This is a genomic window from Vreelandella sp. 162(4c) (assembly GCF_058152265.1).
On the sequence record NZ_CM176981.1, the window covers coordinates 4576161 to 4632298 of the forward strand.

The window sequence follows — 56138 nt, forward strand, 5'->3', positions numbered from 1 at the left end:
GCGATAATGGCAATCCAAAGTTGTTTGATAAGTGACATCGTGCCAATTCCTCTTAAATGAAACCCTGGGTTTGCATACGTTCAATGACGCTGCGCCAGCGTGATAGCCGAGCCAATGGGTCTGCGCGGGATTCAGAAGAACCACCTGCCCAAAGTCCATCGCTATTAAAACTAAACAGTGGGTCGAGATCAGTACGCTGAGAGGCAGGGGTGATAGACGGTACAATATTGTCTAGCACCAACGGTTCTGCATCTGGGGTCGAGTAATAGCCTAGCACCATGTGGGCTTGGGTAATTTGACTACGCCCAATGCGCGCACGGACATAAATCATGCGTAGGTACTGACTAGTAATGCCTAATTGTTTAAGGGTAATGTACTTGGCAATGGAGTAATCCTCGCAATCTCCCTGGCCTTTACCCATTGCTTCCAAAGGCGTAGCCCAATAATCCTCTTGCCCCCACACCTGGATATCGTCAATCCACCGGATGCGGCGATTAAAGAAGTCATTAACCCCACGCAGCTTGGCTTGAACGTCTTGGTTTTGTAGCTGTTGAAGCAGGTTAAACCACTCCTCTAATACGGACAAACCAGCCTGCCCATACTGTTGCTGCATGCTTTGGCGTAGGCGTTGTGGATCAAACGCTGCGGCAGGCGTTGGATGAATGCCAAGACCTGCGCCTAACCAAAGCGCGCCGACTGTTGCTAAGAACTGTCGACGCGAGAATGTAGGAGTGTGATGCGAGGATGCAGGCATGAGTCGCCGTTAGTAACCGCCAAATAGGGCTTAAGATTACAAGCTGACGAGTGGAAGTGCTACACCTCTCAGTCAAAAGGCTGAGGTTATTGAACCGCTGCCTGATGCGTTGTTTCTAATAGGGGTTCAATGAGCGGCTCAAGTTCGGGCCATACATTGTCGAGGATAATCGGCTGAGCATCGGCGGTAGGGTGAATGCCATCGCTCTGCATTAACGCCTCGTTCAGGGCGATATCCTCCAATAAAAAAGGCACTAGGGAAACGTCATACTCTTCCGCCAGCGAGTGGAAAACCCCGGTGAAGGCGTCTCGGTACGCTTGGCCATAGTTAGGCGGGATATCGATCCCCAGTAGCAGCACCTGAGCACCAGCGTCTTGGCTCTGCTCAATCATACTGGCTAGGTTTGCCTGCATTTGATTGGGTGATAAGCCGCGTAGACCATCGTTGCCGCCCAGCTCAATGAGAACAATATCCGGCTGCCGCTGTCCGAGAAGGTCAGTGAACCTTTGTAATCCTCCAGACGTCGTTTCACCACTAATGCTGGCGTTAATGACTTGGGCATCATCTCCCAAGCGTTCTTCCAGTAGGTTCACCCAGCCCTGATCACGCTCTATGCCGTAAGCGGCGCTTAAGCTATCACCCATCACCAGCAGGGTGGGGCCTGGGTTTGTGTCTGCGTTGACAGGCTCTGCGTTGATAGACGATGAGGCAAAGGTGACTATCAGCAGCACCAGCCATCCGGTTACCATTCGGTTCAGTCCATGCCATGCCATAGGGATGCCACGCTTCATGTCTTATTCCTCAAGTTCAAACTCTTCAAGTTCAAGCTCCTTAGATAAAGCTGCCAATGCTGCTACGGATATATCCATGTCGAGCGAGGCATCCCAAGGTGAGCGCCAAGCTACTACCGACAACCAAGCGGTAGCCGATGTTCCCCGCGGCACTGTTAGGCAAGCCGTGCTGCACGCTGACAAACTTTCTAAAAAAGTCACCAGCGGTGAACGCTCGCTCACCATCTTACACGACCTGTCGCTGAGCGTAGCGGCGGGAGAGAGCGTAGCGATTCTGGGTAAGAGCGGTGCGGGTAAATCAACGCTTTTGGGGCTATTAGCGGGTCTTGATACGCCAAGCGACGGTGAACTAACGCTGTTTGGACACGCATTAAGCCGTTTGGATGAAGATGGTCGAGCAGCGCTGCGTGCCGGACGAGTAGGCTTTGTGTTCCAGAACTTTCAATTGCTGCCCACTTTGAGCGCGCTTGAAAACGTCATGTTGCCCCTTGAATTATCGCCCCGCGCCGGGGAAACGCAAACTGCAGCTCAGTGGTTGGAGCGTGTTGGGCTTGGTGAGCGAGTGAACCACTTACCCAAACAGCTTTCCGGCGGCGAGCAGCAGCGCGTTGCCGTGGCGCGTGCTTTCGTGACCGACCCCGAGCTGGTATTTGCTGATGAGCCCACCGGCAACCTGGATCCGGATACCGGTGGGCAAGTCATAGATCTGCTCTTCCAGCTCAACCATGAGGCGGGCACTACGCTTATTCTGGTTACTCACGACCACGCCTTGGCGCGGCGCTGCGATCGCTGCTTGCGGTTAGATCATGGCAAGTTAGAAGCCGTACTTGAAAACATCGTACCAACTGCCGCTTCGATTGATGAGGGGGCGCAATGAGTGATGTGAATTGGCGTTTAGCCATGCGCAGCCTTAAGCGAGACCTGCGTGCAGCCGATGTACGCGCGCTCTTTATTGCCCTGGTATTGGCCGTCGCAGCTTCCACCATGATCGCGTTTTTTCTGGATCGTCTAGAGCGCGGCTTGGAGCGCCAGGCAGGGCAGATGCTGGGCGGTGATCTGGTGCTGGAACAGCGTGATCCGTTTTCAGCCGAGCTGCGAGAGCGCCTTGAAAGCGCCGGTTTTATACTCAGTGATCAAGTCGACTTGGTGTCGATGATTAGCCGCGACGGGCGTTTTCAACCGGCTAGTTTAAAGGCCGTGGATGACGTCTACCCTCACTACGGTGTTTCTCATGTCGATTTTGGAAATGGCACTGAGCAAATAGACTCAGGCCCCCAGCCCGGAGAAGCATGGGCCGACCCTCGGCTGATCGAACTGGTCGAGATCGAGTTGGGTGATCGCGTCCAGGTGGGACAAACCGAGCTCACCGTAACGGGCATCATCGAGCGTGAAGCGGATCAATCCGGCGGTTTTGGTAATTTTAACCCACGCTTAATGCTGAATACTGCGGATGTCGAAGCCACTGGCCTAGTGCAGGAAGGCTCGCGGATTGAGTTTGAGATTTTAGCGGCGGGCTCACCTGCGGCGCTTGATCAAGTGCAAGGCCTGCTGGCCGAACTACGCCGCGAAGGGGTAGAAGTACGTGACGTACGAGTAGACCGCCCACAGTTGGGCAATGCTTTACAGCGAGCTGAAAGTTATCTGGGGTTAGCCGGTTTAGCCGCGGTATTGCTAGCGGGCGTGGCGGTTGCGATGTCGACTCGCCGCTATGTCGAGCGTCATTTGGATACCGCGGCATTGCTGCGCTGCTTTGGTGCAAGTCAGCGCCAATTAGTGACCATCTTTACCCTTCAGTTAATGGGGCTTGCGTTAGTGGCAGCAGCCATTGGCGCGCTGCTTGGGCTCATTGGTCAAGCGGTACTGATTTGGCTATTGGTAAGCTTTCTACCTATGACGCTACCGCCTCCTGGTCTCATGCCGTTGGGGTTAGGCGTGTTTACGGCCCTAGCCGTGCTGGTGGGGTTTGCTGGCCCCACGCTGCTACGGATTAAACGGGTCAGCGCGTTAAAAGTGCTGCGCCGTGAGCTCGACCCATTGCCGCCTTCGGCTTGGTTAGTTGTCGGCGTGGCCAGTATCGTGTTTGGCGGGCTGCTATGGCTCTACTCAGGTAGCCTACCATTGGCGATCGGACTGTTAATCGGCGGGGCGCTGCTGCTGGGTGTGCTGTGGATGATTAGCGCCTTGTTGCTAAGCGGCTTACTACGCGTTGTTCAGCGTTTTTCTGGGCGCAGTGAATGGTCACAGGCGCTACGTTTGGGTGGCCGTCAATTGGCAAGGCGTCGTCAAGCGGGTCTAGGGCAGTTGCTGGCCTTCTCGGTGACCTTCTTTGCCATGGCAATGATTGTCTTGGTGCGTGGCGACCTGCTAAGCACGTGGCAAGACCAACTGCCTGAAAATACGCCCAACTACTTTGCCATCAATATCCAACCTTCAGAACGCGACCCTTTTGAAGCGGCCGTTTCGCCGCGTGTAGAAACCCGAAGCACTCTCTATCCAATGGTGCGCGGGCGCGTCATTGCGATTAACGATCAGCCTCCCACCGATGCCGTACCACCGGATGCCCGTGGCGACAACTCACTGCGTCGTGAGCTCAACCTTACTTGGCAATCTGAAGTGCCAGAAGGCAACCAAGTGGTGGCTGGCGAGTGGTTCACGCCAGCGCAGCTGGGTAGCAACTCAGGCAGTGAGAGCAGCGATGAAAGCCAAGGCTGGATGAGTGCCGTGGAGGCAACACCACAGTCGGGGCCTGTGCCCATTTCAATGGAGGATGGGCTCGCCGAAAGGCTTGGGCTAAGCATTGGTGATGAGATGACCTTCTCGGTGGGTAGCGACGAGATCACTACCCAAATTACCAGCCTGCGCAGTCTGAATTGGGATAGCTTCCAGCCTAATTTCTTCGTTATTTTCCCGCCGGGCGTGCTGGAGCAGTTTGGCCATAGTTACATCACCGCTTTTCACCTGCCAGACGCGGAACAGGGACTGATTCGTGAGCTGATCACCGACTTCCCAGGCGTCTCGTTGCTTAATGTGGACGCGATTTTAGGTCAGGTGCGGGATGTGCTTGCCCAGGTCACCCGGGCAGTGGAGTTGGTGCTCGCCTTGGTGCTACTGGCAGGGATTAGCGTGCTGTATGCCGCGCTGACCGCAAGCCGCCCGGTGCGTGCCCATGAAAGCGGCCTACTGCGCGTATTTGGCGCAGGCAGCAGAATGATTTCACGGGTACAGGGGGCCGAGTACGCGCTGTTGGGTTTTGCCAGTGGTTTGATGGGCGCAATACTTGCGGAGCTAACCTCGGCCGTACTGTATATTTACCTGCTGGATCTCACCCCGCGTTTGCACCTGGGACTATGGGTTTTCCTTCCCGTTGGCGGGGCGCTATTGATCGGTGTCATTGGGCATGCGCTTTCGCGGGGGTTGCGTCGCCAAGCGCCGGCAGCCAGCCTCGGCCTACTGGGTGAAGCTTAATCCGGTGAGGATTTGACGACTCATGAATCAGCGGGCCAGCCAAAAACCGACGACGGTGGCGCTGATGACAGCTACAAAAAAGACCAGATTACGGGCGCGGGTATCACGACGTGGTTTCATAACGGCACCAATACAGTGTTAAGTACAATGTTAAGTACAAGGTTGAAGTAAAATATGCCTAGCATGGTAACGTTTGTCGTCTGCGCCGTCATCTTACTGATCCAGTGACGCGACCGTTCGTTCAGGATCATTAGCTGTTTATTCAGGACTGTTACTCTATGCCCCAAATCACCCCGGTAGCGCTCTCTGTTGCGCCAAAGCCGCTTTCACTTGCCCAAGGACGCTTAGCGGCGCTGAGCTGGGGGCGTGCTGACGCCCCAACCTGGTTAGCCTTACACGGCTGGCTGGATAATGCGGCCAGCTTTACCCGGTTAGCCCCGCTGTTGGTCGAGGCGTTGGATATTCGTATTGTGGCGCTGGATTTTCGCGGCCATGGTCATTCGGCACACGCGCCACAGGGCGGTGACTATGCCTTATGCGACTATGCTCTTTGGGACTATTGCCATGATGTATTGGATGCCATGGAGTCCTTGGGGCTGGAGCAAACCAGCTTACTGGCCCATTCCATGGGGGCGGCAGTGGCCTGCTTGCTCGCCGCTTCGTTACCCGAACGCGTCGAGCGGCTAACGCTGATTGATGGACTTGGGGCGCTCAATACACCCATTGAAGAGACCGCCAGCCAGCTGCGTAAGGGGCTTACAGCCTACCGTCGGCCGCTGTCACGAGCGCCGCGTTACCCCGATATCGAGAGTGCCATTGCTGCGCGTGTTGCAGGCGGGGTCACGCCGCTGGATAGCATCACGGCAACGCCGCTAGTAGAGCGTAACACCCAGCCTACTGCTGATGGTCATGTGCAAATGCGCACCGACAGCCGGTTACTGAAGCCGTCCCTGGTGCGCTTTACCCCTCAGCAAGTGCTATCGCTACTGGCGGAAATTAACGCACCGCTGCTATTGATAGAAGGCGAGCAGGGAATTTTAGGCGAGCGCCAATGGGCTCAAGAGGCACGGCAAGCGGTCAAAGGATTAACCCGAAAAGTGCTCAAGGGGGGCCACCATTTACACTTGGAGCCTAGAGCAGTGGCGCAAGTTGCCACGGTTATCGGCACTCACTGGGGTAACACTGGTGCCGTTTAAGGGAGGGAACGCAGCATGAATGAATTGGCTCACGTGAGCAGTGGCAATAAAGTCGCTCTGGTATTGGGCAGCGGTGGTGCCCGTGGCTACGCGCATATCGGCGTGATCGAAGCACTGGAGGCGCGGGGATTCGAAATTATTGCCGTATCAGGGTGTTCAATGGGCGCAGTGATTGGCGGTATTTATGCCGCGGGTAAGCTGCCTGAATACCGTGACTGGGTGTGTCAACTCGACTACCTGGATGTGCTCAAACTGGTTGACGTAACCTGGAGCTCAATGGGGGCGATGCGTGCCAGCAAAGTCATGAGCAAACTGGAAGCTCTGGTCGGCGATATTCTGATAGAAGACCTAGCGATCCCCGTCACCACGGTAGCGACAGACCTGGTGCGGCAACGGGAAGTGTGGTTTCAAAGTGGCCCCTTGCTGCAGGCGATTCGTGCCTCAATGGCCGTGCCGGGTGTTATAACCCCTGTTCATCTGGGCGAGCAGGTGCTGGTGGATGGCGGGCTGCTCAACCCGCTGCCGATTATGCCTATGGTAGCCGCGCACCAAGCAGACTTTGTGGTAGCGGTTAATGTGACTGCCCATAGCCCGTTGCCGGTGACCTTGGAGGAGTTACTGCCTAAAGAGGAGGAAGAAGCCGATAGCCGCACCCAAAGCGAGATCGACCGCGATCAACGCATGAGCAGTTGGATAGGCGATGTACGCGCAGCTACCCAAAAACTGTGGGCAGGGCTGGGTGCCAATGGTGATGGCGCAAACGGGGAGAGCGACGACAAAGAGCTAGAAGAAACCACTGAAGCGCGCGGCAAGCGCGAGTGGAGCAAGCTCGATATGATTTTGGAGTCATTCGATATTACCCAGGCGGCGTTGGCCAAGTACAAAGTGGCAGGATATCCACCCGATGTGCTGATCGAAATCCCCAAAACGGTGTGTAGTACTTACGAATTTTACCGGGGCCGAGATTTGATTCGCCTTGGTCGCCACTTGGCAGATGAAGCGCTGGAACGCCGGATGCCCAGTATCGCTTCCGATGCTACCGAGTAACGGCTACTGACCCCGCTTGCGCAGTAGGATGTACACTGCCCCAGTGCCACCATCGAGATCGATGGCCGAGCAGAACGCCAACACCCCCGGCCACTCCCGTAGCCAGGTATTGGTATGGCTTTTGAGTACAGGAAAATCAGAGGTGGTGCCCCACGCTTTGCCATGCACCACCAGCACACAGCGCAGACCTTGCCCCGCTGAATCACGCAGAAAACTCTCCAACTCCGTGCGGGCCTCCTCCAGCGTATAGCCATGCAGATCAAGCCCCGCCTGCCATGCGGTTTGGCCGCGCTTTAGCTGGCTAAACGTGCGCCATGGCAAGTCGGGCACGCTGAACTCGAGGTACTCTGAGGGGCGCACGGCTTCCACCCGGCCATCCGAAGTGCGCCCGCTGGATTGAGGGGCGCTGCTCTCAACCGCCGCGTTGCGCCGTGCTTCATGGGCCTTAACGTCGCGCTTGGGTTTGCCAGGGTCGGCCTGATTGGTGGCGATAGGGCGTACCCCCGCCGCCTTCAAGGCGTCGCGGAAGGCACTGATATCGTCATCATTTGGCAGGTGGCGGTGTCGCGTCATGTCAGGCTCGGGTGGTAGAAAAATGGGGGTAGCACGGGTGAATCAGTTAAAGAAGCACAGTATAGCGGGCTGAGCGTTGCTGTGAACCGGGCGGCGTGAAAGGTACAATCTTTTATTCGTCATATGGCTCAGGTTCTATTGCCTGCAGTCATGATTATCGTTAACCAGGAGCCGCTGTGACCACGCATCTAAATGTTGAGCATTCTCACTCAACCCTTTCCCTGTCGGAGTCGTTGCTGGTGAGCCAGCTCTTTACGCTGCGCGACTACCTGCGCTGGGTCTCCAGCGAGTTTTATCTGGCGGGCCTGCACTATGGCCATGGTACCGATTCTGCCTGGGATGAGGCGGTGGCACTCTGCTTGGGCGCGCTGCACCTGCCGTGGAATATCGACCCCAGTGTGCTAGAGGCGCGGCTGCTGCCCGTGGAGCGTCAGCGGATTATTGCCCTGGCGCGGGAGCGTGTTACCACCCGCCGCCCGCTGCCTTATCTGCTCGGCGAGAGCTTCTTTGCCGGTCACCCGTTTAGCGTTGACGAGCGCGTGCTGATTCCGCGCTCGCCGATTGCCGAGTTGATTGAAGACGGCTTTGCCGCCTGGTTTCCCGAAGAGCCGCCTGCTAGCGTGCTGGATCTATGCACTGGCTCCGGTTGTATCGGCATTGCTACGGCACTCTATTTGCCCACTTGTGAAGTGGCGCTTGCTGATATCAGCCAGGATGCCCTGGCTGTGGCACGGCAAAATATTACCCGCCATGATGTGGGAGACCGGGTGCGAGCGGTGGAATCGGATGTATTCAGCGGCTTGGAAGGTCGACGTTTTGATCTCATCGTCTCCAACCCGCCCTATGTTGATGCCCGCGACTTGGCCACCATGCCTGCTGAGTTCCGCCATGAACCCTCCTTGGCACTGGGGGCAGGCAGCGATGGCTTGGATATCGTGCGGCGCATACTCCGTGAAGCGCGGGAACACCTAACCGATGAGGGTTGGCTGATCGTAGAAGTCGGCAACTCTGATCGCCATGTGGAAGCGGCGTTTCCCGACGTGCCTTTCCTATGGCTTGAATTCGAGCGTGGCGGCCAGGGCGTATTTGCCTTGAGCGCCGCTGAACTCGACGCCCATGTGGCGTCTTTCCAGTGAGGAACTAATCGCCATGTCTGGCAATACGTTTGGCAAACTATTTACCGTCACTACCTTTGGTGAGAGTCACGGCCCTGCGCTCGGCGCGATCGTTGATGGCTGCCCGCCTGGGTTACCGTTAAGCGAAGCAGATTTACAGCATGATCTGGATCGCCGTCGGCCGGGCAGTTCGCGGCATACTACCCAGCGCAAAGAACCTGATCAGGTGCGCATCCTGTCAGGGGTGTTTGAAGGCAAGACCACCGGCACCTCTATTGGCCTGTTAATCGAAAATACCGATCAGCGCTCTAACGACTACTCAAAAATCAAAGAGCAGTTTCGGCCAGCGCATGCGGATTACACCTACCACCATAAATATGGCCACCGTGACTACCGCGGCGGTGGGCGCTCCAGCGCCCGTGAAACCGCTATGCGAGTGGCGGCAGGGGCGATTGCCAAGAAATATTTGGCCGCCCAAGGTGTTCAGATTCGCGGTTATATGAGCCAGCTAGGCCCCATCAAGATTGATTTCAAACAGTGGGAAGCGGTGGGTCAAAATGCCTTTTTCTGCCCTGACCCGGAGCGCGTAGCAGAACTGGAAGCCTACATGGATCAGCTGCGCCGCGATCAGGATTCGGTAGGTGCTGAGATCACCGTGATTGCCGAAGGGGTGCCGGTAGGGCTGGGCGAACCGGTGTTTGACCGCCTGGATGCTGACCTGGCGCATGGTTTGATGAGTATTAATGCGGTAAAAGGTGTGGAGATAGGCGCAGGGTTTGGTTGTGTCGCTCAGCGGGGCAGTGAACACCGTGACGAGATGACGCCTGAAGGCTTTCTCTCCAATCATGCTGGTGGCGTGCTGGGCGGTATTTCCAGCGGCCAACCCATTGTGGCTCGTTTGGCGCTAAAACCGACGTCCAGCATTACCACGCCTGGCCGCTCTATCGATATCCATGGACAGGCCGTCGAAGTGATTACCAAAGGGCGTCACGACCCCTGTGTGGGTATTCGCGCAACGCCCATCGCTGAGGCGATGATGGCGATTACGTTGCTGGATCACTGGCTGCGTCATCGCGGCCAAAATAGTGAGGTGAGCGTTGATACGCCGCGTTTAACCCAGCGCTAGCGCAATACGGTGAGGTTTGCAGTTCACTGCTACACTCAAACAAAACAGTGCAGGAGCCGCCTATGAAGATTAACGTTGAATTTGATCTTACCCCGGACGAATTTCGCCAATCTCTGGGTCTGCCGGATGTCGAAGCTTTCCAGAAAAACCTGCTGGAAAATATCCAGCGGCAAATGGAGTCTGGGGTAGAGGGCTACGACCCCATGAGTCTTATGAGGCCCTTTCTCCAGCAGCCGATGATGCAGCAAGGGCTCTCGCAGGGACTGTCTCAAGGGCTATCTGAAGGACTGTCTCAAGGGCTAGCCAACTTCGGCACTTATCAGCAAATGATGCTGGATATGTTGCGCCAAGCGGGCAGCGCCAGCACTAATGCCACTAGTGCGTCCTCGTCTAACGGCAGTGCGGCTGAACAGGGTGGTAACACCAGCTCTAAAAGCAGTGCGGCGAGTTCCAGGGCGAGCAGTACTAATAATAGTAGTGCCAATAAAAGTACCAGTAGTGGTGGTAAGGCCAAGTCAACAGCGTCGTCGCGCTCCCGTTCCGGCTCAAGCACACGTTCAACATCCAAGCGCAGTGATTCATAAATCAGTAACGATAGACTGGCAAAAATAGATTGTGGGGAAGTGGATTGAAAGATCGCTGATGGCGATGTGAGAGAGGCAATGCGGAGACGTTTTGCAGCGTTACTGAATGCAGCTACTTAAAACAGTGTCGCTGTTGCAATGCAGCATGCCAGGGACTACTCTTTTTGCAGTGCAGCAAATCAAGGCAAGACAAGCTACATCACGATGAGTCACTCCAAGGCTCATGCCAAGGAACTAAACAGGAGCAGACACTATGCAAGACAATATGATGGACGCCTTCAACGCCCAAACTAAGCAAATGTTTGAGCCCATGCGTAAAATTAATTCGCTGATGCTCAACAACATGGAAAAAATGACCCAGTATCAGCTGGAAGCCATGAAGCGCTACAGCCAGATGGGTACAGAGCGCATTCGTAGCGCCACTGAAATTCAAGACGCAGAAAGCCTGCGTGATTTCGGCACCAAGCAAGCTGAAATGATGAACGAGCTTTCCCAGCAGATGCAGGAAGACGCGCGCGTCATGAGCGAAATGAGCCTGCAGTTTAAGTCTGAAATGGAAAAAATGTTCAGCGAAGCCGGTCAGCAAATGTCCGAGCAAGCCAAGGCGGCTACAAAAAGCGAGCAACCTGCCAAAGCCTCTAGTCAGTCATCGCGCAAAAGCTGATTAGTGACCTCATCGCGGCGCCCAAGGGCGCCGCGATGCATTTATAAGTTTTAATTTATATATGCTTACATAGCCAAAGTGGTCGGTGCGCCCGATGATAGGCGTAGGGAGAATGAGTATGCAGTCAGCGTGGCACAATCCGTTCCAGGCAATATCACAAGGGCTATCTGACAGCCTGTCTGAAGGGCTTTCTCAAGGACTGCCTGAAGGGTTATCCCCAGAGGAAATTGAAGCCTGGAATAATCAGCTTAAAGAGATTAGCGAACAGTACCAAGGATTGATGCAGGATCTGCTTTCCCGTATTGCGCCCAGTGAAGCCGCCGACTCAATTTACAGTGATATGCGTGAAAGCTTTGAAGCGGGTGCTCAGTCATTAATGCAAAACCCTACGCTGCTGTGGGAAACCCAGAACCGTTTGCTTCAAGACCAGTGGCTATTGTGGCAACAGGCCCTGCGTGGCATGGCTGGCGAGCAAATAACGCCGCTGATTACCCCGGCTAAAAGTGACCGTCGCTTCAAAGATGAAGCCTGGACTCAAAACCCCCACTATATGGCCATTATGCAGCAGTACTTACTGTTCTCGCAGATGGTGGAAGAGCTGGTTGAAAACTTAAGTGGGTTGGATGAAACCCAGAAGCGTAACTTGATGTTTTACGCGCGCCAGTTGGTCAACGCGATGGCGCCCACTAACTTTATAACTACCAATCCAGAGGTCATGCGCTGCACCATTGAAACCCGTGGTCAAAACCTAGTGGATGGTCTGGCCCGTCTACGTGAAGATTTAGGTAACTCTGGTGAAGGCATTAATGTCCGCATGACAGACCGCGCCGCCTTTGGCGTAGGCGAAAACATAGCGGTAACGCCCGGTTCAGTGGTGTATGAAAACGAACTGATTCAGTTGATCCAATACACGCCAACGACGGAAAAGACCTTTAAAACGCCATTGCTAATGGTGCCGCCGTGGATCAATAAGTACTACATTCTCGATCTGCGTGAAGATAATTCCATGGTGAAGTGGCTGGTGGATCAGGGCCATACGGTGTTCCTGATCTCCTGGCGTAATCCTGGCCCGGAGCAGCGCGATATTACCTGGGCCGACTATATGCAGATGGGGCCGATCAGCGCGATAGAAGCTATCGAGCAGGCCTGCGGCGAGAAGTCGGTTAATCTTCTCAGCTACTGTGTCGGCGGCACGTTAACGGCATCTACGGTAGCGTACCTCACCAGCACCCGCCGTGGGCGCAAAGTAAAGTCGGTGACCTATATGGCCACGCTGCAGGATTTTCGTGATCCTGGCGATATCGGCGTATTTCTCAATGAGCGGGTGGTTGAAGGCATTGAGCAAACTCTTGAGGCGAAGGGCTACCTTGATGGCCGCTCAATGGCTTACACCTTCAACTTGCTGCGTGAGAATGATCTGTTTTGGTCGTTCTACATTAATAACTATTTGAAGGGCGAGACGCCTGCCGCCTTTGATCTACTCTACTGGAATACTGATGGTACCAATTTAACTGCAGGTACCCATGCCTGGTATTTACGCCATATGTATTTAGAGAACCGCTTGGTTGAGCCAGGTGGCATTGAGCTGGATGGCGTGAAAATTGATCTGCGCAAGGTGTCGGCGCCCAGCTATTTTATCTCCACCAAAGAAGACCACATCGCCAAATGGAACAGCACCTACTATGGGGCGTTGCTACCCAAGGGGCCAGTGACCTTTGTGCTAGGCGGCTCGGGGCATATCGCAGGTATCGTCAACCCACCCCATAAGAACAAGTATAGCTACTGGACTAACGACACACTGCCCGAAAGCCATGAGGAGTGGCTTGCAAGTGCTACGGCTCAGGAAGGCTCCTGGTGGCCTCACTGGCAGGCATGGATGACCGACAATGGCTATGCCAATAGCGAAAAAATGGTGCCCGTGCGCCAACCAGGGGACGGTGAACTCAACATTATTGAGCCTGCGCCGGGCCGCTACGTGAAGATGACAATCCCTGAAGTGTTGGGGGAAATCCCGTCTTCTTCGTAATTGGCATAGGCGAATAGCCTAAGGTTTCGCGAGCTGCAGCTCCCTCCCACTAAAAAGCCCGCTGACATTTTTGTCAGCGGGCTTTTCTTCGCCACTGTCAGTTTCGAATGAGATAGTCGAAAGCACCCAGCGATGCCTTGGCGCCTTCGCCCATGGCGATGATGATCTGCTTGTAGGGCACGGTAGTTACATCGCCTGCGGCGAAGACGCCGGGCACGGATGTCATACCGTGAGCATCGACGATGATCTCACCGCGGGGCGTCATTTCAATCGGAGAGCCTTTCAACCACTCGGTGTTAGGCACCAGACCAATCTGAACAAAAATGCCTTCCAGCGCGATGGATTTGCTCTCGTCGGACGTGCGGTCTTTATAGTTCAAGCCATTCACACGGCTGCCATCGCCCGTTACTTCGGTGGTTTGTGCGTTGAGGATAATATCGACGTTAGGCAGACTCTTGAGCTTTTTCTGCAGCACCGCGTCGGCACGCATCTCACCCATAAACTCTACGAGCGTGACATGGCCGACAATACCCGCCAGATCGATCGCCGCTTCAACGCCAGAGTTACCGCCACCAATCACCGCTACCCGCTTACCTTTGAACAGCGGACCGTCACAGTGAGGGCAGTAAGCCACCCCTTTGTTGCGGTACTGCTGTTCGCCGGGCACATTCATTTCGCGCCAGCGGGCGCCCGTCGCCAGTACCAGGGTTTTGCTCTTAAGCGTCGCACCCGACTCAAAGGTGACTTCGTGCAGCCCACCTTCCGCCTCGGCTGCTTTAAACGCCGTGGCAAGCTGCAGGTTCATGACATCGACTTCGTAATCTTTTACGTGCTCTTCAAGCGCGCTAACTAGCTTGGGGCCTTCGGTATGGGAAACGGAGATAAAGTTTTCAATTCCCATGGTGTCAGCCACCTGACCACCGAAACGCTCAGCGGCAATGCCGGTGTTAATGCCTTTGCGTGCTGAGTAAATGGCGGCCGCCGCGCCTGCCGGGCCACCACCAATGACGAGCGTATCGAAAGCGGCTTTCTCGTTGAGCTTTTTGGCGTCGCGTTCGGCAGCACCGGTATCTACCTTGGCCAGAATCTGTTCAAGCGTCATGCGGCCTTGATCGAACGGCTTACCGTTCAGATAGATGCTTGGCACCGACATGATTTCCCGCGACTCAACTTCGTCCTGAAACAGTGCCCCGTCAATAGCGACGTGACGAACGTTCGGGTTGAAGATAGCCATGAGGTTAAGCGCTTGAACCACGTCAGGGCAGTTCTGGCACGAGAGCGAGTAGTAAGTCTCGAAAAGCATCTCGCCGTCGAGGGCTTTGATTTGGTCGAGTAGCTCAGCAGACGTTTTAGGCGGATGACCGCCGACTTGCAGCAGTGCCAACACCAGCGACGTGAACTCGTGGCCCATGGGGATACCGGCAAACACCACGCCAGTTTCTTCACCCGGGCGGTTAATCGCAAACGATGGCGTGCGGTCGTCCTGGCCATCGCTGTGTAGGGTAATCTGATCGCTCAGGCTGCTGATGTCCTCAAGCAGGCCGAGTAGTTCTTGTGACTTGGCACCGTCATCGAGGGAGGCAACGATCTCGAACGGCTGAGTCACTTTTTCCAGATACGCTTTTAACTGGGATTTTAAATTGGCGTCCAGCATGACAGTAGCTTCCTCGCAAGTAACAGACGTATTAAATACACGCGTGTGACGGCGCTAATCATTAATAATTTAAAACTGTTTTAAAACAGAACGCCCGGGCGAAACCCGGGCGTTGAACCTGCACGCTCTTGCGCCACGCAAATAAGAGCAAGCGCGTGAAAGCCGTAGGCGGTTTAGATTTTGCCTACAAGATCCAGTGAAGGTGCCAGCGTTTCTTCGCCTTCTTTCCATTTAGCCGGGCACACTTCGTTCGGGTTGGCACGAACGTATTGAGCGGCTTTCACTTTACGCAGCAGCTCTTCGGCGTTACGGCCGATATTGCCAGCGTTGATTTCGACAATTTGGATTTTACCGTCTGGGTCGACAACGAATGTGCCGCGCTCAGCAAGACCCGCGTCTTCAATCAAGACTTCGAAGTTACGTGAAATCCGTAGCGTCGGATCGGCGATCATTGGGTACTGCAGCTTGCCGATGGTCTCTGAGCTGTCGTGCCATGCTTTGTGAGTGAAGTGGGTATCGGTCGAAACGCTGTAGATCTCAACGCCCAGCTTCTTGAACTCGGCATAGTGATCGGCCAAATCGCCCAGCTCAGTGGGGCAAACAAAGGTAAAGTCGGCCGGGTAGAAGAAGAAAATAGACCACTGGCCTTGCAGATCAGCTTCACTTACGTCGACGAATTCGCCATTCAGGTAAGCAGTGGCTTTAAACGGTTTTACTTCAGTGTTGATCAAGGACATTCAGATAATCTCCAGTTGTCATGAGCGAAGGGTTTATAAAGTAGTGCTAATGCTAACGGCTAGCGACTAATGTCTAAAATTAAAAAAAGCCATCTAGCCAATAGCATTGCCCTATTGGCGTACCACAAGATCCTGTTTTACTAGCTACTTAATGGGGTCGGTAGGGCAAAATACAAGAATTTTTCACATTGGCTTGCGGTAGGCGTCACTGCACCGCAAAATTCGCACGGTCAGTAATATGGCCTACGCTATTGTTAGCCGCTGAGGGCTGTTGCCGGCAGCAGCAGGGCGCACTTGGTATGAAGACACTTGGCAAAATATTTGGCTGAATTGTTTAGTGAATGCTGAATTGTTTAATGACTAGTTGAGACAACAGGAGCAGTGATAATGGGGAACATCCACAAACTTTCCGCGGCCGTTGCGGCTATCTCATTCGCCGCAGCGGCTAGCGCTGCCCACGCTGAAGAGGTGCGGGTATTTAACTGGTCAGACTACATTGCCCCGGAAACGCTGGAAAAATTCACCGAGCGTACCGGCATTGAAGTGACTTATGACGTTTATGACAGCAATGAAATTTTGGATGCCGCACTGCTCGCCGGGCGTTCCGGCTACGATGTGGTGGTACCTTCTACCTACTATTTTACCCGCCAAGTGAAAGCCGGTGTTTTTCAGCCGCTCAACCATGAGTTACTAACCAATTTAGACAATCTCAACCCCGAGCTGATGGCCAACCTGGAAACTATCGACGCCGGTAGCGAATACTCGGTTCCCTATATGTGGGGCACCAATGGGATCGGCTATAACGTTGACCGGGTAAAAGAAATTCTGGGTGATGACGCGCCGGTAGATAGTTGGGCACTGCTGTTTGATCCTGAAATAACCGCTGCATTGAGCGAAGCGGGCTGCGGCTTGTCGATGCTGGACTCTGCCGATGAAATGCTCTCGCCCGCCATGGCGTACCTGGGGTTTGATCCCCTGAGTGAAAATCTGGACGATATTGAAGCGGCTGGCGAACTGATCGCCGACGTTCGCGACGACATGACTTATTTTCACTCTTCCCGCTATGTGTCCGATCTGGCGAATGGCGATATCTGCGTGGCCGCTGGTTACTCGGGTGATGTTTTCCAGGCCGCCGATCGTGCTGAAGAAGCAGGGCGAGATTTCACCATCGCCTATAGCATTCCTAAAGAAGGCGCCGCGCTCTGGTTCGACATGATGGCAGTACCCGCCGATGCGCCTAATACTGAAAACGCTCACGCCTTTATCAACTTTATTCTTGACCCGGAAATCGCTGCTGAAATTACCGAGTACGTGCGTTATGCCAATCCTAACGCGGCGGCCGATGAGTACCTCTCTGATGAAATCATCAATGACCCGGCTATTTACCCAGAAACCGAGGTCATGCAAAACCTATACGTGCAGGCTGAAAAGCCTCAAGATGTGCTGCGTGCCCGTACGCGCATTTGGAACCGCGTAAAGTCTGGTCGTTAAACCGACATTTATCCGACGGCGAGCCTGGAGTTAATTCTCTATGGCTCGCTGCTCGTCTTTTTTAATGCCCGGATTGCCGGGCCTTTTGATGGGAGTGGCGAATGGTCACTACGCCCCTGTCGAACGAGCCTTCATCTGCTTCGCCAATCACTCCTTCTTCGTCGCGCCCCCAGGGTAAAACCCCGCGGTTTGCTGAAGATGTGGTGCTGGAAGTAAAACGCTTAAGCAAGCGGTTTGATGATGCGCTGGCGGTGGATGATGTCAATTTGCAGGTTAAGCGCGGAGAAATTTTCGCGCTATTGGGTGGTTCCGGGTCAGGTAAATCAACCCTGCTGAGGATGTTGGCGGGGTTTGAAACTCCTTCTGAGGGCCGTATTTTATTAGACGGTGAAAATATCACCGCTATGCCTCCGCACAAGCGGCCTATCAATATGATGTTCCAGTCCTATGCGCTATTTCCGCATATGACGGTGGCGCAGAATATTGCCTTTGGTTTAAAGCAGGATAAGCTCCCCAAAGCGGATATCGACGCTCGCGTCGCGCAAATGTTGAAGCTGGTGCATATGGAGCGCTTTGCCAAGCGCAAACCGCATCAACTTTCTGGCGGTCAGCGCCAGCGTGTAGCACTGGCGCGTTCGCTGGCCAAGCGGCCCAAACTGTTACTGTTAGACGAGCCCATGGGCGCACTGGATAAAAAACTGCGCACTGAAATGCAGCTAGAGGTAGTGGAGATCATTGAGCAGGTGGGTGTTACCTGCATTATGGTCACTCACGACCAGGAAGAGGCCATGACCATGGCCGACCGCGTGGCGATCATGGCCGATGGCTGGATCGAACAAATAGGCTCGCCGATCGATATTTATGAAAGCCCGGTGAGCCGCATGGTGGCGGAATTTGTCGGTACGGTGAATCTGTTTGAAGGAGAGATTAGCGAAGATGCTGCTGACCACTGCCGCATCGTCGCTCCCGCGCTCGAGCGGCCCATTTATATTGACCACGGTATTACCACCCAGGCGTCGAATCGGCGGGTTTGGGTCGCGCTGCGCCCTGAAAAAATCTGGCTAACCCGCGAGAAACCCACAACAGAATATAACTGGGCAGAAGGCAAGGTGGATGATATTGCCTATTTAGGCGGTTTCTCGCTCTACTACGTGCGCACCCAGTCGGGCCAGATCATTAAAGTCAGTATGGCCAATACCGAGCGTCGCGGTGATCGACCCACCTGGGAAGACAGTGTGTATGTCTACTGGGAAGATCACAGTACGATTGTTTTGAACCGCTAGCGTCTTGAGCTGCTAACGTTTTGAATTGCGATAGTGGTGCATTCCTTACCGCGAGGAGACTGCCTTTAATGAAGTTATCTCGTTCTTCAGCACTGCTCAAACGCTTGCAGCTGGGGCGCCGAGCAGTGATCGCGTTTCCGCTCGTGTGGCTGATGCTGTTTTTTTTACTGCCCTTTGCGCTGGTGCTCAAAATCAGCCTCTCCGAAGCGGCGATTGCGATTCCGCCCTATGGCCCGCTGCTTGAGTACGCCGATCAGACGCTGCATGTCTTTCTTAATCTGGGCAATTATCTCTTTCTGCTCTCAGATTCGTTGTATATCGCCGCCTATTGGGGCTCAGTGAAAACGGCGTTTATTGCCACGCTGGCCTGTTTGTTGCTCGGTTACCCGATGGCGTATGCCATGGCCCGAGCCCCAGCACGCTGGCAACTGCTGTTACTGCTGTTGGTCATGTTGCCGTCATGGACGTCGTTTTTGATTCGGGTCTATGCCTGGATGGGAATTCTAAGCAACAGTGGGTTAATCAATAACCTGTTGATAGGGATTGGCCTGATTGATTCGCCGCTGCGCATGATGAATACCCAGTTTTCAGTGACTATTGGCATTGTTTATGCCTACTTGCCGTTCATGGTGCTGCCGCTATATGCCCACTTAACGCGCATGGATAACTCGTTGTTAGAGGCCGCTGCAGATCTTGGCTCGCGCAAGTTCAATACCTTTATCAAAGTCACCTTGCCGCTCTCTACGGGCGGCATTGTGGCCGGTTCGATGCTGGTGTTCATACCTGCGGTAGGGGAGTTTGTGATTCCTGAACTGCTGGGCGGCCCTGATACGCTAATGATCGGCAAAGTGCTGTGGGAGGAGTTCTTTCTCAACCGCGACTGGCCCGTGGCGTCGGCGCTGGCCATGGTGATGCTACTGCTGTTACTGGTGCCGATAGTCTGGTTTCATCGTTACCAGTCCAAGGAGCTTGAATAATGAGCATGCGACGGCCGAGCTTCTCAACGGTCATGCTGGTGCTTGGCCTGCTGTTTCTTTACCTGCCAATGTTTGTGCTGGTGGTGTATTCGTTTAACGCCTCGAAACTGGTCACGGTGTGGGCGGGGTTCTCCACCCAGTGGTACGGCGAGCTGTTTCGTGATCAGCAGATTTTGTCGGCGGTATGGACGAGCCTGCGCATCGCGTTTTTCGCGGCCAGCATGGCGGTTTGCCTGGGCACCGTGGCAGCCTTTGTAATGACACGCTATGGCCACTTCCGTGGTAAAACGGCGCTGTCGAGCATGGTCACGGCGCCGCTGGTAATGCCCGAAGTCATCACCGGTCTTTCGCTGCTGCTACTATTTGTGCAGATGGCGCAGATTACCGGCTGGCCAGCCGATCGGGGCATGGCAACCATTTGGATTGCTCACACCACCTTTTGCAGTGCCTATGTGGCTGTCGTGGTGGCTGCGCGGCTGCGGGAAGTGGATCACTCCATTGAAGAGGCCGCCATGGATTTGGGCTCACCTCCAGTGAAAACCTTCTTTTCTATCACGCTGCCGATCATTACCCCCGCGCTGGCTGCAGGCTGGCTGCTGGCGTTTACCCTCTCCCTGGATGACCTGGTGATCGCCAGCTTTGTTTCCGGGCCAGGGGCCAATACGCTGCCGATGGTGGTGTTTTCTTCGGTGCGTATGGGGGTGTCGCCGAAGATCAATGCGCTTGCTACATTGATCATCCTAACGGTATCGCTGGCGACACTGTTGGCGTGGTTTCTTATGCGACGTAATGAGACCCGGCGGAAGGCTGCTCTACGAGAAGTTTAAATCAAACTATAGAACGTCGTCGTCGCGCCCGGCGACGACGCTATCGAGTTCTCCGGTCACCGGTGAGACGATGATCTGTAGCTGGATGGGCGCGCAGCATTGATGGCAATCCTCCCAGGTATCATGGCTGCCCTGTGACGTATCAATCAGAAAGGTCAGCGGCGAATCGCAGTAGGGGCAGTGGAAGTCATAATTGACCAGGGCGTCGTCTTGCATTGTTGGCTACCTTGTATAGCGGATGCGCTAAATCAGTTTCTTACCCAATGAGTGTAGCAGTGTGGTCGTCGGGTAGGGCATCGTAGGATTGAATCAGGTAGGATATCCCAGGATTTAAGTTCCCAAAGCAACGCAGCGAGAGTAGCGATGATGTTACGTAACATGGCAGTAGCGGCCCTAGTGGCCTTTCCGATGGTCGCGTTGGCTGAAACCCCCAATGTCACCGCTGGTGAGTGGGAGTTTGTGAGCAAAACCAGCGTCACCGGCGAGATGGAAATTCCGGATCAAACGGAAACCGAGCGCCAGTGTATTAGTCAGGAAGAGCTTGAGGGAGCTGAATTTGGCTTCATCGAGGAAGAAGAAGGCTGCGAGCTGCTCGACCAGGAGCTGAATGCGGACGGTCTAAGCTACAGCATGGTGTGTCGCGCTGAGGGTGGCGAAGCTACCATCGATGGCGAAATGCGTTTTATGGGCGAGCGTATCGAAGGCAGCGTCGATATCCTTACCCAGTCCCCCATGGGTGAGCTGAGCATGAATACCGTGATTGAAGGCGAGTATCTTGGCGAGTGTGAGTAATCGCTAGCTCTCTTTTCAAAGGGTGCCAACAGGCACCCTTTTTCATTGAGGTCGTCATTGCGAGGAGCGCAGCGACGCGGCAATCTCAAGCGTGCGGTGGCCTCTAAAAACCAGATTGCTTCGCTGCGTTGGCAATGACATCAGTCAGATGGTGCATTAGCAATTTCCTCCTCTAATCGCCTTTTCACTGCCCCGGGCGAACCGGTGTGGCGCGCCAGCAAGTCGTAAGCCACAGGCACCACAAACAGCGTAAACAGCGTGGCCGAGCCGACCCCCGCCATAATCACGGTGCCGATAACCAAGCGAGACTCAGACCCCGGCCCTGTCGAGACAATCAGCGGAATGGCGCCGGCCATGGTGGTCACGGCGGTCATTAAGATAGGTCTTAAACGCGTTACAGAGGCTTCAATCAACGCCGAACGGAACGCTTTACCCTCATCGCGCAACTGGTTGGCAAACTCGACAATTAAGATGCCGTTTTTCGCCGCTAGTCCAATCAACAGCACCAAGCCTACTTGGCTATAGATATTAAGCGATTGACCGCTTAGTAGCAGGGCGAGTAGCGCACCGCTCATCGCGAGCGGCACCGTAAGCATTATCACAAAGGGGTGAATCAGGCTTTCGAACTGCGCTGCTAACACCAAAAAGACCACAAGCGCGCCCAGTATTAACAAGAACGCGGTGGCGCCACTGGCTTGCTGGAAGTCCCTTGAGGCGCCTGCCACATTGGTTTGCGCCTCTTCCGGCAGTAGCTCCGCGGCGCTCTGCTCTAAATAGGTCAAAGCTTCGCCAAGGGGGTAGCCATCCGCCAGGTTGGCTTCAATGGTAATCGCCCGTATACGGTCAAAGCGGTTCAAAGTGCTGGCGCCAGCAAAGTCGGAGAGGGTGACCAAACTGGCCAGGGGGATCAGCTCACCTGTGCGAGCGGATCGAACCTGAATGTTATCCAACGCCCTCGGGCTGTTTTGACTGCCGCGGTCACCTTCCAAAATGACGTCGTACTCTTCACCATCATCAACATAGCGAGTGACGTTACGGCCACCTAACAGTACTTCAAGCGTTCTGCCGATCTCGGTAACCGTAACGCCCAACGAAGCGGCACGCTCGTAGTCAATATCGACTCTTAGCTGTGGCTGGGTTTCGTTGTAGTTGCTCTCTAGTGCCATCAAGCGCGGGTTGTTTTCTCGCACATGATCGATCAGCGTATCGCGCCAGTGGGCAAGCTCTTCGTAAGTCCCACCGCCCAGTACAAACTGCACCGGCTTTTGGGTACGCTGCCCAAACCCCTGGCGCATCACCGGGAAGGCTTGTACCCCCGGCAACGTACGCAGCTTTTCGCGTACTTCGCCCATGATCTCCCAGGCACTGCGTCGACTGCCCCAGTCGGCCATATTGACGATAATAAAGCCGCTATTGAAATTCTCTATGTTGCCGTAGCCACGAGGGGCGCGAACGACTACGCGCTCCAACTCATCGCTCTCCACCAGTGGCGTCATCCGCGCTTCGATCTCATCCATGTAGTCCATCATGTAGTCGAAGGTGGCGCCTTCAGGGCCATTCACTAATACGATAAAGTTACCGCGATCCTCTTGAGGTGTGTATTCGTTGGGCAGTACCGTGGCCAGCCAGGCGGTGGCGCCAATCAATAATACAAACGCCGCGACCACCAGCCAGCGCATTTTGAGCATCCACTCTAACGTGGCCTGATAGCGGCGCTGTGTGCCGCTGAGCAGCCACTGCACAGCCTTGCCAATCCGGCTTTCGTGCATGCCCGGCTTAAGAATTTTAGACGCCATCATCGGCGTAAGCGTCAGTGCCAGGAGAGTAGAGACCACTACCGCAGCGGCCATGGTTAGCGCGAACTCGGAAAATAGTCGGCCAATATCGCCTTGTAACATACTGAGTGGCAAGAAAACCGCCACCAACACCAGGGTGGTGGCGATGACTGCAAAGGCGATTTGGCGGGTACCCCGAAAAGCGGCGACTAGCGGTGTCTCGCTGTAGTCGTGCATACGCCGGTTAATATTTTCAAGCACGACGATGGCATCATCGACAATCAGACCGATCGCCAGCACCAGCGCCAGCAGGGTTAGCAGGTTGATGGAGAAATTCATCGCTGCCAGAGCAGTAAAGGCGCCAATAACGGCAATCGGAACGGTCATCGCGGGTACTAGGGTGGTGCGCAAATTGCCCAAAAACATAAAGATCACCACCACTACTAAGCCCATGGCGATAAACAGCGTCATAACGACCTGCTCAATCGCTCCGGAGACGAACAGCGAGGCGTCGTAGTTCAGGCTCAGTGACATCCCTTCAGGCAGCGTACCTTGCAGGCGTTCAAGTTCGACCTGAACGGCTTCAGAGAGCTCTATCACATTGGCCGTCGACTGCATGATCATACCCAGGCCGACCATGGGGATGCCGTTAGAGCGGAAGACAGAACGATCCTCCACCGCGCCGACCTCTACTCTTGCTACGTCAGCAAGGCGCATCAGATAGCCGTTTTCCTCCTGGTTTTGAGGAGAGCTGAGGGCGAGGCGCTGAAAATCTTCGGCACTGGCAAAACTACGGGGGAGGCGGACAATAAACTGCCGATCCTTGGATTCAAGCGAGCCTGCCGGTAGCTCTACGTTCTCTGCCCGCAGTGCGTCTTCGATATCGCTAACGGTGAGTCCCCGTGCGGCCAAGGCATTGCGATCCAGCCACACGCGCATGGCGTAGTCACTGCCGCCGCCGACACGCACCCGTGCTACCCCTGGCTGAACGGAGAGGCTGTCGACCAAAAAGCGGTTAGCGTAGTCGGTTAGCTCAGTAATGGAATAGTCGTTTCCGGAAAGGCTTAACCAAACCACCACTTCTTCGCTGCTATCGGCTTTGGTGACCTCTGGGTTGTCAGCGTCGTCGGGTAGGTTGCGCAGCGCGCCGGAGATGCGGTCGCGAATATCATTGGCGGCGGCATTGATATCCATATCAATGCCAAATTCGATCTCGATCTGAGAGCGTCCATCCTCGCTTTGCGAGGTAATCAGCTCAATGCCTTCAACGCCAGCAATGCGGTCTTCTAATACTTGGGTAATCCGTGTTTCGACGACGCTGGCCGAGGCTCCGGGGTAGCGGGTATCGATGGTGACCACTGGCGGGTCGATGGTGGGGTACTCTTGCAGCGGCAGACGATTGAGTGCCAGCAGGCCAAAGGCAATAATCAGCGCCGCGATTACCATCGCCAATACCGGCCGCTGAACAGAGATATCCGATAAACGCATTAGCGGTCGGCCTCCAACAGCGCTCGTATACCGGTCTCGTCATCGGCGATCCCGATTAACCTGGCTTCTTGCCCGTCACGGGCCAGCTGTAGGCCATGAAAGACAATTAAATCGTTGGCGGCGAGTCCCTCGAGAATTTCCACCTCGCCATTGCGGCGCTCGCCGATCACCACTTCACGCCGTGCCAAGCGTGTGCTGCCTTCACTCTGTGCAATTAACATCACGAAGTGACGGTCACCGCTAGGCTCAATGGCCGCCTCAGGGATAACAACCGTATCGCGTACGTGCTGTTGAACGATCACTTCCATCAGCATGCCAGGCCGCAAGCGGCCATCGGTATTCTCGAGATCAGCGCGGACGCTTACGCTGCGCGTGACTGGATCCACCCGTGTGCCGATGGTGGCAATTTCACCGCTAAAGAGGGCGTCAGGGTAGGCGGCAGTTGTGGCATTGAGCATCAAGCCTGGTGAGAGGCGGTCGAGAAATACTTCGGGGACGCTGAAATCTAGCTGCATAACATCCAATTTATCGAGCGTCACCAGATCCATGCCTGGAGTGACCAGGGCGCCAACACTGATATTGCGAAAGCCGACGCGGCCACTAAAGGGGGCTTTTATCTGGTAATTGGCCAACTCCGCTTCAATCGCTTGAATATCGGCATCTGCCTGGCGCAGCCGTGATTGGCTATCTTCTACATCGGCCCGAGCCGCCAGGTTGCGCTCTTGCAACTGGGAAGCGCGATTTGACGCATTACGCCGCTCTTCGCGAAGTGCCTGGGACGCCCTCAGCTGCGCCTGCTCCTCGGCATCCTCCAGACGAATAAGCAACTGGCCTTCTTCGACCTGCTCGCCGTCACGGAAATTGATCTCGGCAACGATATCCGTGACGGTAGCCGATAGTGTGACGCTCTCATCGGCACGGAGGGTGCCCAAGGCTTCTATTGGATCCGACCAGGTAGTCATGATCGCCCGGGTGCCTATGACTGACGGCGCCGATTGGGCGAACGCTACGCTGGAAAGCAGAAGAGTGAGAGGCAGGAGTGCGAGTCGCAACAGCTGTCGTCGATGAAAGGGCAAAAGCATAGTGTTCTCAGCGTTAGATAATATTTATACAGTTATTGTATATGGTAATTGTATCCGCATAATAATTTTTAAGTGCGACCCTGTTAGAATGCCTGCCTTTTACGACGGGAGTCGCTCTCAATATGAGCTGTCCATTATGATCTATGACGTTGTCATCATCGGTGCTGGCGCCGCAGGCTTAATGTGCGCAGCGCAAGCGGGCTATGCCGGAAAGCGGGTCTTAGTGCTTGATCATGCTAACAAAGCGGGCAAGAAGATTCTCATGTCCGGGGGTGGCCGCTGCAACTTTACCAATCTTGGCACAACGCCACAGCACTTTTACTCTTCAAACCCTTACTTTTGTATTTCGGCGCTCAAACGTTACCGCCCTGAGCACTTTGTTGAGCTGGTCGAGCGCCATGGCGTTGAACATGTTGAGAAAACGCCGGGTCAGCTATTCTGTGCAACCTCGGCTAAAGATATTGTCCATACGTTACTGACCGAGTGTGAGTGGGCTGGGGCTGAAATCAGGCTCAGCACCCAGGTTACCCGCGTGGAGCAACAGGGCAGTGCCATGCGTCTAACGACTTCGATAGGTAAAATCGATGCCGGGGTGGTCGTCATCGCGAGCGGTGGGCTTTCCATTCCGAGCATGGGCGCGACGGGTTTTGGCTACGACATAGCCCGTCAATTTGGCCTGGAGGTGTTCGCCACTCGCCCTGGGCTGGTGCCCTTTACCTTAAGCGATACCTGGAAAGCGCGCGCAGCTGACCTCTCTGGTTTGAGCGTGCCAGTGGCCGTTAGTGCTGGCAGTCGCCGCTTTGTGGAACCCATGCTGTTTACCCACCGCGGCTTGTCTGGGCCGGCGATGCTGCAGATATCCAGCGTTTGGCAGCCAGGGGAGAGCATTAGTATCGATCTACTGCCCAATGAAAACGTGGCGGAATCCCTACGTGAGGCACGCCAAGAAACGCCTAAGCGTCAGCTCTCGACTTGGCTTGGCGAACGCTTTCCGAAACGCTTTGCGCAAGCACTGCTGGAGTGGTACCCCGACCATGACTTGGCGCGGCCCCTGGCCCAGTATGCTAATGCCGCATTGGATGAGTGGGCGCAAAGACTCAACGCTTGGCAACTGAAACCAGCAGGAACAGAAGGTTGGCGTACCGCAGAGGTAACCATGGGCGGGGTCAATACCGACGCGATTTCGTCCAAAACCTTTGAGGTTAAAGGCTTACCACAGTTGCGCTTTATCGGAGAAGTATTAGATGTAACGGGAGAGCTAGGCGGGTATAACTTTCAGTGGGCGTGGGCGAGTGGCGTAGCCTGCGGGCAGGCTGTTTAATAAGCTGATCAAAGATTTGCAAGTGCCGTAAACCGATACACTGGCTGTATTAAGCCTCTTGTATTTTGGCGATGGGTTCAAGTTTAGGGGCTGTTGACGTTTCGCTTATGGCAGCGGTGAAAAGTCAGCAGAGCCTAGGGCAATGCTGTCAAGAGGTCGGCTGGTAGGTCGATCAGGCGCTTTCTTACAAGTGCCGAAACAGACTAGGATCTAATCCAGCTTTTTGAATTCGATAGGCTAGCTTAGCTCTCGTTACGCCTAGTTCTCTGGCGGCCTTAGACACGTTGCCATCTGTTTTATAAAGTGCATTTGACAAAATTTCTGCCTCACTTCTCCGGTGACATTTAGCGCTCTTCTGCGTATCGTCAAGCTTACCCCGGCCCAATAGATCAGGCCCACTTGTGCCAGCCTCCAGTTCCCCTGTGGGATCAATATTGAGACCTGACTGACCAGGGGGGTTGAGTTTTGTGGCAAAGCCAACGTCATCAAACATATGAAACACATTGAGCGGTTCAGAATTTAGAGCGTTAATCACGCCACGTTCTATTAAATTCTGAAGCTCGCGAATATTTCCAGGGTAACTATAGTCTAAAAGTGCTTCACTAGCCTTTCGGGTGAGTCCTGGAATATTTTTTTTATAAACATTTGAGTAGCGGTATAAAAAATGTTCGATCAATAAGGGGATATCATCCTGGCGTTCTCTAAGAGGGGGAAGGCGTATAGGAAAAACATTTAAGCGGTAATAAAGATCCTCTCTGAATAGTCCATTCTGCACTTCCTTGAAAAGATCTTTATTTGAGGCGGCAACAACCCTGACGTTAACTTGGATAGGGTGTGCTCCACCGACTCTTTCTATTTCGCCATTCTGCAGGGTGCGCAGAAGCTTACCTTGTGCCTCATAACTTAATGATGGAATTTCATCAAGAAATAGTGTGCCCCCATTGGCTCGTTCGAACCGACCCGGTCGACTTTTTTCTGCACCTGTAAACGCACCTTTCTCTACGCCAAATAGCTCTGCCTCAACCAATGTGTCAGGGATTGCAGCACAGTTAAGGGCGATAAAGGGGCCGTTTGCCAAGTTGCTTTTGCGGTGAAGCTCGTTAGCAAACAAGTCTTTCCCAACACCTGATTCTCCATTGAACAGTACCGTGGCTGGCGTTGGCGCGACTCTTTCAATCTTCTGCAAAGCAATACTGACCGCTGCTGAAATACCCACGATCTTTTGGGTATCTATTTTCTCATGGATAGAGGCAGGAGATGACGCTGTCGTCACTCCAGTGGTTTGTCGAGACGACTTACGCGCTTCTGGCGCAAGGTATTCTCCTGGAGTGAGCCAGCTAAGGTCATGGGTACTGCCTATTTCTTGATTTGTCATCTCACCTACGATTCGGCAGAAAGAGCCGCCGCAGCCAGCACACTCCAACTCACGATATATCACTCGCTTACCGTAGAAAGCACTGGCGTAGCCGCTGGCATAACCTAGCTGCATCCAGCAAACCGGTTCACGTGATAGGCCGTACGCATTTATATGTTCGGCAGCTTCGATTGAACCATGCCAAAGGAACTCGGCATTGAAAATACCGTTCGGGATGTCGTGGTCGCGTCGTACCGTTTCGACTTTAACCATCCCCATGACCGCATGTAACCGCTCTCCCGCGGTCAACGCACCAGCTTCATCGTTTAGTGGCCAATGTTTTCGTACAAAAGCTGCGTCGGCAGATCCAGCTGAAAAACCTACGCGCATCAGCAAGCTGCATGCTCTAGAAAAGCCTAGTGATTCAATGATTTCTCTGCGCAACACACCAAATGCATTAGCCCCAAGTAGCACCATGCGGCGATCATCGAACCAAATTTTTCCATCGTTAGGGGTAAGGCGCAGCCTCTCTGTCAAATCACGTAAAGTGGGTGGGTCTCCATCATCAAGGCCTATCTCACAAGAGCTCGCTTGATTGGGTTGCGTTGTCATTTTCGAAAGCGTCATTTTTTTTGTCATGTCTTTCTCATTTTTTTATTAAAAATATTAAATTAATTAAATACTGGCGAGTCTTGTTCAATCCTTCAGTTGTACTTTAGTCGTGTCTAGTCTCTTAACTTCCTTTGCATAATAAGAATTTTACTTTATTTTTTATACTAAGGTCTAGGTTTTGAGTAGTTGGCATAGCAATTGCTGAATAGTTCTCTGTAATACATCGTTTCCATAAATAAAGTGAGAACAATAATGGCTAATGCACCCGCTAGTAATGCTTATCGTATCGTAGAAGTTCCTGAGCCAATGAAGGCAATGCAAGACCGATTTGGGCGTGAGGGAAGCTATGTAGGGCTCTCTGAGGTAGAAAGCCCATGGGTTCCTTTTGGTGATAATGCAGCTATACGGCATCTGGCCTTTGATGTAAGGAATAATGTTTATTGCAATATTTTATGGATTAAAAGCCCTGGTGTGATTGGTACCCATAAGCACCGAGGAATGGTATGGGCTGTAGGAATGGAGGGATCTTTCCGATATTTGGAATACGACTGGGTTTGCGGGCCTGGTGAGTTTATAACGGAAATGCCCGGACAGGCTCACACGTTAGTGACCGACGATGCTAATGGAATGAAAGCTCTATTTTGGATGCAGGGAGCTAACGAGTTCTTCGATGAGAAGGGGGAGTGGGCAGAAACGCTGGATGTTTTCTGGTTCATCAATCACTACGTCACTTATTGTGAAGAACACAATATCCCCATCAATGAACAGTTATTTCTATGAGGTGGGATATGCGTGTATTAGAGCAATTCAGCGTAGAAGGGCGTTCAGCCCTGATCACGGGGGGAGCCTCAGGTTTAGGACTTGCCTATGCCGAAGCGTTGGCAGAAAACGGAGCTAACGTGACACTAGCGGATATAAACATCGACGCAGCCGAATGTGAGGCACAAAGACTCCGTGACGAAGGCTGCAAGGTTCATGCTGTCCAGCTAGATGTCGCTGATCGAATGCAGACCAGTCGAGCCTTCGAAGAACATGTCCGCCAGTTTGGCAACTTGGATATTGTTTTTGCTAATGCGGGGATCGATCCTGGGGCAGGGTTTTGGAACCCTTCAGGAGGGCGAAATAGAGATGGTCAGATTGACGTTTTAGATCCAGCCCGCTGGGATAGAACAATTTCTATTAATCTGACGGGGGTCTTTAATACTCTGCGAGTGGCAGCTAAATACATGAAGCCACGGCGTCGAGGATCAATTGTTGTCACGTCCTCCAATGCTGCCTTTATTACAGAGCCTGTGGTCGGGCTTGCTTACATGCCTGCAAAAGCGGGAGTGTCCCATTTAGTACGTCAAGTTGCCTTAGAGTTGGCAGAGTTCCGGATCCGGGTCAACACTATCGCGCCCGGCGGTTTCGTAACCAACATTGGTGGTGGCTGGTTGAAAGACGAAGCAGTTCGCCAGGCCTGGAACGCCAAGGTACCTCTAGGGGAAATCGCTGATCCTGAACAGATCAAGGCACTGGCGCTATACCTAGCCTCTGACGCCTCTTCCTATATGACCGGTGCTCAATTGGTTATTGACGGAGGCACTTCTCTTGGGAGGGTGGGCTGATGCGTGCTGCCGTCTTTCAGGGGTTACACCAGCCTTTAGATGTTTGCGAACTTCCAGACCCTACACCAGGAGACGATGAGGTTGTCATCCAGGTGAAACGATGTGGAATTTGTGGCTCCGATCTCCATATGACTGAGGATCCCATTTTCGGCATTTGTCCTGGCGATGTGCTGGGTCACGAATATGCAGGCGAGATAGTCGCTTTAGGTCGAAAAGTCAGTGATGTATCTATAGGAGATCTTGTATCCGTTATACCTTTCCGAAGTTGCGGTTATTGCGCTGCATGCCGTTCTGGGAATCCTGCTTGGTGTCTAGATATGGCGTTGGAGGGAGGGGGATATGGTGAATATGCCGTCACCGCTGCGCGCCAGTGCGTACCTCTTCCTCTCAATGCAAGCATGGACGACGGTGCAATTGTAGAGCCTTTAGCCGTTGCTCTCCATGGTCTCCAGCTATCCGGCATGAAACCTGGTGACCGTGTCCTCATCCTTGGTGCTGGGCCTATCGGGTTAGCTGTCGCTTTTTGGGCGCGCCGCTTTGGCGCTCAGACGGTTGTCATACAGGATATTACCCGATACCAAGAACAACGTGCCTATGACATGGGGGCGACCGGTTTTGTTTGTGATCCATATCAACCCATTAAAGCTGCAGAGCGGTCACTTGGAGGTTCAGCAGACATAGTATTCGAGTGTGCGGGCGTTCCTGGTCTCATTGCGCAAGCCATTGAGCAGGTTCGCACGCACGGTACGATTCTGCTTCTTGGTTTATGCACTAAGCCTGACAGCTTTATACCCTTTAGTGCTTTATCAAAGGAAATACGCCTTCAAACTGCCGTTTTCTTCTCACGACGTGAATACGAAAGTGCGTTGGATATTCTCGATTCTGGCGTTGTAGAGCCTCGCCATTTAATCACCGAGACCGTGCCACTTAACAATGTGCCAACCGCATTTGAAGCGTTAAAAAAGCGCACCCATCAATGCAAGGTGTTAATAAGCCATGACTAACAATAATACAGCTACCCTGCCTAACACGCCCAATAACACTCGTTATCAAATCCTTTTAGTTACTCTATTGAGCCTTAACTTTGGCATTGTATTTTTTGACAGGAATGCACTTAACTTCCTGATGCCATTTGTTCAGCCAGAGTTGGCCTTGACAAACCTACAGATAGGCCTAACAGCCTCTGCGTTATCAGTCACCTGGGCAATATCTGGTTTAATATTTGGTGCAATGTCTGATCGAAGTGGCCGAAGAAAGATATTTTTGATCATGGCGACGATTGTGTTCTCTCTCTGCTCTTTTTTATCAGGTCTTGCCACCTCATTCTTATTGCTTCTCGGTGCTAGATTGCTTATGGGTGTTGCAGAAGGCCCTATCCTGCCTATATCGCAATCAGTAACGGCAATAGAAGTTACTCCTGAAAGGCGGGGCATTGCTATGGGGGTCATGCAGAACTTCGGGTCAAATTTATTGGGTTCTTTTGCTGCGCCGGTTGTCCTTGTGGCTGTTGCTTCTGCTTTTGGCTGGCGAGAGGCGTTTTTCCTTGCAGGGCTTCCAGGTCTTCTAGCCGCTGGACTCCTCTGGTGGTTAATGCGTGAACCGACAGCATCTTCAGTACCTATCGCAACGGGTGTGAATCAGTCCTGTCAGCGCCCAAGTCTCAAAGAGGTCTTCGCTCATCGAAATATGCTGCTATGTTCGCTTATTGCGGTGTTATTGATTGGATACTTAGTAACTTGCTGGTCTTTCATGCCAATTTACCTAACCAGTGTACGTGGTTATTCTGCTGAAACCATGGGGTGGCTGATGGGAACTTTAGGCATCTCGGCAGCGGTCGGAAGCTTCGTCGTCAGCGGTATCTCTGACAAAATTGGTCGTAAGCCAGTAATGGTAATTACCCCATTTATGGGGCTCATCCTCACCTTAAGCGCCATGTATTTTGATGGCTCGGCTATTATTCTGGCAGTGTTGTTTTTCTTTGGTTGGGCATTGAACGGCATCTTTCCGCTTTTTATGGCCACCGTTCCCTCTGAAACCGTCGATTCGCGCCATATTGCAACAGCCCTGGGTTTTGTAATGGGTATTGGTGAGATATTGGGAGGTGGGGTTCTACCGGCGCTAGCAGGCGCTGCGGCAGATAGTGTTGGCCAATCCGCACCGTTGTGGTTAATGAGCGCTATTTGTGTGATTGCTGGAGTCCTGGCTTTGGGGCTCAAAGAGACCGCACCAGCAGTTCTGGTTAAGCGTGCTCAGGCGCCTGATGTTTCGGCATCTTTCAGCAGTTAGTCGCTAAATACCGATAATCACACAAGAAGCTCAGCTTTCGGGCCAAATGTGTCGGGTATAAAGCGAATAGCGAGCTATTTAACGAAAGTGATCAAATTAAGTTGGCCGACAGGCCAGAATTTTTCACTGAGTGGCCGCCTTAAACGATGTTTGGCTAATCTCCGCTCGCTGGCTTCTAAGGTACAGTCAGCGAGCCGCACAGCCGTCCAAATTAACTAGCCACTTTGGCTAATAATTTAAGTTTTTTGAGTAGCATATAGCCCGCAAGGACTTTTCTGCCTGCCGCCATTGCTCCACCTGGGTGGCGCATCAGCTTGAATGCAGCAAAGCCGCCAATGGCGTAAAGCGGCAGCTTGAAGCTTTGCCAGTTTCTATCCAGTGGTGAGGCGGCTTGCTGTAAAAATTCGCTATCGACCAAAATATCCACGCGCTGCTGCTCTAGCTCGGCTAACAAAAGCGCTTTGCGTTCAGCGCGGCTGAGCGGTTTGGTTGGTGGCTTAGCGGTGTCTGCGGATGGTTTCATCACTTGGCTCCTCAAGCAGTGCTCGATCAGCAGCAAGCTGTTTGAGTGTTTCTTTTAACAGAGAGTGTTGCTTGGACTGGCGAATCGCAATAACCGCGAGTAGCAAACTGGCGCCGATCAGCACACCTGCACTGATGGCAATGGCGGTTAAGCGATAGGTATCCCAGAATATAACCACTACCAGTGCCGTCAAAGTGGCAATACCCAACAAGAGCAGCAGTAAGCTAGCTCCTGCCAGAAGAAGTAGAACCAGTAAGCGAGCACGCTCCTCTTCTAACTCAAACACCGCCAAACGCAGGCGGGTTTCGCTATTCGCAATCAGCGATTTCAGCAAGCGTTTGGCGGCAGAGAAGACGCGTTGGGTGGGGCCCAAAGCCATTAGCGACGACCGAGCAGCATACCCACAACCATACCTACTGCGGCACCAATGCCAATACTTGTCCAGGGGTTTTCATGGACGTAGCGATCACACGCATCGGCCTGATGAGTCAGCGAGTCGCGGGTATCGTCATAAATACGCTCGCCACGCGCTTCAAGACGTGCACGAGTGTCTTTCAAACGACGTTCGGCGCGAGTACGTAGATCGTTCATCTCTCCGCTGGCATCTTTAGCGGTCGCATTGACCAGCTCTTCAACGGTTTCACTCAAGTGGCGCAGATCATCTTTGAGTTGATCGGCTTGAGTAGAGTAGGTGGGTTGACGTTTAGCCATGGAGTCTTCCTTTGACGAGTGAATGATTGGGCTACTAACTATTAGTTACTGTATTTTTGCTGCTGACTACAAGCATAGCAGCCAGCTAGTAACAGACAAGCAAATGCGTCTATCGGTTCAGCCCTGTCGCACTAAATAAGGGATTTAAACTAAACCCAAGGCTCAAGCGGTGCACGCGATGATCATAATCGATCATGCTTTCACCATATCCGTAGTAGTACTGTACATGCGCTCGCAAGCTGTTGAAAGCGGGCCAGCTGTAATCAATCTGGGTGCCGATATTGCCAGCGCTGGGATTGCCGCGTAACTGACCGCTCACTTCATGGTTATTATTGAGACGCTTGGCGAGGCGAATATCGCCGTATCCCATGTAGCGTTCGATATCCGGGTTGTCGTCATCCTCTGAGGATTCCGGTACCCGCCAGTGGGGTGCCAGGGTGAACGCCCAGTCGCCGCGCTGGAAGGTGCTTTCAAGGTATACCCGGTTCCAACTGCGCGAGAGAGGATCTGAGCGACCATTAGACTGGTGATTGAGAGATACTCGGTTGCGGGTATTCACCCAGCCAAGCGCTTCCCAGGCATTGTCAAAGTCGATAAACACTTCCGGCTCGTAGTTGGTTTCCCTAAAGGGTGATGAGGCGTCGGTATTATAAGCCTGCCACCAACTGCGCTGGGTGTAGCCAAAGTAGACGTCGCCGTAGTTACCGAATACCTGTTCAGCCAGATTAACCTTGGCACTGAACTGGAATTTTAACTCCACGCGATCTGCGGGGGTGCCGTTAGCCACCGTGCGGAAACTTTCACGATTTTGGTTAGCATTGTAACTAACAGGGAACAGATAGTTGGTGCGGTGGGTGGTGATTGAAAACGGATTCCGGGTTGATTCCTGCTCAAGTTCACGGCGATCGCTTAAATCTTCCCTTGCAGCCTCTTCAGGCAACTGTTCAAACGGTATGTCTAGCGCGGCGTCTTCGGGATTTTCTATCTGCTGCAACTGTTGATGCAGATCATACAGTTCAGCATTGAGGGCACGGATACGCGCCTCAATCTCTTGCTGAGACTCGGCAACGGCATTCACACTAAACGTAGCAAGGCTCAGCAGAACAATAAGTTTCGTCAACGGCAATTTTCGGGTGACCATCAAGGTGACTCGCAAAATGAAGGAATAAGTAAACGCCAAGCTTGTTTCTATCACGCCGCCTGTGGAAGTCAACACCTCTGATTGCGCTGACCATCAGAACGCCTGACAATAACCTCATTCTCCGTCTCTGCGGAGCATTTGATGCCAGCGAGGCCCTAAGTAACGTGTTGATACGTAACGTGGTGAGATGCGCCTGTAAGTGGAGTATAACCTGTTTGTTGCTGCTGCTTGTCATGAGCAGTGTCGCTATTAATCCAGCCTACGCTGCGCTTCAGACCAATATGCTGGAGCGGGTGCCCGAGCAGGCTGAATTGGCATCAAGGCTTGCTCAGTTAGAAGCCCTTGAAGAACCCTTGACCGCCCAGCAGGCCAACGATAAAGAGGCCCTGGAAGTGGCCCTCGAAGCTTATGAGCGGCTGGCTTCTGTTGACGAGCGTCTTGCCGCGCTAGATACCCGGGTAGAACAAGCCCCTGAAATGTTAGCACGCCTGCAGCGCGAGTTGAGCGAAGCGGAAGAAGCTTCGCAGCAGCTAACGGTTGCCGACTTGAGCGACCGCCCCCTCGACGAGCTGGAAACGTTGCAAACTAACGCCGTGGTCGAGTTGCAGCAGTTGCAAAGCCAATTGGCGGAAGTGAACTCGCAACTGTTAGCCGCTCAAACACTCCCTGAGCGGGCCCAGCAATCCATTGCGGAAACCCTTCAGCGCGCGGAAAGTTTACGCCGACAGCACGATGAGCGCGAGGCTTTGCTGGCGGATCGTCAACTTTCTGCCCTTAGCGATGCGCAACTGATCCAATTACGCCTTGAACGGGCGCTGGCCGAACGCGAAGTAAGCTTTTATCAGCGCGAGCTAAGCGCTAACAGCCGCCTGCGCGAATTAGCTCAGGAGCGGCGCGATGTGCTGATGCTGCAGGTCGATTATCAAGAGCAGCAGCTAACGATGTTACAAGGGGTGATTGATCGGCAGCGTCGGTTGGCCTCTGAACAAGCCATTGCCGACGCTGCCAGGGATAACCCGCTGATCGCCGCGGGACATCCGGTGGTGGTGCAAGCGCAGCAAACCAACCAGACCCTAAGCCTGGAGCTGCTACGGGCAACCGACCGTGCTAACACTGTTGTGCGTGACAATATTGAAGCCCAGCGGCAGTTGGAGAACGTGCGTCAGCTACAGCGTAGCCTTAATGAGCAAATCGAGGCTATTCGCGGCAGTCAACTGCTGTCGCGAATTCTGCGCGAACAGCGCAAGTCGCTGCCTCCGTTGTCTGCGCCCCGGGATTTGCAGGACGAAATTGCCGACCTGCGCTTAAAGCAGTTTGATTTAGTCCGCCAGCGCGATCAGCTACGCCAAAGCGAACAGTATGCTGCTACGCGGCTGTCCGAGGAGGGCATAGAGGCGACGCCGGGACTGATCGATTCCCTTTCGCAGCTTTATCAATCCCGCCGTGAGCTGGTCGAGCAGTTGGAACAGTCTTACGGCAGCTTATTAAGTGCGGCGATTGAGCTTCAGCTCAACCAGCAGCAGCTGGTCACAACGACCAGTGAGCTGCGTAAAACCATTGATGAGCAGCTGTTTTGGGTTGCTAATAGTCGCCCTTTGGATATCAATTGGCTGCGTCAATTGCCCCGCAACCTCCAGCTGGAGTGGCAGGAAGGGGAGTGGCGAGCCATTTTACCCACTCGCTGGAAAGGGCTCTCTTGGGAGGTGCTCAGAGGGGCGCCCCTGATGGTATTAAGCCTGGTATTAATCGGGTCACGACGCCAGATTAAAGCCCGATTGGACAAACTGCACTCGCAGATTGGTCGGTTAAAAAGCGATACCCAGCTGCATACCCCCAAAGCGGTGCTGCTGAATGCGCTGCTAGCGCTCTCCGGCCCGCTGGCCTTGGCCGGGGTTGGGGTTGGGCTCTTGGGAGCAACTGGGCCATTGGCTAATAGCGTTGCCCCTGCGCTGCTTCAGTTGGCGTTAAGTTGGGCGGTGGTCGCCTGGGGCCGCAGGCTATTGGTCGCCGATGGCGTGGCCGAGCGCCACTTTACCTGGTCTGCGCACTACAACGCTCGGTTACGCCAGCTGTTAGGTGGGTTAGGCATTTCCTTGGTGCCTGTCATAGCCATTGCGGCGATGTCTGGAGAGATGGAAACCCCGCTGGCACTGCGTCCCGTTGCGTTGGGGTTGCTGTCGCTTGGGTTGTTGGCGATGAGCTGGTGGCTGGCGCAGTTGATACTGGCGCATATCCCTATTTTTGGCGTGCGCCTGTTTCGCTTGCTGTTGGGGCTTGCGATGGCCTCGGTGCCGCTGATGCTGTTGGGATTGGTAGTTTGGGGCTACGAATACACCGCGTTGCACCTAGTGGGGCGATTCGCGATCACGCTTTACTTGCTGGGGTTATGGGTTGTGGTGGAGGCGACCTTGGTAAGAAGCCTTGCGGTGGCTGCAAGGCGGCTTGCCTATCGCCGTGCTCTGGCGCGCCGTCGTGCTCAGGTGCAGGAAGGGGCGGAAGGTGGTCTCGAAGTCGTGGAAGAGCCGCCGCTGGATATGGAGCAGATCAATAGCCAGTCGCTGCGGCTTTCCAAGTTGATTGTCTTGATCGGCTTCAGTGCGCTGCTTTATTTGGTCTGGTCAGACTTGCTCTCGGTGCTCGGCTATTTGGACAACGTGTCATTGTGGGAGGCGCAAGAAGGGGATCTGGTCGATAACGCTCTATCGATATCCGACGTCTTTGCTGCACTGCTGATTGTCGCTATTACCTTTATCATGGCAGGCAATCTACCCGGCCTGTTAGAAGTGATGGTGCTATCCCGGCTGTCATTGAAACAGGGCAGCGCCTATGCCATTAGCTCGCTGCTCTCCTACACCATTGTGGGTACGGGGGTTGTCATGGGGCTGTCGACCCTGGGCGTTTCCTGGGACAAGCTGCAGTGGCTGGTGGCCGCCTTGAGTGTGGGGTTGGGGTTTGGCTTGCAGGAAATTTTTGCCAACTTTATATCGGGCTTGATCATCCTGTTTGAGCGCCCGATTAGGATTGGCGATACGATTACCCTGGGAAATTTGCACGGCACCGTCAGCCGTATCCGTATCCGTGCGACCACTGTCACCGATTTCGACCGTAAAGAGATTATTATCCCCAATAAAACCTTTGTGACTGACCAACTGATCAACTGGTCATTGTCGGATAATATCACCCGTGTTGTGCTCACCTACGGTGTGGCCCACGGCTCCGATATGGCCAAGGTGCACCAGCTATTACGTAAGGTGGCGGACGAAAACCCCCGCGTGCTAACCGACCCAGAGCCTCAGGTTTTCTGTTTAAGCTATGGACAGCACAGCCTCAATTTTGAACTGCGTATTTTCGTCAATGATCTGCTCGACCGGCTGTTTGCTGCCGATGAAATCAACTGCCGTATAGATGCGCTGTTTCGCGAAGCGGGTATACGCGTGGCGTTTGAGCAGATGGATGTGTGGCTACACCCTGAGCAAGGCGAGGAGGTTAAAGTGCAGTCGGCGAATCAGTTGCCCCCTGCGTCTACGTAATGCACTTTAAGCTCTCTTTTTTAAGGCTCTTTTACTGCATGCAGGAGAAATTCTCGGTTGCCGTCGCCACCGGTGATCGGGCTCTCCTGCCAATGTTGAATGGTAAGTCCGCAGGCGTCGCAACTGCGACGAATGTTGGCCTCCACTTCTGCAAAGCGTTTAGCGTCGCGTACCACGCCACGTTTATCCAGGGCGCCAGGGCTTAGCTCAAACTGCGGTTTCACCAGCGAAATCAACTGACCGCCCGCTGGCAGCAGGGCAGCAATCTCGGGCAGAATCAGCGTTTGCGATATAAACGACACATCCATGATGGCGCTATCAATGGGGAAAGCAGCAAGCGCGCTATTGAGGGCTTCGCTACTACTCATCGAGCGCGCATTTATCCCCTCTAGACAGGTGACGCGTGGGTCGCTGCGCAACTCAGGTGCAAGCTGTCCGTGGCCAACCTCTACACCAATCACATGGTGGGCGCCAAAGTGCAGCGCACAGTCGCTGAAGCCGCCGGTTGATTGACCAATGTCGAGCACAACAGCGTCATCAAAACGCAGCTCAAGCGCTGTGAGCACCGCCTCTAATTTCAACCCTGCTCGGGACACATAGCGCTCTTCGGGATCGTCCTCTACTTCAAACCGGGTATCGTCGGGCCATTTTTCGGATGCTTTGGTTAACGGCTTACCGTTCTCGGCAAGCCGTATCCGCCCGTGCCGAATAAGCCTTTGGGCGCGGGTACGCGAGTTGGCCAGCCCCTGGATGACCAACAATTGATCGAGTCGCATCATAGTGATTGAAAGTGTCGCTAAGCGTACTTGTTACCCTTCGTCGCGAGGCGTTTCGGGTAGCGGTGAATGGGGGAGGGTTGAGTTGGAGCCTTGATCCGCCTGTAGCTCGGTAGGTGGAAGGCGCGAGGCTCCCCAGCTCCGATGCAGGAAGTGTCTGACATTTTCCACCTCTTCGCTGGTGACGTCGGCGATGTCAACGCGCTCCAGGGGATCATAGTGGTAAATATACAGCCGCGATGCAAAGCGCTCAAAAGGCAGCGAGGCTTCGCCAAAACGTTCACCATTGCCCGATGTACTCACAATGACGCCATCGCCCCAATCCTGCCCGCTATCATTGTTGGGATTATAGAAGTAAACCCGCATAACATCAGAGGGGTCGAGAGAGGCCCGCAAAATAGTAATCGCGTGCCAGCCGATAAAACGCGCCGCGCTATCGGTGACCGCAATGCCCGCTGGCTGAGGGTGAATCAGCGGCTGGTTGCCATTGTAATAAGGGTGATAGTAAGCGAAGAAGTGGCGTATAAAGTCGTCCACATCGCTTAGTTGACCGGTGGCAACGTCGACATTGATGCGAAAGCCGCGGCCAGACCACCAGCCGTGAAATTCAGGATTCACCCAACGGTGAGGGTCACCTTCACGGCCAATGCAGCGCCGGCCCATTTCGGCATAAATTCGATCCAAGTGCGGCACGACAATCAGCGAAACCGGGTCGAGATCGATGGGTAACTGGGTCGCCACACCTGAGAGACTCGCCATTGATGAAATGGCTTGTCCTTCAAAATGCATAATGATTTCGTCATCCCGGGCCGCCCAGGCCACCATCTGCAGCAGGTAATCTGGGTCGTTATAGGCCCACATGGAGAGTGCCCGTGCCGACTGGCAGGTAGGGTTGTTGCCCTGACCAACGCCTAGCGGTAATCCCAGCATGCAGAGCACGCCCTCAATCAAGCGTGCCCGGGGAGAAACAGTGTCGCCATAGGCCATGGAGAGTCGCGACTGTGCCCACTCTGATAGCGGTAGATTAAGCTGACGCCACATTGCCGGTGCTACCGGCGGCTGATAGAGAATGCCGCGTTCAAGCATCAGCGCCAGGCCGTAAACCGCTTGAGCGGTAGCAGGGTAAACGCCGCCACGAATTAGCGCTTGAACAAGCTCGCGGTAGCAGAGCAGGCAGTCGCGGCCGGTAGATGAAAGGCCCAGTGCTTCGGAGAGTAAGTGATCCCCCTCTTCGAGTAGATGACGCAGTAATACGGCGTGATATGGCGATACCAGGCCGGTGTCGTGCATCGCCCGGGCGAAACCGGTGGATTCAGCCTGCAAAGCAGCCTGATCCATACGTTCTAACCGATCACGGTAAACGTCGACCCCAGGGTCTTCACGACAGGCTTGAGTTGGGCCATAAAGCGAACTCACCAGGCGGTCGGCGCCCTGGCCGCTGGCGCCAAGATCAATTTCCGGGTTGGCCTGACACAGCGCAATTTGGGTGATCATCTGTTTGATCGAATCAACCTGAATAGGGCGCTGTTTTAAAATGCGCCAAATCTCATCGATCAGGCGGTCAACGATATGCTCATAGCCGATTCGTTCAGCTAAATGCTGAAAAAGCTGGCGTGGGATGGTCGCCAGTCGCCCTTGGGTTTCCCGCTCCGCCTCGCTGGGCGGTAAAAACAGTAGCCACAAATTGATCGCCATTACCTGAGTCAGGTAATGGTGAGCATGCTCTGCGGATACCAGTGGATGCTCAAAATTGCCTTTAGCCACAGCTAGGAGCCGAAGCTCGCTTAGCGCCTCAATGACGACAACATTGGCATCCGCGCTTTTCAGCGAGAAGGTTGTCAGAGTCGGCACCAAATATTGGGGTGTTTCCCAATCGGAGCCCAAAAATACACCGGAGTCCTCAAACGCTTGCGCGCGGGTCTCCAGTGCTGCACAACCGCCGTCCTGAAGCAGTACTCGACGCGCAGTGTCCATCACACGCGGCAGCTTGGCGGGTTTTGAGAAGGCGGGCGCCTGGGTAAGCAGGCGAACGGCGTCATCAAATTTGCTCAACAATCCATTGAGCTTGCTATCTTCTTGAGAAGACGTCACTTGATCTGTCTCCACGGTGACTCCTTATCCCAGCGTTAGCGGGGATTATACATAGAAGTCGAGGTCTTCTTGGCGTTTTAGCAGATCGCGAATCGTATGCGCATCCTCGCCTTTGAAGTAGACCAGACCCCAATGGGTACCAAACGCGGTGCGTTTAGTAACGGTTTCTTCTACTGGTGAGGTTAGCTCATGAGACTCGAAGTAGGGGTGATCTTCGGTCTCTTCGGGAATTTCCAAGCGGCTGACCACACGACGGCGGGGGTAAACGCCAAAGCAACCGGCAAAGCCATCGGCATCGACCACTTCTTTCGGAAAGAACGTGGCCACTTCTTCTTTCGTGGTTTTCGGGTCGAACACCAGCATGGAAGCCTGGTAAGCATTGAAGCCGTAAACACGCTCTAGCAGCTCGAATACCTTGAAGCCGGGCGGACGGTAAGCTACTTCGCCAAAGTACATCTCACCATCGCTGGTGACAAAGTATTCCGGATGGATCAAGCCAAACTCAATGTCGAACGCTTTAATTAACTTCTCGATCTGTTGGGTGATCTGCTCGCGATAAATCTCAAGTTCAGGCGATGCGGGCACAAACACTGAGTAACCCAGCGTCACGTACTCTGAGATGTTCAAGAAAGCGATTTTGCCATCGTGAACCCATGCTTCAACGGCAAATTCCCAGCCATCCAGGTGCGATTCCATCAGTACCGGGAACTCTTCTTCCGGGATGGTATCGACTTCATCTGGGGTACGAATAACGCGATGACCAAGACAGCCTGCTTTATCAAACGCTTTAAGGTGAATCGGGTCGTTGGGGTCGCCGTCCAGCTTAAGCAGTGTCTGGTTAACGCGCTTTAGGAAGCGCACGACATCTTCTTTATCGTGGGCTTCTTCAAAAATACCCACACGGATGCCGCCGAGTTGGGCGCGACGCTTCATCAACGCTTTATCGCGTAGCAGCAACGACTGACCGTAAAGGCGCGGGTTATCCAGTAGCACAGAGTTGATGGCCCCGGCCCATTCAACGGTCTCTTCGTAGAGCGGAATGGCGACATCGACGCCTTTCTCTTTAAGCGTCTCGGCAATTTCCATTGAGCGGTCATTGAGTCGCTCGAAATTCCAAGGCACGTAGGGAATGTCGTGTTTTTGGCAATACTCTTCCGCCCAATCAGGTGCAACGACAATGTAGCGACGGTCAAAATTTTCGGCCGCTTCAATCGCATTGAGGCTCCAGCCTAACAGAGCGATATAGCCCTTATTTGGATCCTTCTGCATGTTGATGACTCCTACTTGGTGAAAAAATATTATTGCTAAACCACGCTAGCTACCATACATGAGAGGCGCATGCCCGGCTAATGAGCGCTTTGTCCGTCGTATTAACGCTAAGCTTGCTAAGGGTTAAGCCTAAAGGCGCGGCGATGGGAATATGGTAAGCTAGGCGGTTCAACTTTTAATGTACGAATGGCAAGAGGATTAGGCCAAGATGGCGGCCAAGCCGATCTACCGTGTGGTGGTCCACCAGCAGGGTGAAATTTGGGATTTATACGTCCGAGAAATCTTTCAAAGCGAACTCTGGGGCTTTATTGAAGTCGAGGAGTTTGTCTTTGACGATGCTTCACGGGTAGTGGTTGACCCTGCAACTGAAAAATTGCAACGAACCTTTGATGGCGTCAAGCGTAGCTACCTACCGTTAAATGCGATTGTGCGCATTGATGAAGTAGAGCGCGAAGGACCATTGAAAGCGGTCAAAACCGATACTCGGGTAGCGGAGTTCCCCCGTCCCTTTCCGTTGCCCCCGCGCGGAGAAGGGTAAGCGTATGAGACAAGCGCACCGCTAAGTTAGGCGATAAGCGCTGTTGGCTTCGTCCGCCTTGCAGCGTTTTTAATCAGGACATGATGTCATGCTAGTAAATAGAACTCGTTATCGAAATTACGCCGCTGCGGCTGGCATTTTACTCAGTGTTACCAGCCTCAATGCCACTGCCCAATCTGCTAACCAAGCCTGGGTGACCGATGAACTGAGCACCTATGTGCGCAGCGGCCCAACTGATGGTTACCGCATTATTGGCACGCTCAACGCAGGCGAGCAGGTAGAGGTGCTGGAAACCAGCGGTGACTACACCCGAGTGCGCAACAGTGATGGCAATGCGGTCTGGGTGTTGAGCAATGAGCTTCAAGAAACACCCAGTGCGGTTGAACAGCTACCTGCGTTAGAAGCCCAGGTAGAGGAACTCACCGCCGAGCTTGAGGGTATCAATGAAACCTGGGAACAGCGTACGGCCTCAATGACTGAGACTCTAGAGTTGCGTGAGAGTCGCATTGCCGAGCTTGAGGCCAGCAACCAAGAGCTGGATGCGCAAGCGGAGCAGTCCCGCCGGCAAGTTAGGGCGCTCCAAGCGCGGCTGGAAACCCAGGAAGAAGACCTGCTGATGCGTTACTTCATGTATGGCGGCGGTGTGGCTGGCGCAGGTTTGTTGGTGGGCCTGATTGTGCCGCACCTACCGCGGCGGCGTAAAAAGCGTGACCGCTGGTTTTAACGGTGCGATAAGCCTCCTCTTCGCTAGTGCAATCGACTTCACGGTGGCCAAATAATGAGCGATCAATGGCGCAAGCGCTGGCAAGAAGGGCGTATTGGCTTTCACCTGCAGCAGGCGCACCCGGCGTTGCTGCGTCATTGGGCGTCGCTCGGCGTTGCTAAAGGCACCAAGGTATTGGTGCCGCTGTGCGGTAAAAGTCTTGATATGCGCTGGTTGGCAGACGAGGGTTATCCCGTTCTGGGAATTGAGTTTGCCCCGGAAGCCATTGAGCAGTTTTTGGCTCAGCGCAGCACCTCGGTATCCCGCTACCGTCAGGCAGATTTTACGATTTCCCGCCAAGGCAGCGTGGAGCTATGGTGCGGGGACTTTTTTCACCTGCATATCCAGCAAGCCGCCGAGATCGGGGCGTTTTATGATCGCGCCTCGCTGATAGCGTTGCCACCTGCAACAAGGCAGCGCTATGCGTTTCACCTCGCTCAGTTGGTGCCGCCTGGTGCCAAGGGGTTGCTGATTAGTTTGTCGCATCCTGAGGGCAGTGCTGGGCCGCCTTATAGCGTGCCCAACAGCGAAATCGAAAGCCTGTTCACCCCCAACTTCATACTGACGTTTCTGGAACAGGGCAGCCCCGATGAGCGTGGCCGAACGGAAAGCGTATGGGCACTTGAACGACGCGGGCCGCGGCTCTAGAAGTAAAGAGGCGCAGCCCGTGTCAGAGGTGTTTCTATAATGGGTAATCTTAGCGTGCGAGTAAATTGCCCAGTTCTGGATCGCTAAAGGCGCGGTTCATGCCATCGCTAAGTAGATCGCTAAGCATCCGTGCGTTGCTGTCGGCATCGGGCTTAAGGGCGTAGCCCTGGGTACGGCGCGAGGTGTAGGTGCCCGTATAGGTGGTGCCCTTGTTTTTAGCAATAGCGCGGAAAACGCCTTCAAGACGCGCTTCATCTACCAGTGGCTGGCCGCTGTCGCCACGGGCGTAGTTCAGGCTGGCAAGTTCCAGGGTTAAGCTCGGGCGGCCTTCGGCCTGCTCGGTGGTGGGGCTAAAGCCCATATCGCGTACCGCGCGCTCAGCTTCTTCTTGGAGACGGGGAATTAACTCGTGGCTGCTCACGGTAATATGCGCCGTCGACATGCCGCCGCCTGCTCGATTGCCAATAATGTCGCTCTCGCGTCCATCCTGGGCAATCACAGTCACCTGCTGGCCTGAGCCAACTTGCGGCACCTGGGCACTGCGTTCAGGGCTGAGTTGTAAGTATTGGGGGCTTGCGCAACCAGCAAGCCATGCACTGGCAAGCAGTACACCCGAAATCCGTAAAAAGTGACGCCGAAGCATGGTCTTCCTCCGCTATGGCTAAAACGCCAGTATAACGCGGGTAGCGCGTTGGCGGTATGTTCTGGCGATGCGGCTTTGCTCAATCACTTCCAATGTCTCACTGTATATTGCCTTTGCACACCGTTGTGAATGCGAAAGCAGTGAAGCAAGCTAGGCTTTGTACGAAAACTGCCTGCGCTCGACAATACCGCGTTAAAAATCGCCTCGAAATGCTCATTTACACCCCGTAAACTCCGCTTTCTCGTTGATTTTTGCCTTGTCTAGTCTTCGCTTGCCGACTTTTCGTACAAATCCTAGCTCGTTAGGCTGTTTTTTTGAGAATCGGGACTCACGATTAGCCAAACGGAAAGTAAAACGATCAAAGAGCCAAGTAAGAATCCGCTGGAAATCGTTTCATCAAGGATTAAAAAGCCCCATAACACAGCGAAGGGTGGCACCAAGAATGTAACGGTGAGTGACCGTAACGGCCCAATGTCGGCAATCAATCTAAAATAAAGGATATAAGCGAGGGAGGTGCATAAAAAGCCGACTGCGAACAGGCTGATCCACACATCACCTTGAAGCCAGTCGATAGTGGGGCCAGATGAAATATTCCAAAGCAAAAAAGGGCTGAGAAAAGCGGTAGCGCCTATTTGACTGCCAAACGCAACCAGCGTTGAATCCAGGCCACCCTGTTGGGTTATCCACTTGCGGGTAAGAAAGCCAGCAAAGCCGTAACCAATAGTGGCTATCATGCAGGCAGCCACGCCAATATAGATGTTGCCAACGATACTTGAGTCACCCACAGTGATGCCAACAATTCCTAGCGTTACGCCCAGCCATTTTTTTATAGTTAAACTCTCGCTAAAGATAAAAAAGCCAATCATGGCACCTGTTAAAGGCGTTGTCGCATTTAGAATCGCTGAATAGCCAGTAGGTAGTAGTGTTGCTGCTATGCTGTACATAAGAAATGGGATGCCTGAATTTATAGCACCCAAAATCAAAATTTTGCCTAGTTTGCCTCTGAACGCCAGGCTTTTACGTATGATAACGATGATAAAAGCCAAACCAATGAGGCCAAAAAAGACTCTAAAAAATGCTGTGTTGATTGGGCCTATCGCCGGTGAGGCGATTCTCATAAAAAGGAAGCTTGCTCCCCAGATAGCGGCTAGCGACAGCAGTCGTATATAGTCTATTGCTCTCATTTTATGTCCCTTTTCAAGATTTTCTCTTAGCCTCAAGCCGCTAAGTGATGGTTGGCTTTTTTAAGTTTTTTACCTGGAGTGGTCAGGGTGTGTCTTGGTTTTTTGCTCCATGGCAATGCAGTATTGGCTTTTGATAGCATCGAAAAAAACCGTTTCTTGCTCTTGTTACGTGTTTTTAAACCGGAATGTGAAGGCTTATGGTTTGAGGCGTCGGGGTTGGCTTCGTGCCACGGGGCGGCTGGCGCCGCTTTCCGCGGCTTCGGGCATTAGAGGGGTGAAAATGGATCTGTTTGAAAACGACGATATGAAGTTGATTAATCTGCTCCCAAGGGATGGTGAGGTTTACTACCACGGCAAAGTCTTGGATACAGTTACCGCCGATATGTATCTGGATAAATGCCTAAGCGAATTAACCTGGGAGCATGATCGTGCGTTTATTTACGGCAAAGAGATCGTTACAAAGAGGAAAATAGCCTGGTATGCGGATAAGCCGGTTTCCTATACATACTCAGGATATAGAAAGATGGCGTTAGTATGGCCTGATTTTTTACGAGAGATTAAGCAGGTGGTGGAGAGCCACTGCGGGGAAATGTTTAATTCGTGTCTGGGTAATTTTTATAGCTCAGGCGATGAAGGCATGAGCTGGCACAGTGACGCCGAAAAAGACCTTGTTGAGAGAGGATCAATCGGGGCGTTGAGCCTAGGCGGCGCAAGGAAATTCTCGTTTAAGCATAAGCCAACAGGGGAGAGCGTGTCGCTTAATTTAGAGCACGGCAGTCTGTTAATTATGAAAGGTACTACACAACAAAACTGGCTACATAGCCTGCCTAAAACCAAGAAAGATGTTGAGCCGCGGGTGAGCCTGACCTTTAGGCAAATGCGTTTTTGAGCTAATGCGATGAAACGTCAACGCTAGCTGCTCCATTTAGGGCAGCTAGCGCTTCCGTAGCGTTATGCCACGCGGCTTTGCTCCGTTGCTTTCGACTCAGCGTTGGGAAAGCGTCGCCAGTGGCGGGGGTGGGCGAATAAGCGTTGCCCGCGGCGAAGCGCCAAGTGCTCAAAGTCAGTATGGCGCACGGTAGCCAGCCAAGGCTGGGCGAGCCAATCCGCCTCCAACTCCACGCGCACTTCTGCGCCCACCGGCGAGATCGCCGTGATAGTGACCGGTAGATGGCTCTCAGAGGTGGGCTGCTCGGTTAGCCGCACTTCATGGGGGCGTAGCAGCAGCTCTTCATGACCATCGGGTAGATCCACGTGCCAATAGGCGTCGCCACAGGTGAGTACGCCGTTGGTCACTTTGCCTTCCAGATGGTTTACATCGCCTAAAAACTCAAACACAAAGCGGTTTTTGGGCTCCCGGTAGAGCTCATCGGGAGTATCAATTTGCTCAATGCGGCCGTTACTCATGACTACGACGCGGTCGGAAAGCTCCAGCGCCTCTTCCTGGTCGTGGGTGACAAAGACGCTGGTGAAATTGAACTCGTCATGCAGGTGGCGCAGCCAGCGGCGTAACTCTTGGCGCACTTTGGCATCAAGTGCGCCAAAAGGCTCGTCCAACAGCAGTACTTCCGGTTCCACTGCCAAGGCACGGGCTAGCGATACTCGCTGCTGCTGGCCGCCGGAAAGCTGAGCAGGGTAGCGGTTGGCGAGGTGCTCCAGCTTGACCATTTCAAGTAGCCTAAACACCCGGGCGCGAATCTCACCGCTGCTGGGGCGGCGTTTACGCGACAACACGGTCAGGCCAAAGGCCACGTTGTCGTAGACGCTCATATGGCGAAACAGCGCGTAGTGCTGGAAAACAAAGCCAATTCGCCGGTCGCGCACATGTACATTAGTCACGTCGCGGTCGCCAAACAGAATTTTGCTGGGCTGTGCGGTGCGGTCGGCATTTTCCAAGCCAGCAATAATCCGCAGCAGCGTGGTTTTACCCGAGCCCGAAGGGCCAAGCAGGCCGACCAGCTCGCCTTCGTGAATATCCAGGTTGATCGGCTCTAACGCCTGGGTAGTGCCGAAGTGCTTGGCGATATTGTGTAAGTGAATGCTCATGCAAATGCCTCCCGGCGCGCTGCGCGCCATTCCAGCCCGGCCTTGGCGGCGAGCGTCAGTAGGGCAATAAAGGCGAGTAGCGCCGCGCAGGCAAACGCCCCCACGGCATTATAATCCTGATACAGCTGCTCAAGGTGCAGTGGTAGCGTATTGGTCTTGCCGCGTATAGCGCCGGAAACCACTGAAACAGCCCCAAATTCCCCCACCGCACGGGCGTTGGTAAGGATAACGCCGTACAGCAGTGCCCAGCGGATGTTGGGCAGTGTGACACGACGGAAGGTCGTCCATCCGGAAGCACCAAGCGTCACGGCTGCTTCTTCTTCACGGGAGCCTTGGGCCTGCATCAACGGGATCAGTTCCCGGGCCACAAAGGGGCAGGTAACAAAAATAGTCACCATGAGGATGCCCGGCCAAGAAAACATCAGCTGAATATCATGGCCGTCCAGCCAAGTGCCGATCCAGCCGTTGCGGCCATACAGCAGCAGGTAAATCAGACCCGCGACAACGGGAGAGACCGCAAAGGGGATATCGATCAACGTTTGCAAAATGCGCCGCCCAGGAAAGCTGAAGCGCGTGACCAGCCACGCCAGGGCAACGCCAAATACCAGGCACACGGGAATGGTCAGTAGCGCAATCATCAGCGTCAGACCAATCGCGTGCAGGGTGAAGGTGTTACTGACGTTCGACCAGAAAACCATAACGCCCTGGGAGAATGCCTGGGCAAAAATGGCCACCAGCGGCAGCAGTAAAAACAGTGCTGACAGCACCAGAGCGGCACTTATCAGCAGGCGCCGGATAAGCGGCGCATCACCAATTCGACGCATTACCCCTTACCTCCATGCAGACGGCGCACAAAGCGGCCCTGCCAAATATTAATGGCCAGTAGCAGCGCCAGCGAGACAAACAGCACCACTGAAGCAATCGCCGAGGCCCCTGCATAGTCATACTCTTGCAGCTTGACGAAAATCATCAGCGCGGTGATTTCCGTTTCATAAGGCATATTACCGGCGATAAAAATGATCGCTCCGAACTCGCCTAGCGAACGAACAAACGCCAGCCCCGTGCCGGTCACCAAGGCAGGCCAGATATGCGGCAAGATCACGCGGCGAAAGGCCACGCCGTCGGTAGCACCCAATGACATAGCGGCTTCATCGACTTCCACTGGCATATCTTCCAGCACCGGCTGCACCGTGCGCACCACAAACGGGATGCTGGTAAAGGCCATGGCCAGGGCGATGCCCACCCAGGTATAAGCGACTTGAAACCCTAGCGGCTCCAGCAATCCACCCATCCAGCCGCTACTGGCATAAAGGGTTGCCAACGTAATGCCTGCCACTGCGGTGGGTAGCGCGAAGGGGAGGTCCATTAAGGCATCGAGTAAGCGCTTGCCAGGGAACTCGTAGCGAACTAACACCCACGCCAGCAATAAGCCAAATATGGCGTTGATAATCGCTGCAACGGCTGCCGCGCCAATGGTGACCATATAGCTGGCAACCACGCGTCCTTCGGTGATGATCGCCCAGTATTGGGCAAAACTAAGCTCCGCTAACTGACCGAACAGGCCCGTAATAGGGAGTAGTAGCACCAGCGAGATAAACAGCACGCTGATACCCATAGAAAGGCCAAAACCCGGCAGCACACGGGTACTGCCGGTTCGCCAGGAGGCAAGTTGACTCATAGTTCAGGCTGGCTCATGAGTGAATATTAGCGGCGCTGCAACTGGTCGAGAAGGCCACCACCCTCAAAGTGGGTCTCCATGGCTTCATCCCAGCTACCAAACACTTCATCCACTTCAAGCAGTTCGGTTTCAGGGAACTGGTCGGCGAACTCTTCGACCACGGCTTCGTTATGCACTCGGTAGTTGAAGCCTGCCAGTAGGCGTTGAGTTTCTTCTGTGTAGAGGTACTCAAGATAGCTCTGGGCCAAATCGCTGTTACCGTTGCGCTCTGCGTTTTCGCCGACCACTGCAACGGGGAACTCTGCCAGAATGCTAACGGGTGGCACGATGACTTCGTAGTCGTCACTGCCATACTCTTTGCGAATGTTGTTGACTTCAGACTCGAAACTAATCAGTACATCGCCAATTTCACGCTCGATAAAGCTGGTGGTTGCGCCACGACCGCCGGTATCAAACACCGCTACGTTGGCTAAGAAGGTGCGCATGAACTCTTCGATTTGCTCTTCATCGCCATCGAACTCGTTCTCGGCAAAGCCCCAGGCGGCTAAGTAAGTATAACGACCGTTACCCGAGGTTTTCGGGTTGGGGAAGACCATCTGTACATCTTCTTTGACTAAGTCGTCCCAGCTCTCAATTCCTTTAGGGTTGTCTTTACGTACTAGGAAGGCGGTGGTGGAGTAGTAGGGGGAGGCATTGTTCTCAAAGGCATCCTGCCAATCTTCGGCCACCAGCCCAGCATCGGCAAGTACCTGCACGTCGGTCACCTGGTTAAAGGTCACCACATCGGCACGTAAACCCTGAAGGATGGCACGGGCTTGTGCGGAAGAGCCGCCGTGAGACTGGCTAATGGCAATCTCTTCACCGTGTTCTTCCTGCCACCAGGCTTGAAACTCGGGGTTGATCGCAGCAAACAGCTCGCGAGCGATATCGTAAGATGAGTTAAGTAGCTCCCGCTCTTGGGCGGCGGCGGTTCCACTTACCGTAACGCCTAACGCAATAGCAATCAGGCTGCGGCGGAAAATTGTTGGCAGTGCCATAGAGAAACTCCTTAAAAACAGTAGGCGCTTAGTGTCGCAATATTGGCAAGATTAAATCTATCAATGTGGAATTACAATCATGTTTTATATTCTATTTAAGAATATATGTGTGATGCCATGCAAAGAGCTGATACGTGGTTCTGCTAAGCAGCTCTGCTAAGATAGCGGCCTGGCTTTGCTCTCTTGCCTGCACATTCGCAGGTATATCGAGTGACTACCCTTCGTCTACTGATTGATAAGCAGGAATGGAATATGACCGCTGCGCAGGATTTCTTGATTGCACCCTCTATTTTATCGGCTGACTTTGCCAGGCTGGGTGAGGAGGTGGATAACGTGCTGGCTGCAGGCGCGGATGTGGTGCATTTCGACGTCATGGATAATCACTATGTGCCCAACCTGACCATTGGGCCCATGGTGTGTAAGGCGCTGCGTAACCATGGCGTCACGGCGCCCATCGACGTGCATCTAATGGTTAAGCCGGTAGACCGCATGATCAACGACTTTATTGAGGCGGGTGCCAGCTATATCACCTTTCATCCGGAAGCGTCTGAGCACGTTGATCGCTCGCTGCAGTTGATCCGTGATGGTGGCTGCAAAGCCGGCCTGGTATTTAATCCGGCCACGCCGCTCTCCTATCTCGACTATGTGATGGATAAAGTCGATATGGTGCTGCTGATGAGCGTCAACCCAGGCTTTGGTGGGCAATCCTTTATTCCCGGCACGCTGGACAAGCTGCGCGAAGCGCGGGCGCGTATTGATGCGTCAGGGCGGCCTATTCGATTGGAAATCGATGGTGGGGTGAAAGTGGATAACATCGCCGAGATCGCCGCAGCGGGCGCCGATACCTTTGTGGCAGGTTCCGCCATTTTCAGCGCCCACCAAGCCAGCGACCCGCACGGCTATGACACGGTGATCAAGCAGATGCGAGCGGCGCTGGCCAAGTAAAAAGTCAGTGTCAAGTGTCGTTTAGTGCAATTTCATGCGCGGTTTTAAGTAACGATTAAGCTTATCGACCAGCCAGGCCAGCCCCGTCTTCGGCGCCCCATGAATAGAGAGCTGGTGCATGCGGTAGAGCGATGCATAGGCTTGGCGAGCCAGCCAGCCCTCTAAAAACAGGCCGCGGGAGGCGGAGCTGCGCATCAAATTACCTACCGCATCGTAGCGGGCCAGCGATACCAGTGAGCCGTGATCGCGGTAGCGGAAGTCGGCTAGCGGTTTGCCTTCCAGTTTATTGACCAGGTTTTTGGCGAGCAGCTTAGCCTGCTGGTGAGCAGCCTGGGCGCGAGGAGGCACCGTGCCGCTTTCACCCATCGGGCAACTGGCGCAGTCGCCTAGAGCAAAAATTTTCTCATCATCGACGCTTTGTAGGGTGCTTTTTACTTCAATTTGGTTTTTCTTATTCGTTGTCAGGCCTAGCTCCGCCAAAAACGGCGGCGCTTTGATACCCGCTGCCCACACATTGATATCGGTCTTGATCACTTCATCGTCACCGGTGATCAACTGATGCGCCTGAGCTTCTTTAACGGCGGTATCGGTATGGACGGTTACGCCCATGCTCTCAAGCTCTGTTTTGACAGTTTGGCTGACCCGCTCAGAAAGCCCTGGAAGCAAGCGCGGCGCCGCTTCCAGTAGGTGTACGCTGATTTGCTGGTGATCCACGGACGTCACCCCATAGGCATTGAGCATGCGCGAAGCGTCAAATAATTCGGCCGCAAGCTCTACCCCTGTTGCACCGCCGCCGACGATGCCAATGGTTAACTGAGTATGTTGGCGTAGGTTGGGGTCGGTATAGCGCAGAAAGGTGTTGATCATATCGCGCTGGAACGCCTTGGCCTGCTCGGGTGAATCAATAAAGTGGCAGTGCTCTGTCACGCCGGGCGTGCCGAAATCGTTGGAAACGCTGCCTATGGCCATGACCAGATAGTCATAGGCAAGCTCGCGGGCGGGTAGTACCTCTTGCCCATCTTCATCATGAATCGGCGCTAATTGCAGCGTCTGTTGCTCGCGATTAATGCCGGTTAGCGAACCGCGCTGATAACGGTAGAAGTGAGCCGATGAATGCCCGCGAAGATCCACCTCGTCCATGCTGGAGTTCAGTACACCGGTGGCCAGTTCGTGGAGCAGCGGTTTCCATACGTGGGTGGTATTGCGGTCTAGCAGCACAATTTCTGCGCGTTTGCGCTTACCCAAGGTGCGGCCTAATCGTGTGGCAAGGGCTAAGCCGCCAGCACCGGCGCCGACAACCACGATTCTGGGAGTGGGCATATCACTACCTCCTTAACTAAATTAGCCCCAGCATAGAAGGTTCTGATGCGTCTGACTAATGCGAACGTTTGCTTTGAGCAGGTAAAATGGTTTTTAAATCAAAATGGGGCAGAGCGCATTGAAAATACATCCAAGCCACTACTCAGAACGACACCCAGTGCTACAGGGAAAACGGCTAATTGCCTTCGACTTGGACGGAACGCTGATCGATTCAGTACCCGACCTTGCCGCCGCCGTGGCACGCACGTTAAGCGAGCTGGATTTACCCGAGCCGAATGAGGCAAAGGTGCGGGATTGGGTGGGCAATGGCGCGCCGGTATTAGTGGAACGAGCTCTGACCTGGGCGTTGCAAGCCCCGCCAGAACCTAGCCTGCAACAGCGCGCCTATGATGCGTTTATGGGGCACTACGGCGCTGCACCTAATGCCCTGACAACACTCTACCCTGGCGTAAAGCAAGCCCTAGAGGCGCTGTACCAGCAAGGTCTGACCCTGGTGCTGATTACCAATAAGCCCGAACGCTTCATTGAGCCGCTGTTAAATCACTTCGAGCTGCTGAACTATTTTACCCTATGTCTCGGCGGTGATTCTTTGGCCGAAAAGAAGCCCCACCCATTGCCGCTGCTTCACGCTGCGCACTATTGCCAAATACCGCCAACTGAATGTGTGATGGTCGGCGATTCACGTCACGATATGGCGGCTGGAAAGGCGGCAGGCTTTACTACTCTGGCGCTGCCCTATGGTTATAACCATGGGGAGCCGATAGAGAATAGCCATCCCGACCTAGTGCTCAGTTCGTTAACTGAATTGCTGTTGAACGCACCTCGACCCACAAAGGTCATTGACTAGGCTTGGTCGGTCGCTTACTTACTCGGCCGTGGCGCCCCCTAGCGCGGTATGCATCACTTCAGCGTTATGGCGCAGCATGTCCGCGTAGTTGGCAGCGGGGCCATCTTCACCGCTCAGCGAGTCGACATACAGCGGACCTGCTAGGGGCAGTGAAGCCTCCCGGGACAGGGCGTCCATATGGATACTAGGTGTAGTGCTTTCAAAAAACAGCGCAGGGGGGCGTTTCTCGGCAAGCTGTTCGCTGATCTTGGCCATTGCCTGGGCGCTGCCTTGGGTCTCGTGGTTAACCCCCCACACCCCTTGAGCATCAAAGGCGTAGGCGCGGGCAAAATAACCAAAACCTGCCTCACTGGTTAGTAATGTGCGGTTAGTTTGTGGAATACCTTCAAGCCGCTCTTTTACCGCTTGGTTAAGATTGTTCAGCGCCTTGCGTGCCTCATCAGCGCGGGTATAAAACGCATCGGCTTGCTCGGGTAGATGCTCGGCCAGGGTCTCAGCAATGACATCGATGTAGGCTGCAGCGCCCTCTGGATCCATCCACATATGCGGGTCTGGCTCGCCTTTATACTGCCCGGTGGAAATCGTCAGCGGCGTATAGTCGGCCTTTTTAGCCACTTCCACTAGCGTTAGCCGGTCGTCAGACATCGCCTCAACATGGCGTATCCAAGGCTCTAGTCCAAGCCCGTTATAAAACACAATATGCGTCTCTTCTAACGCCAGTACGTTGGGTGGGGTTAGCTCCCAACGGTGAACATCTTCTCCCCGTGGCACAATGACATTGACGCTGACAGTGTCACCCGCCACTCGTTTGACCAGCTCCTCCATGACTGAAAAGGAGGCAATTACGCGCAGCGTTGTGTTGGCATAAGCTGGCGCAGCGCTTATCAGCGCGACGAATAAGAGCGCCCACACCCAGGTAAACCACTTTGACATCCCACGCTCCTAACTAGCTAAAAAAACTATCGAAAAAGACGGCAGATAATAAAGACTGCGGTGGCCCGTTGCCAGTTCCACTGCAATGCGAGGCCGCAAGAAGTATTACCCAAGGGAGGATTCCCTCAAGTGAAAAGTGCCACTATGCTGAATAGTATTACACTCCTAAGCATAGCGTGCCTTATGACTGGCTGAACGGTTTCTTGTTCGCGGCATCGGCGGGCATCCCCAAAGCTGTGATTTATCGCCCATAGCGCTGGTGGTCTAAAGGGGAGGGGGCTGGTTGACACTTAACCCCTGCAAGGGAGTGCCCGGTTGCGGTATCATCACTCCATTAGCGGTTTAATCTGTGGTCGAAATGACGCAACGGAGTAAGTGGGGCAATGGCGCAAGCTCAGTCGGTGCATAAACAGCCATCACAGGAACAGTCAGCGCAAAAAGTGGTGATGCTGGACAATTACGACAGTTTCACGTTCAACATTGTCCAGTACCTGGGTGAGCTTGGCGCCGAAGTCATCACTCACCTCAATGACGAAATCACTATTGAGCAGATCGAAACGCTGGCGCCGACACACCTGGTGGTGTCACCTGGGCCCTGCACACCCAACGAGGCGGGCATATCCATGGCCGCCATCAAACATTTTGCAGGCAAGCTGCCTATTTTAGGCGTTTGCCTGGGCCATCAGGCAATTGGCCAAGTGTATGGTGGCAAGGTCGTGCACGCACCGCAGGTGATGCATGGTAAAACCTCCGCTGTGCTGCATGCTAACCAAGGCGTGTTTGAAGGGCTGGATAGCCCGGTTGAGGTTACCCGCTATCACTCCCTGGTGGTCGATAAAGCGAGCCTGCCCGACTGTTTACAAATCACTGCCTGGACAGGCGATGACG

General features: G+C 53.9%; 52 protein-coding genes (2 of these 52 cut by a window edge). 27 read left to right on the top strand and 25 right to left on the bottom strand.

The window, feature by feature from the left end; genetic code table 11:
* From AC4EYZ_RS21040 to AC4EYZ_RS21050, 3 genes are all read right to left on the bottom strand, one after another.
* A protein-coding gene (locus AC4EYZ_RS21040; RefSeq protein WP_022522758.1) for a bifunctional diguanylate cyclase/phosphodiesterase crosses the window boundary here: on the bottom strand, window positions 1–38 show its 5' portion. It extends 1864 nt beyond the left edge of the window; the window shows 38 of its 1902 coding nt (coding positions 1–38); it begins with the start codon at window positions 36–38; the stop codon falls past the left edge of the window.
* A gap of 14 nt (window positions 39–52) precedes the next feature.
* Window positions 53–754, bottom strand: coding sequence for a transglutaminase-like cysteine peptidase (locus AC4EYZ_RS21045; RefSeq protein ID WP_009287953.1), 702 nt, complete (start codon window positions 752–754; stop codon window positions 53–55).
* An 86-nt stretch (window positions 755–840) separates the two neighbouring features.
* Window positions 841–1545, bottom strand: coding sequence for an arylesterase (locus AC4EYZ_RS21050; RefSeq protein WP_022522759.1), 705 nt, complete (start codon window positions 1543–1545; stop codon window positions 841–843).
* A 76-nt stretch (window positions 1546–1621) separates the two neighbouring features.
* Here AC4EYZ_RS21050 and AC4EYZ_RS21055 point away from each other — a divergent pair, with 76 nt between their 5' ends.
* The 4 genes from AC4EYZ_RS21055 to AC4EYZ_RS21070 all read left to right on the top strand — a co-directional run bounded on the left by AC4EYZ_RS21055 (window position 1622) and on the right by AC4EYZ_RS21070 (window position 7253).
* Window positions 1622–2422, top strand: a complete 801-nt coding sequence (locus AC4EYZ_RS21055) for an ABC transporter ATP-binding protein (protein WP_022522761.1) — start codon at window positions 1622–1624, stop codon at window positions 2420–2422.
* Window positions 2419–5010 carry an ABC transporter permease gene (locus tag AC4EYZ_RS21060; protein ID WP_022522762.1) on the top strand — a complete coding sequence of 864 codons (2592 nt, stop codon included), beginning with the start codon at window positions 2419–2421 and terminating at the stop codon, window positions 5008–5010. The genes AC4EYZ_RS21055 and AC4EYZ_RS21060 overlap by 4 nt, the downstream gene beginning before the upstream one ends.
* A 278-nt stretch (window positions 5011–5288) precedes the next feature.
* Window positions 5289–6206, top strand: coding sequence for an alpha/beta fold hydrolase (locus AC4EYZ_RS21065; RefSeq protein WP_022522764.1), 918 nt, complete (start codon window positions 5289–5291; stop codon window positions 6204–6206).
* Window positions 6207–6221: 15 nt separating this feature from the next.
* The gene (locus tag AC4EYZ_RS21070) at window positions 6222–7253 is read left to right on the top strand and encodes a patatin-like phospholipase family protein (protein WP_022522765.1); all 1032 of its coding nucleotides are present in this window, start codon (window positions 6222–6224) and stop codon (window positions 7251–7253) included.
* Between the two features lie 3 nt (window positions 7254–7256).
* Here AC4EYZ_RS21070 and AC4EYZ_RS21075 read toward each other — a convergent pair whose 3' ends face one another.
* Window positions 7257–7826, bottom strand: coding sequence for a Smr/MutS family protein (locus AC4EYZ_RS21075; RefSeq protein WP_022522766.1), 570 nt, complete (start codon window positions 7824–7826; stop codon window positions 7257–7259).
* A 176-nt stretch (window positions 7827–8002) separates the two neighbouring features.
* Between AC4EYZ_RS21075 and prmB the strand changes: the two genes are divergently transcribed.
* From prmB to phaC, 5 genes are all read left to right on the top strand, one after another.
* On the top strand, window positions 8003–8962 hold the full coding sequence (gene prmB / locus AC4EYZ_RS21080) for a 50S ribosomal protein L3 N(5)-glutamine methyltransferase (protein ID WP_009287957.1): 960 nt from the start codon (window positions 8003–8005) through the stop codon (window positions 8960–8962).
* A 13-nt stretch (window positions 8963–8975) separates the two neighbouring features.
* The gene (gene aroC / locus AC4EYZ_RS21085) at window positions 8976–10067 is read left to right on the top strand and encodes a chorismate synthase (protein ID WP_053857021.1); all 1092 of its coding nucleotides are present in this window, start codon (window positions 8976–8978) and stop codon (window positions 10065–10067) included.
* 62 nt (window positions 10068–10129) lie between these two features.
* Window positions 10130–10651 carry a hypothetical protein gene (locus AC4EYZ_RS21090; RefSeq protein ID WP_022522768.1) on the top strand — a complete coding sequence of 174 codons (522 nt, stop codon included), beginning with the start codon at window positions 10130–10132 and terminating at the stop codon, window positions 10649–10651.
* Between the two features lie 253 nt (window positions 10652–10904).
* Window positions 10905–11315 carry a phasin family protein gene (locus tag AC4EYZ_RS21095; RefSeq protein ID WP_007113285.1) on the top strand — a complete coding sequence of 137 codons (411 nt, stop codon included), beginning with the start codon at window positions 10905–10907 and terminating at the stop codon, window positions 11313–11315.
* Window positions 11316–11433: 118 nt separating this feature from the next.
* Window positions 11434–13341 (top strand): class I poly(R)-hydroxyalkanoic acid synthase, encoded by a 1908-nt coding sequence (gene phaC, locus AC4EYZ_RS21100; protein WP_490204001.1) that lies wholly within the window; start codon window positions 11434–11436, stop codon window positions 13339–13341.
* 97 nt (window positions 13342–13438) lie between these two features.
* Here phaC and ahpF read toward each other — a convergent pair whose 3' ends face one another.
* Both ahpF and ahpC read right to left on the bottom strand, forming a co-directional pair.
* The gene (gene ahpF / locus AC4EYZ_RS21105; RefSeq protein ID WP_161463666.1) at window positions 13439–14995 is read right to left on the bottom strand and encodes an alkyl hydroperoxide reductase subunit F; all 1557 of its coding nucleotides are present in this window, start codon (window positions 14993–14995) and stop codon (window positions 13439–13441) included.
* A gap of 173 nt (window positions 14996–15168) precedes the next feature.
* A complete protein-coding gene (gene ahpC / locus AC4EYZ_RS21110) occupies window positions 15169–15732 on the bottom strand; it encodes an alkyl hydroperoxide reductase subunit C (RefSeq protein ID WP_027958409.1) in 564 nt (187 codons plus the stop codon).
* Window positions 15733–16119: 387 nt separating this feature from the next.
* On the opposite strand from ahpC, the gene AC4EYZ_RS21115 reads away from it, so the two are divergent.
* The 4 genes from AC4EYZ_RS21115 (at window position 16120) to AC4EYZ_RS21130 (ending at window position 20310) form a co-directional block, all read left to right on the top strand.
* On the top strand, window positions 16120–17223 hold the full coding sequence (locus AC4EYZ_RS21115) for a polyamine ABC transporter substrate-binding protein (protein ID WP_022522773.1): 1104 nt from the start codon (window positions 16120–16122) through the stop codon (window positions 17221–17223).
* 101 nt (window positions 17224–17324) lie between these two features.
* Complete coding sequence (locus AC4EYZ_RS21120; protein WP_027958410.1) at window positions 17325–18506, top strand: ABC transporter ATP-binding protein; 1182 nt, start codon at window positions 17325–17327, stop codon at window positions 18504–18506.
* Window positions 18507–18574: 68 nt separating this feature from the next.
* Window positions 18575–19483 carry an ABC transporter permease subunit gene (locus AC4EYZ_RS21125; protein ID WP_027958411.1) on the top strand — a complete coding sequence of 303 codons (909 nt, stop codon included), beginning with the start codon at window positions 18575–18577 and terminating at the stop codon, window positions 19481–19483.
* A complete protein-coding gene (locus tag AC4EYZ_RS21130) occupies window positions 19483–20310 on the top strand; it encodes an ABC transporter permease subunit (protein WP_027958412.1) in 828 nt (275 codons plus the stop codon). Before AC4EYZ_RS21125 ends, AC4EYZ_RS21130 begins: the two co-directional genes overlap by 1 nt.
* A gap of 6 nt (window positions 20311–20316) precedes the next feature.
* On the opposite strand, the gene AC4EYZ_RS21135 is transcribed toward AC4EYZ_RS21130, so the two are convergent.
* Complete coding sequence (locus AC4EYZ_RS21135) at window positions 20317–20526, bottom strand: zinc ribbon domain-containing protein (RefSeq protein WP_027958413.1); 210 nt, start codon at window positions 20524–20526, stop codon at window positions 20317–20319.
* A 147-nt stretch (window positions 20527–20673) separates the two neighbouring features.
* Here AC4EYZ_RS21135 and AC4EYZ_RS21140 point away from each other — a divergent pair, with 147 nt between their 5' ends.
* The gene (locus AC4EYZ_RS21140; protein ID WP_022522778.1) at window positions 20674–21102 is read left to right on the top strand and encodes a DUF3617 domain-containing protein; all 429 of its coding nucleotides are present in this window, start codon (window positions 20674–20676) and stop codon (window positions 21100–21102) included.
* Between the two features lie 140 nt (window positions 21103–21242).
* Here AC4EYZ_RS21140 and AC4EYZ_RS21145 read toward each other — a convergent pair whose 3' ends face one another.
* Entirely contained in the window at window positions 21243–24365 is a 3123-nt protein-coding gene (locus AC4EYZ_RS21145; RefSeq protein ID WP_490204002.1) for an efflux RND transporter permease subunit, read from the bottom strand.
* Window positions 24365–25447: an efflux RND transporter periplasmic adaptor subunit gene (locus tag AC4EYZ_RS21150; protein WP_474192013.1), complete on the bottom strand. Its 1083-nt coding sequence runs from the start codon at window positions 25445–25447 to the stop codon at window positions 24365–24367. The genes AC4EYZ_RS21145 and AC4EYZ_RS21150 overlap by 1 nt, the downstream gene beginning before the upstream one ends.
* Window positions 25448–25583: 136 nt before the next feature.
* On the opposite strand from AC4EYZ_RS21150, the gene AC4EYZ_RS21155 reads away from it, so the two are divergent.
* Window positions 25584–26768: a BaiN/RdsA family NAD(P)/FAD-dependent oxidoreductase gene (locus tag AC4EYZ_RS21155; RefSeq protein ID WP_138800514.1), complete on the top strand. Its 1185-nt coding sequence runs from the start codon at window positions 25584–25586 to the stop codon at window positions 26766–26768.
* Between the two features lie 184 nt (window positions 26769–26952).
* Here the strand turns inward: AC4EYZ_RS21155 and AC4EYZ_RS21160 are convergent, their stop codons facing one another.
* On the bottom strand, window positions 26953–28761 hold the full coding sequence (locus tag AC4EYZ_RS21160) for a sigma 54-interacting transcriptional regulator (protein ID WP_474192014.1): 1809 nt from the start codon (window positions 28759–28761) through the stop codon (window positions 26953–26955).
* Window positions 28762–28986: 225 nt separating this feature from the next.
* On the opposite strand from AC4EYZ_RS21160, the gene AC4EYZ_RS21165 reads away from it, so the two are divergent.
* The 4 genes from AC4EYZ_RS21165 to AC4EYZ_RS21180 are packed head-to-tail and all read left to right on the top strand — an operon-like array spanning window position 28987 to window position 32627.
* Window positions 28987–29514, top strand: coding sequence for a 2,4'-dihydroxyacetophenone dioxygenase family protein (locus AC4EYZ_RS21165; protein WP_022522783.1), 528 nt, complete (start codon window positions 28987–28989; stop codon window positions 29512–29514).
* Between the two features lie 8 nt (window positions 29515–29522).
* Window positions 29523–30341 (top strand): SDR family NAD(P)-dependent oxidoreductase, encoded by an 819-nt coding sequence (locus AC4EYZ_RS21170; RefSeq protein ID WP_027958417.1) that lies wholly within the window; start codon window positions 29523–29525, stop codon window positions 30339–30341.
* Window positions 30341–31345: an alcohol dehydrogenase catalytic domain-containing protein gene (locus AC4EYZ_RS21175; RefSeq protein ID WP_022522785.1), complete on the top strand. Its 1005-nt coding sequence runs from the start codon at window positions 30341–30343 to the stop codon at window positions 31343–31345. The genes AC4EYZ_RS21170 and AC4EYZ_RS21175 overlap by 1 nt, the downstream gene beginning before the upstream one ends.
* Window positions 31338–32627 carry an MFS transporter gene (locus tag AC4EYZ_RS21180; protein WP_022522786.1) on the top strand — a complete coding sequence of 430 codons (1290 nt, stop codon included), beginning with the start codon at window positions 31338–31340 and terminating at the stop codon, window positions 32625–32627. The genes AC4EYZ_RS21175 and AC4EYZ_RS21180 overlap by 8 nt, the downstream gene beginning before the upstream one ends.
* A gap of 211 nt (window positions 32628–32838) precedes the next feature.
* Here the strand turns inward: AC4EYZ_RS21180 and AC4EYZ_RS21185 are convergent, their stop codons facing one another.
* From AC4EYZ_RS21185 to AC4EYZ_RS21200, 4 genes are all read right to left on the bottom strand, one after another.
* Window positions 32839–33150 (bottom strand): YqjK-like family protein, encoded by a 312-nt coding sequence (locus AC4EYZ_RS21185; RefSeq protein ID WP_022522787.1) that lies wholly within the window; start codon window positions 33148–33150, stop codon window positions 32839–32841.
* A complete protein-coding gene (locus tag AC4EYZ_RS21190; RefSeq protein WP_022522788.1) occupies window positions 33125–33529 on the bottom strand; it encodes a phage holin family protein in 405 nt (134 codons plus the stop codon). Before AC4EYZ_RS21190 ends, AC4EYZ_RS21185 begins: the two co-directional genes overlap by 26 nt.
* Window positions 33529–33861, bottom strand: coding sequence for an ElaB/YgaM/YqjD family protein (locus AC4EYZ_RS21195; protein WP_474192015.1), 333 nt, complete (start codon window positions 33859–33861; stop codon window positions 33529–33531). The genes AC4EYZ_RS21190 and AC4EYZ_RS21195 overlap by 1 nt, the downstream gene beginning before the upstream one ends.
* 109 nt (window positions 33862–33970) lie before the next feature.
* Complete coding sequence (locus tag AC4EYZ_RS21200; RefSeq protein WP_022522790.1) at window positions 33971–35002, bottom strand: phospholipase A; 1032 nt, start codon at window positions 35000–35002, stop codon at window positions 33971–33973.
* A 215-nt stretch (window positions 35003–35217) separates the two neighbouring features.
* Here AC4EYZ_RS21200 and mscK point away from each other — a divergent pair, with 215 nt between their 5' ends.
* Window positions 35218–38532 carry a mechanosensitive channel MscK gene (gene mscK / locus AC4EYZ_RS21205; protein WP_490204003.1) on the top strand — a complete coding sequence of 1105 codons (3315 nt, stop codon included), beginning with the start codon at window positions 35218–35220 and terminating at the stop codon, window positions 38530–38532.
* 20 nt (window positions 38533–38552) lie between these two features.
* Here the strand turns inward: mscK and AC4EYZ_RS21210 are convergent, their stop codons facing one another.
* The 3 genes from AC4EYZ_RS21210 to AC4EYZ_RS21220 are packed head-to-tail and all read right to left on the bottom strand — an operon-like array spanning window position 38553 to window position 42668.
* Window positions 38553–39311, bottom strand: coding sequence for a TlyA family RNA methyltransferase (locus AC4EYZ_RS21210; protein ID WP_022522792.1), 759 nt, complete (start codon window positions 39309–39311; stop codon window positions 38553–38555).
* Between the two features lie 30 nt (window positions 39312–39341).
* Window positions 39342–41414, bottom strand: coding sequence for a hypothetical protein (locus AC4EYZ_RS21215; RefSeq protein WP_009287974.1), 2073 nt, complete (start codon window positions 41412–41414; stop codon window positions 39342–39344).
* A gap of 30 nt (window positions 41415–41444) precedes the next feature.
* Window positions 41445–42668 carry an ATP-grasp domain-containing protein gene (locus tag AC4EYZ_RS21220; RefSeq protein WP_009287975.1) on the bottom strand — a complete coding sequence of 408 codons (1224 nt, stop codon included), beginning with the start codon at window positions 42666–42668 and terminating at the stop codon, window positions 41445–41447.
* A gap of 208 nt (window positions 42669–42876) precedes the next feature.
* Here AC4EYZ_RS21220 and AC4EYZ_RS21225 point away from each other — a divergent pair, with 208 nt between their 5' ends.
* The 3 genes from AC4EYZ_RS21225 (at window position 42877) to AC4EYZ_RS21235 (ending at window position 44617) form a co-directional block, all read left to right on the top strand.
* Window positions 42877–43206: a DUF1820 family protein gene (locus AC4EYZ_RS21225; protein WP_022522794.1), complete on the top strand. Its 330-nt coding sequence runs from the start codon at window positions 42877–42879 to the stop codon at window positions 43204–43206.
* 88 nt (window positions 43207–43294) lie between these two features.
* Window positions 43295–43930, top strand: a complete 636-nt coding sequence (locus AC4EYZ_RS21230) for a TIGR04211 family SH3 domain-containing protein (protein ID WP_009287976.1) — start codon at window positions 43295–43297, stop codon at window positions 43928–43930.
* A 54-nt stretch (window positions 43931–43984) separates the two neighbouring features.
* On the top strand, window positions 43985–44617 hold the full coding sequence (locus AC4EYZ_RS21235) for a class I SAM-dependent methyltransferase (RefSeq protein WP_009287977.1): 633 nt from the start codon (window positions 43985–43987) through the stop codon (window positions 44615–44617).
* Window positions 44618–44666: 49 nt separating this feature from the next.
* Here AC4EYZ_RS21235 and AC4EYZ_RS21240 read toward each other — a convergent pair whose 3' ends face one another.
* Window positions 44667–45260 (bottom strand): YajG family lipoprotein, encoded by a 594-nt coding sequence (locus AC4EYZ_RS21240; RefSeq protein WP_009287978.1) that lies wholly within the window; start codon window positions 45258–45260, stop codon window positions 44667–44669.
* Between the two features lie 293 nt (window positions 45261–45553).
* A complete protein-coding gene (locus AC4EYZ_RS21245; protein WP_474192769.1) occupies window positions 45554–46444 on the bottom strand; it encodes a DMT family transporter in 891 nt (296 codons plus the stop codon).
* A gap of 280 nt (window positions 46445–46724) precedes the next feature.
* On the opposite strand from AC4EYZ_RS21245, the gene AC4EYZ_RS21250 reads away from it, so the two are divergent.
* Window positions 46725–47333 (top strand): alpha-ketoglutarate-dependent dioxygenase AlkB family protein, encoded by a 609-nt coding sequence (locus AC4EYZ_RS21250; RefSeq protein ID WP_474192768.1) that lies wholly within the window; start codon window positions 46725–46727, stop codon window positions 47331–47333.
* Between the two features lie 62 nt (window positions 47334–47395).
* On the opposite strand, the gene AC4EYZ_RS21255 is transcribed toward AC4EYZ_RS21250, so the two are convergent.
* From AC4EYZ_RS21255 to cysP, 4 genes are read right to left on the bottom strand one after another with little or no spacing between them, the layout of a single operon-like run.
* Window positions 47396–48490, bottom strand: coding sequence for a sulfate/molybdate ABC transporter ATP-binding protein (locus AC4EYZ_RS21255; RefSeq protein WP_027958423.1), 1095 nt, complete (start codon window positions 48488–48490; stop codon window positions 47396–47398).
* A complete protein-coding gene (gene cysW, locus AC4EYZ_RS21260; RefSeq protein ID WP_022522802.1) occupies window positions 48487–49314 on the bottom strand; it encodes a sulfate ABC transporter permease subunit CysW in 828 nt (275 codons plus the stop codon). Before cysW ends, AC4EYZ_RS21255 begins: the two co-directional genes overlap by 4 nt.
* Complete coding sequence (gene cysT, locus AC4EYZ_RS21265) at window positions 49314–50168, bottom strand: sulfate ABC transporter permease subunit CysT (protein ID WP_027958424.1); 855 nt, start codon at window positions 50166–50168, stop codon at window positions 49314–49316. Before cysT ends, cysW begins: the two co-directional genes overlap by 1 nt.
* A 26-nt stretch (window positions 50169–50194) precedes the next feature.
* Window positions 50195–51205, bottom strand: coding sequence for a thiosulfate ABC transporter substrate-binding protein CysP (cysP, locus tag AC4EYZ_RS21270; RefSeq protein ID WP_141440889.1), 1011 nt, complete (start codon window positions 51203–51205; stop codon window positions 50195–50197).
* A gap of 252 nt (window positions 51206–51457) precedes the next feature.
* On the opposite strand from cysP, the gene rpe reads away from it, so the two are divergent.
* A complete protein-coding gene (gene rpe / locus AC4EYZ_RS21275) occupies window positions 51458–52150 on the top strand; it encodes a ribulose-phosphate 3-epimerase (protein ID WP_039860090.1) in 693 nt (230 codons plus the stop codon).
* A gap of 21 nt (window positions 52151–52171) precedes the next feature.
* On the opposite strand, the gene AC4EYZ_RS21280 is transcribed toward rpe, so the two are convergent.
* Window positions 52172–53470 (bottom strand): NAD(P)/FAD-dependent oxidoreductase, encoded by a 1299-nt coding sequence (locus AC4EYZ_RS21280; protein ID WP_009287985.1) that lies wholly within the window; start codon window positions 53468–53470, stop codon window positions 52172–52174.
* Window positions 53471–53573: 103 nt separating this feature from the next.
* Between AC4EYZ_RS21280 and AC4EYZ_RS21285 the strand changes: the two genes are divergently transcribed.
* Window positions 53574–54317, top strand: coding sequence for a phosphoglycolate phosphatase (locus tag AC4EYZ_RS21285; protein WP_009287986.1), 744 nt, complete (start codon window positions 53574–53576; stop codon window positions 54315–54317).
* A gap of 18 nt (window positions 54318–54335) precedes the next feature.
* Here the strand turns inward: AC4EYZ_RS21285 and AC4EYZ_RS21290 are convergent, their stop codons facing one another.
* The gene (locus AC4EYZ_RS21290) at window positions 54336–55250 is read right to left on the bottom strand and encodes a metal ABC transporter substrate-binding protein (RefSeq protein WP_022522808.1); all 915 of its coding nucleotides are present in this window, start codon (window positions 55248–55250) and stop codon (window positions 54336–54338) included.
* A gap of 383 nt (window positions 55251–55633) precedes the next feature.
* Here AC4EYZ_RS21290 and AC4EYZ_RS21295 point away from each other — a divergent pair, with 383 nt between their 5' ends.
* On the top strand, window positions 55634–56138 hold the 5' portion of the coding sequence (locus AC4EYZ_RS21295; RefSeq protein WP_474192243.1) for an anthranilate synthase component II. Its footprint extends 131 nt past the window's final position; the window shows 505 of its 636 coding nt (coding positions 1–505); it begins with the start codon at window positions 55634–55636; its stop codon lies beyond the right edge, outside the window.

Excerpts from the sequence above, each read along its gene's own strand:
- AC4EYZ_RS21045 (WP_009287953.1), bottom strand. The coding sequence starts at position 754 with ATGCCTGCATCCTCGCATCACACTCCTACATTCTCGCGTCGACAGTTC.
- AC4EYZ_RS21050 (WP_022522759.1), bottom strand. The coding sequence starts at position 1,545 with ATGAAGCGTGGCATCCCTATGGCATGGCATGGACTGAACCGAATGGTA.
- AC4EYZ_RS21055 (WP_022522761.1), top strand. The coding sequence starts at position 1,622 with ATGTCGAGCGAGGCATCCCAAGGTGAGCGCCAAGCTACTACCGACAAC.
- AC4EYZ_RS21060 (WP_022522762.1), top strand. The coding sequence starts at position 2,419 with ATGAGTGATGTGAATTGGCGTTTAGCCATGCGCAGCCTTAAGCGAGAC.
- AC4EYZ_RS21065 (WP_022522764.1), top strand. The coding sequence starts at position 5,289 with ATGCCCCAAATCACCCCGGTAGCGCTCTCTGTTGCGCCAAAGCCGCTT.
- AC4EYZ_RS21070 (WP_022522765.1), top strand. The coding sequence starts at position 6,222 with ATGAATGAATTGGCTCACGTGAGCAGTGGCAATAAAGTCGCTCTGGTA.
- AC4EYZ_RS21075 (WP_022522766.1), bottom strand. The coding sequence starts at position 7,826 with ATGACGCGACACCGCCACCTGCCAAATGATGACGATATCAGTGCCTTC.
- aroC (WP_053857021.1), top strand. The coding sequence starts at position 8,976 with ATGTCTGGCAATACGTTTGGCAAACTATTTACCGTCACTACCTTTGGT.
- AC4EYZ_RS21090 (WP_022522768.1), top strand. The coding sequence starts at position 10,130 with ATGAAGATTAACGTTGAATTTGATCTTACCCCGGACGAATTTCGCCAA.
- AC4EYZ_RS21095 (WP_007113285.1), top strand. The coding sequence starts at position 10,905 with ATGCAAGACAATATGATGGACGCCTTCAACGCCCAAACTAAGCAAATG.
- phaC (WP_490204001.1), top strand. The coding sequence starts at position 11,434 with ATGCAGTCAGCGTGGCACAATCCGTTCCAGGCAATATCACAAGGGCTA.
- ahpF (WP_161463666.1), bottom strand. The coding sequence starts at position 14,995 with ATGCTGGACGCCAATTTAAAATCCCAGTTAAAAGCGTATCTGGAAAAA.
- ahpC (WP_027958409.1), bottom strand. The coding sequence starts at position 15,732 with ATGTCCTTGATCAACACTGAAGTAAAACCGTTTAAAGCCACTGCTTAC.
- AC4EYZ_RS21115 (WP_022522773.1), top strand. The coding sequence starts at position 16,120 with ATGGGGAACATCCACAAACTTTCCGCGGCCGTTGCGGCTATCTCATTC.
- AC4EYZ_RS21120 (WP_027958410.1), top strand. The coding sequence starts at position 17,325 with ATGGTCACTACGCCCCTGTCGAACGAGCCTTCATCTGCTTCGCCAATC.
- AC4EYZ_RS21125 (WP_027958411.1), top strand. The coding sequence starts at position 18,575 with ATGAAGTTATCTCGTTCTTCAGCACTGCTCAAACGCTTGCAGCTGGGG.
- AC4EYZ_RS21130 (WP_027958412.1), top strand. The coding sequence starts at position 19,483 with ATGAGCATGCGACGGCCGAGCTTCTCAACGGTCATGCTGGTGCTTGGC.
- AC4EYZ_RS21135 (WP_027958413.1), bottom strand. The coding sequence starts at position 20,526 with ATGCAAGACGACGCCCTGGTCAATTATGACTTCCACTGCCCCTACTGC.
- AC4EYZ_RS21140 (WP_022522778.1), top strand. The coding sequence starts at position 20,674 with ATGATGTTACGTAACATGGCAGTAGCGGCCCTAGTGGCCTTTCCGATG.
- AC4EYZ_RS21145 (WP_490204002.1), bottom strand. The coding sequence starts at position 24,365 with ATGCGTTTATCGGATATCTCTGTTCAGCGGCCGGTATTGGCGATGGTA.
- AC4EYZ_RS21150 (WP_474192013.1), bottom strand. The coding sequence starts at position 25,447 with ATGCTTTTGCCCTTTCATCGACGACAGCTGTTGCGACTCGCACTCCTG.
- AC4EYZ_RS21155 (WP_138800514.1), top strand. The coding sequence starts at position 25,584 with ATGATCTATGACGTTGTCATCATCGGTGCTGGCGCCGCAGGCTTAATG.
- AC4EYZ_RS21160 (WP_474192014.1), bottom strand. The coding sequence starts at position 28,761 with ATGACAAAAAAAATGACGCTTTCGAAAATGACAACGCAACCCAATCAA.
- AC4EYZ_RS21165 (WP_022522783.1), top strand. The coding sequence starts at position 28,987 with ATGGCTAATGCACCCGCTAGTAATGCTTATCGTATCGTAGAAGTTCCT.
- AC4EYZ_RS21170 (WP_027958417.1), top strand. The coding sequence starts at position 29,523 with ATGCGTGTATTAGAGCAATTCAGCGTAGAAGGGCGTTCAGCCCTGATC.
- AC4EYZ_RS21175 (WP_022522785.1), top strand. The coding sequence starts at position 30,341 with ATGCGTGCTGCCGTCTTTCAGGGGTTACACCAGCCTTTAGATGTTTGC.
- AC4EYZ_RS21180 (WP_022522786.1), top strand. The coding sequence starts at position 31,338 with ATGACTAACAATAATACAGCTACCCTGCCTAACACGCCCAATAACACT.
- AC4EYZ_RS21185 (WP_022522787.1), bottom strand. The coding sequence starts at position 33,150 with ATGAAACCATCCGCAGACACCGCTAAGCCACCAACCAAACCGCTCAGC.
- AC4EYZ_RS21190 (WP_022522788.1), bottom strand. The coding sequence starts at position 33,529 with ATGGCTTTGGGCCCCACCCAACGCGTCTTCTCTGCCGCCAAACGCTTG.
- AC4EYZ_RS21195 (WP_474192015.1), bottom strand. The coding sequence starts at position 33,861 with ATGGCTAAACGTCAACCCACCTACTCTACTCAAGCCGATCAACTCAAA.
- AC4EYZ_RS21200 (WP_022522790.1), bottom strand. The coding sequence starts at position 35,002 with ATGGTCACCCGAAAATTGCCGTTGACGAAACTTATTGTTCTGCTGAGC.
- AC4EYZ_RS21210 (WP_022522792.1), bottom strand. The coding sequence starts at position 39,311 with ATGATGCGACTCGATCAATTGTTGGTCATCCAGGGGCTGGCCAACTCG.
- AC4EYZ_RS21220 (WP_009287975.1), bottom strand. The coding sequence starts at position 42,668 with ATGCAGAAGGATCCAAATAAGGGCTATATCGCTCTGTTAGGCTGGAGC.
- AC4EYZ_RS21225 (WP_022522794.1), top strand. The coding sequence starts at position 42,877 with ATGGCGGCCAAGCCGATCTACCGTGTGGTGGTCCACCAGCAGGGTGAA.
- AC4EYZ_RS21230 (WP_009287976.1), top strand. The coding sequence starts at position 43,295 with ATGCTAGTAAATAGAACTCGTTATCGAAATTACGCCGCTGCGGCTGGC.
- AC4EYZ_RS21235 (WP_009287977.1), top strand. The coding sequence starts at position 43,985 with ATGAGCGATCAATGGCGCAAGCGCTGGCAAGAAGGGCGTATTGGCTTT.
- AC4EYZ_RS21240 (WP_009287978.1), bottom strand. The coding sequence starts at position 45,260 with ATGCTTCGGCGTCACTTTTTACGGATTTCGGGTGTACTGCTTGCCAGT.
- AC4EYZ_RS21245 (WP_474192769.1), bottom strand. The coding sequence starts at position 46,444 with ATGAGAGCAATAGACTATATACGACTGCTGTCGCTAGCCGCTATCTGG.
- AC4EYZ_RS21250 (WP_474192768.1), top strand. The coding sequence starts at position 46,725 with ATGGATCTGTTTGAAAACGACGATATGAAGTTGATTAATCTGCTCCCA.
- AC4EYZ_RS21255 (WP_027958423.1), bottom strand. The coding sequence starts at position 48,490 with ATGAGCATTCACTTACACAATATCGCCAAGCACTTCGGCACTACCCAG.
- cysW (WP_022522802.1), bottom strand. The coding sequence starts at position 49,314 with ATGCGTCGAATTGGTGATGCGCCGCTTATCCGGCGCCTGCTGATAAGT.
- cysT (WP_027958424.1), bottom strand. The coding sequence starts at position 50,168 with ATGAGTCAACTTGCCTCCTGGCGAACCGGCAGTACCCGTGTGCTGCCG.
- cysP (WP_141440889.1), bottom strand. The coding sequence starts at position 51,205 with ATGGCACTGCCAACAATTTTCCGCCGCAGCCTGATTGCTATTGCGTTA.
- rpe (WP_039860090.1), top strand. The coding sequence starts at position 51,458 with ATGACCGCTGCGCAGGATTTCTTGATTGCACCCTCTATTTTATCGGCT.
- AC4EYZ_RS21280 (WP_009287985.1), bottom strand. The coding sequence starts at position 53,470 with ATGCCCACTCCCAGAATCGTGGTTGTCGGCGCCGGTGCTGGCGGCTTA.
- AC4EYZ_RS21285 (WP_009287986.1), top strand. The coding sequence starts at position 53,574 with ATGGGGCAGAGCGCATTGAAAATACATCCAAGCCACTACTCAGAACGA.
- AC4EYZ_RS21290 (WP_022522808.1), bottom strand. The coding sequence starts at position 55,250 with ATGTCAAAGTGGTTTACCTGGGTGTGGGCGCTCTTATTCGTCGCGCTG.